This window comes from Leucobacter sp. Ag1 (genome assembly GCF_000980875.1).
Classification (GTDB): Bacteria; Actinomycetota; Actinomycetes; order Actinomycetales; family Microbacteriaceae; genus Leucobacter; species Leucobacter iarius.
The window spans coordinates 1-42,918 of sequence record NZ_LAYO01000081.1; the positions used below are offsets into that span (position 1 = coordinate 1).

Here is a 42,918-nt window from a genome sequence, read left to right on the forward strand (position 1 = left end):
TCGCCCGGATCGTCGAGCCCGTAGGCGACGGCGCCGATCCCGGCGTCTATGAGCGCGCGAGCGCAGGGCCCGGTGCGGCCGGTGTGGTTGCAGGGCTCGAGCGAGACGACCGCGGTCAGCTCATCGCCCCGACCCCGCCACTCGGCGGGCAGGTGCGCGAGCGCGTCGACCTCGGCGTGCGCCGTGCCGCTGCCGCGGTGCCAGCCCTCGGCCACGATGCGGCCCTCGGGATCGAGCAGCACGCACCCCACGCGGGGGTTGAGATCGCCCGCCGGCCCGCGCCCGGCGAGGGCGAGCGTGCGCCGCATGGCGCTGCTCAGCAGCTCGTCACCCAGCATTCCGTCTCGTTTCTCGGGTGCCGGGAATAGGGGTCGCCTGCGCAGCGGCAGGTGCCCACGTTCCTTCCATCCGGACTCGGGCGCGCAGTCGAAACTGCCGCCCATCACCGTCGGTACCGGAATTCCACCGGTTCAACCCCGCGAATGCGGGGGTCGCGGACTCTCACCGCCGGTTCGGATTCTCACCGACCCCGGAACCTACGTCTACCCTAACGCCACCCGCTGCGAACTATTCCAGCCGGATTTCGCGAAGTTTCGCGGGGCCGGGTCGGCCGTCACCCGGCGAGGTTGATGAGCTCGTCGAGGAACTTGTCGAGATCGAAGTCGAGGAACCGACCGCTCGTGATCGTGCTCATGGTGAGCGCCAGGATCAGCGCATTGAAGAAGAACGCCATCGACGTGTGCCACACCGTGGTCCAGCGCATGCGCGTCTCGGTCACCCGCACATCGGAGACCGCGAAGGTGGTCGCGTTGGTGAACGAGAAGTACGCGAAGTCGCTGAGCCGCGGATCCTCGGTGCGCGGGAAGTGCAGCGGCGGCACCTCGGCGCGGTGGTAGCGCGAGTAGTAGACGCGGGCGAAGCCCCAGTTGAACAGCGCCCACGAGAGCAGCATCGCGCAGACCGCCGCGGCCTCGAGGAACGCCGTGCGGTCGGCGTCGCGCCGGTTGATGATCACCTGCGCGGCGACCACCAGACCGAACGCGCTCGCGCCGAAGGTCGTGAGATTCGAGAACACCCGCATCACCGGGTGCCCGACGACGCGGCGCACCACGGGCGGATCCTCGTCGCTGATGCGGATCATGATCGTGAGGCCGAGGGCCACGATCCCCAGGTAGAGCGCGGCGATGAGGCACCACACCACCGCGACGATCGAGAGCTCGACCTTGCTCTCGCTCATCGCGAGCGTCCAGCCGAGGAAGACGAGCAGCAGCTGCATCACCACGCCCAGGACCTCGCCCACGACCGTGGTCCAGTTCGCGATCGCCGCGGCGACCCGGGGGAGCCGGCGCTTCTTCACCCGCTCCTTCCGCTTCTTCTTCGGTTTCGCGCTCATGCCCGACGCCCGATCACGACCGGGCGCTCGCCGCCGAGGACGCGAGGTCGCGCAGCGTCGCGTCGGGCAGGTAGGCCCGGGTCAGCGCCACGGCGATGCGGGGCAGATCGCCCTCGTCGCGGTACAGCATGTACAGCGGCTCGTGGCGCGGGTGGAACTTGCGCTTGAAGAAGTGCAGCGAACGGAAGCCGTAGAGCGGCTCGAGGGTTTCGCTCAGGCGGTCGAGCACGAAGTCGACGGGGCCCGGATCCTCCTGCTCGGGGCGCACCAGCGGGGCGCCCGAGAGCGAGACGAACTCGTAGCCGGCCTCGGCGAAGTGCTTCGCGGACTCGGCGATCAGGTACTCCATGACGGGGCCGAAGCCGTCATCGCGCCGGCGCATGAGGTCGAGGGTCCAGCCGCGGATCTGCCCGCCCGGGCCGTACACCGGCAGCCACGAGGTGATGCCGTGCAGGCTGCCCTCGGCGTCGACCGCGATGCCGACGCGGGTCTCGGGATCGCGCGCCTCCTCGACGGTGCCGAGCGTGAAGCGCATCTCGGGCAGGCCCTTGTCACCGCTCCACTGCTCCGAGATGGCGCGCACCTGGGCGAGCACGCTCCACGGCTCGTCGGCGAGCGTGCACATGCGGAACTCGATCCCCTCGCGCGCCGCGCGGTTGATCGACGTGCGCACCGAGTTCCAGCGCTTGCCCGTGAAAGCGAGATCGGGCAGATCGACGATGGTGTCCTCGGCGATCACGGCCGAGCGCCAGCCGGCCGGGCGGTTCTCGTCGCTCAGCGCGGAGGCCGAGAACACGCACGGGACGAACCCGGCGTGCTCGGCGGAACGCGCGAACTCGTCGAGAGCGATGCCGAACTGCTCCTTCGGGGCGATGGGATCGCCGAGTGCGATCGCGACGCCCGCGTGCGCCTGGTAGGCGATGACGCCGGACCCGACGGCGATGTGCCGGTTGTCGGGCCAGCCGATCATCCACGAGATGTTGCCGCCGCCGAACTCGCGCAGGCGGTCGAGCGCCTCGGTACGGGTCAGCGTGCGCGCGGCGAAGGTGCGGCGGGAGTGCAGCAATGGGACGCGGAAGGCGCCGCGGCCGAGCAGCATCACGATCAGCTGCGCCAGCCAGAGCACCGCCGACGGCAGGATCGAGGTGAAGAGGATCCCGGGCTCGTCGAGCAGGCCGAGGTCGAGCGCCTGCGGCAGGAACACGGTCGCGATCACCGCGGTCGCGAGGTTGAAGCAGGCGAAGGCGATCGTCGCGATCCACGCCAGGCGCAGGCCGAGGCGCACGCCGTTCGCCAGGATCGCGATCGCGACGAGGTCGATGATCACGTCGGCGGTCGGGGTGACCGGATCGTTCTCGCCCAGCGGGCCGTTGAACGGGACCAGCAGCGCGAACACCTCGACCACGCCGATCACGATCAGGCCGACGAAGCCGAGCAGTCGCCACTCGCGCACGGTCGGGCGACCCGCGGGGTGCCGGAATGCGGGCAGCAGACCGCTGACGAGCAGGGCGATGCCGACGACGATCGCGTGCTCGACGTTCACGATCTTGCCGACGTAGAGCAGCCCGATGGCCGCCCAGGCGACCACCGCGTAGCGGGCGCGCAGACGCCAGGGGGAGGGGAGCGTGCTCATCGCGAAGACGAGGCAGGCGATGGCGCCCGATGCGGGGCCGACGTCGAGCGCGCGCGACACCTGTGCGGCCCACGGCCACCCGTTGTGCGAGGCGAGGGCGAGGGTGCCCGCCGCGCCGAGCGCGCCGACCAGGTGTCCGGCGAGGAACAGACCGAGCGCGCGGAGCGAGCCGAACTTGGCCTCCGCCCAGCCGACGCCGCCGACCACCAGCGGCAGCGCGCCGATCACCCGGAGCGGGTGGGCGATGAACCACGGCGAGGTGCCGAGGGTCCACCAGTGCCCCTGCCGGAACGCGGGCAGGCCCGTCGCGACGTCGTGGTACCAGGGCAGGCGCGCGAGCGGAGTGATGTGGGTTCCCGTGAGGATCGCGATGACGATCATCACCGCGACGAGCGCGATGGTGAAGGGGAACTGCGCGAGCCAGCGCAGGGTGCGCTGCAGCACGCGCACCGCTTTCGAAGGCTCGGGGCGCTCGGCCGGCTCGACGGGCTCCGTCGGGGCGGCCTTCGCGGGAGGTTCGCTCATGCGGAATATTTTACGGAGCGAATGCTGCGGAACATCCTCGGAACGCGGTGTTCGCGCGCGAAATGGTACCCAGGTTCCATGCGGGCGCGCCGGATCGGGCCGGAGCCCGGGCGTTCGCCGGGCTCTTGCCCGGTACCCGGCGGGGAGGCGTAGCCTGAGGGCGGACGCCCGAACCGGCGCCCGTTCGATCTGCGGCCGCACACCCGCGGCCAGAAGAGGAGGCCGCGTTGCGTGCTGTCACCTACGTCAAGAACAACACCGTCGAGATCCACGACAAGCCCGTTCCCGAGATCCAGCCCGATGAGGTGCTGCTGAAGGTCGGCGGGGCCGGCCTCTGCCACTCCGACATCGCGATCATCGGCATGGGCGACGAGAACCCGCTGATCGGCGGCACCCTCGGCCACGAGGTCTCGGGCACGGTCGAGCAGCTCGGATCCGACGTCTCGGGCTGGCGAGTCGGCGACCGCGCCCTCGTCGCGCTCATCCTCTCCTGCGGCCAGTGCCGCGAGTGCCTGGCCGGCCGCGACAACCAGTGCGAGGTCGTCTACCCGCGCAGCGCGCTCGCCCCGCTCTCGCCCGGCATCGGCAGCCCCGGCGGCATGGCCGACTACATCGCCGTGAAGGCGCGCCACCTCGACCCCATCGGCGACCTCGACCTCGTCGCCGCGGCACCGCTCGCCGACGCCGCGCTCACGCCCATGCACGCCATCAACACCGTGCGCGACCGCATGACCGGCGATGCGACGGTCGTCACCATCGGCCTCGGCGGCCTCGGGCACATGGCCCTGCAGATCCTCGCCGCGACCACGGGCGCCCGCATCATCGCGCTCGACACCGACCCCGAGAAGCTCGCCTTCGCGCGCGAGCACGGCGCCGACCTCGCGATCCCGAGCGACGGGGCCGCAGCGGCCCGGATCCTCGAGGAGACCGGCGGTGTCGGTGCCGATGTCGTGTTCGACTTCGTCGGCGTGCAGCCCACCGTCGACCTCGCGGTCGCCGTCGTGCGCGGCGGCGGCGCGATCCGCTTCGTCGGCCTCGGAGGCGGATCCTTCCCCTACGTCGCGGGCAGCGGCACCCCGCTGCCGTGGGGCGTGAACATCGAACGCGCCTACGGCGGCACCCGATCCGACATGCGCCAGGCCGTCGCGCTCGCCCGCGCCGGCAAGATCGGCGTCGAAGTGGTGCGCTACTCGCTCGACGACGCCGTGCAGGCCTTCGACGACCTGCACCACGGGCGCGTGCAGGGCCGGGCGGTGCTCGTCCCGTGAGCGAGCCGGTTCCGTCCGGTCGCGCCGGTCGCGCCGGTCGCGCGAACCCGATCCTCGGCACCGTCGGGCTGCTGTGGATCGTGGCGCCGATCTGGTACTTCCTGTGCGAGGCCATCGCCGCGTCCGCGTTCCCCGGGTACAGCTACGCCACGTTCTTCATCAGCGACCTCGGCGTGCCCGACGGGGGAACGCTCGACGGGCGCACGCTCGACTCGCCGCTGCACACGGTGATGAACGCCGGATTCCTCGGCGAGGGGCTCCTGTTCGGGATCGGGCTCGCGCTGCTCGCGCCCGCCGTGCGCCGCGGGCTCGCCGGGGGCGCGTTCCTCGCGTTCGGCGCGATCCACGCGGCCGGGATCGCGCTCGTCGGGCTCGTCCCCGGATCGCCCGCGAACGCCGAGAGCGGGCTCATGATCTTCCATATCGTCGGCGCGATCGGTGCGATCGCGGGCGGCAACCTGACCGCGATCGCGTCGTACCGCGCCGTGCCGCAGCTCGGCCGATACGGGAAGCTCGGGCCGATCCTCGGGGCGCTCGGATTCGTCAGCGCCGCGCTGCTCGTCGCGCACGTACTGCTGCCCGCCGGGATCTCGGAGCGGGGCGCGGTCGCGAGCTTCATGGTCTGGCAGCTGGGCGCCGGCATCGCGCTGTGGCGTGCGCGGGATCGTGCGGGGGCGGGCGTGGGCGCGGGCGTGGGTTCGGGTTCGGGTTCGGGGGTGGGCTCGGGTGCGCCGGGTTCGGGTCCCGGCGCGTAGTCGCCGCCCCTGATATCCCGTCGAGTGGCGCCAGACGAATGCTTCGGAGGGCGTGAAGGAGCGGTTTGCCGCCACTCGACGAAGGTCTCTGGCGAGGGCGCGGGGTGTGGGGTGTGGGGTGTGGGGTGTGCGAGCGGGAAGCGCGCGCCACCCTCGGAACGCGATCGAGGGGCCCGTGTCGGGGGTTATGGAAGTCCACAACCCCGACAGGAGCCCCTCGGCGATGCTGGCCGCGAGCCCGCGAGAACTACGCGCGGGAGCGCAGGCGCCTGCGGGCGACCAGCGCCACGGCGCCCGCGAGCAGCAGGAGGCCCGCAGCGGGAAGCGCGACGCCGTCCGCGGGGGCACCGGTCTGCGCGAGCGATCCCTGGCCCTTGGCCCCGGATCCCGTCCCGTCGGCCGCCCCGTTCGCGCTCGCCGAGGCGCTGCTGGTCGCCGAACCCTTCGCGTCCGAGTTCGATCCGCCCGAGTCGCTCGACCCGTTCGCACTCGAACTCGCGTTCGCGTTCGCCTCGGCCTCCGTGCCGACCCCGACGAACGCGATCGATGCGGTCTGCGGCGCGGTCTCGACGCCGAGCTCGGCTCCGTTCGCGTCGACGGCGGTCGCGGTGATCCGCAGCGCGAAGGTCTGGGGGCCCTCCGCGACGGTGCGGGTCGTCTGCAGCTGCAGGGTCCCCCCGGGGGCGACGACCGCGGTGGACGCCGGATCCGACGCCGCGGCGGACGATCCCGAGGCTTCGGAGGCGATCCGGAACCCGGTGAGCGGGGTGCCGCCGGTGTTGGTCACGGTCACGGTGATCCCGGCCTGCGAGCCCGCGGGGACCTGCGGGTTCGGGGTGCCGACCGATCCGGTCGCGCTCGCGACGGCCGAGAACGAGGGGATCCCGGTGATGCTCATGGCGAGGTCGGTGAAGCCGCCGTCATCGTTCCACCGCGTGTCCGCCGTGCGGGTGAAGGTGGTGCGGAAGCGCGGGGACTCGGCCGGCGAATCGCAGGTGTCGCCGGTCGCGGTCGACGCCGAGGACTTCACGAGTCCCTGCGCCAGGTCCAGCGTTCCGAAGATGCCGCCCTCGCACTCGTACGAGCCCCAGATGTCGGTGGGCGCCGCGGGCGCCTCGGCGGATCCGGCCCCGCTGTGCGCCGTGCCCGCGAGGGTGATCGCGCCGGTCGCGAAGTCGATGGTGGATCCGGTCGTGAAGTAGGAGTACCGCACGCCGGCGGCGTTGCGCCCGTCGGAGGTCGCGGCGCTCGTATCGAGCAGGCTGGCGCCGAGCTGCCCGATCACCTCGCCGGTGCGGGCGGCGCGATCCACGACGAGCGCGGTCTTCTCCTCGACGCCGAAGCTGCGGTCGTGTCCCGTGGCGATCGCGAGGCGCACGATGCGGGGCTGGCGGTCGCGGCGCGCGAAGTGGGAATCGAGCATGCCTTCGGTGAAGAAGCCGAAGCCGCCCGACGGGATCGACGCGAGTCGGTCGTCCTCGAACCAGCCGACCGTCGCGCCGTCGCGCCACGAGGGGTAGGGATCCCCGCCCGAGATCATGTCGGCGCCCTGCTGGATCGTGAGGCCCGCGCTCGTGCCCGCGGTGACGCCGCCGGACTCGACGACCTCGCGGATCGCGGCCATCACGGGGGTGTCGGTGCAGGAGGTGAACGCGTAGATGTCGGCCGCGGCCTGATCGGGAGCGGTGCAGTCCATGAACGCGCGCACGTAGTTGATCTGGTCGCCGCCGCCGAAGTAGACGGCGTCGGAGTCGCGCACGGCCTGCGCGACGGCCGCGCTCTTCGCGTTGTCGGCGCTGTAGGGATCGCCGGGGTAGTCCTCGCCGGGGTTCACGTCGACGGGCACCGGGTAGACGTCGGCGCCGTGCGCGGCGAACCAGTCGGAGTAGTAGAGACCGTTGGCAGTCGCGTTGTCGTAGGTGTTGCCGTCGGCCGCCTCGGTGGCGTTCGGCGCGACCTCCGAGGCGGTCGTGACGATCGCGATGCGGGGCTTCTTGTCGCCCGCGTGCTGCTTCGCGAGGTCGACGATCCGCTGGATGATCGCCTCGCTGTTGGCCTCGCCGGGCTTGATGGCTCCGCCGATCAGCACGATGCTGCCGTTCGGCGCGGTGGACGCCGTCGGCGCAGCCGGTGCTGCCGGTGCGTTCGGCTCGGCGGCGCGCGGCTGCGGCGCGGCCGTCGCGGCGGGGGCGATGGCGGTGGCGCAGAGCGCGCCCGCGGTGAGCGCGACGGCGACGGCGGTGCCGAGGCGCGCGCGGCGTGGGGGAAGGGGCATGCGGGATCTCCGGTCTCGTCATTGAGGGGTGGACGGCGCAAGTATTTCACGCAAACCGAATGCCTGCAATAATCGAAACAAACATTTCATGACCGGTGGCGACCGCGTGGGTGGAGCCTCCGTCGATAGACTGACGGCGTTTCACGTGCAACGCGGCGCTCAGGCGGCCCGCGCTGCCGGTACGGGCAGATCCGCGGCGCCGCTCGCTCGCGCGGCGGGCGCCGGACGGAGAGGATGCGACGCATGACAGGATCTCGCGAGGCGAACGGGCCGGCAGCGGAGGCGCTGCCGGGCACCGACTCCGTGGCGGCGCGGATCCGCGAGCGCATGGGCGACTGCACGCCCTCCGAGCGCAAGGTCGCCCGCACCCTGCTCGCCGCCTACCCCGTCGCCGGCTTCGAGACCGTCGCCGGGCTCGCCGAGCTCGCCGAGGTGAGCGGCGCCACCGTCGTGCGCTTCACCACCCGCCTCGGCTACAGCGGGTTCCCCGACTTCCAGCGCGCGCTGCGCGGCGAGCTCGAGCAGCGCAGCGCGTCGCCCATGGCGCTCTACGAGCGCACCGGACTCGCCCGTCGCGCCGTCGCCCCCGGCGATCTCGCGGGGCTCGCCGAGGATCCGGTCGAGGACCTGCGCGCGACCTTCGCGAGCCTCTCCGACCACGACTTCGGCACGACCGTCGAGGCGATCGCCAACCCCAAGCACCGGGTCTGGCTCGTGGGCGGACGCTACAGCACCTTCCTCGCCGAGTACCTCGCGGCCAGCCTGCAGCAGCTCCGCCCCGCGGTGCAGATGGTGCCGACGATGGCCAGCCTGCGCGCCGCGACCGTCACCGGTTTCGATGCGAAGGACGTCGTGATCGCGTTCGACTTCCGCCGCTACGAGGCCGCCACCCGATCCGTCGTGCAGCTCGCGAAGGCACGGAAGTCGACCGTCGTGGTCGTCACCGACCGCTGGGTGTCGCCCTGCGCGACCGACGCGGACGCCGTGCTCACGAGCGTCGCCTCCGAACGCGGCCCCTTCGACTCCGTGCTGCCCGTCATGGCGCTCATCGAGGCGCTGTTCGAAGCGCTCGTCACTCGCATCGGCGATCCGGCCCGCGACCGCATCGCGCGCATCGAGCGGACGGCGCAGCAGCTCGAGGTGATCTGAGCTGAACCGGGGCGGGCCCCGTCATCCTGCGACTCGCACGCTCGCGCAGGATGACAGGGAGGCTGTGCGCGCTCGCGCAGAATGACGGTCGCCCCGGATCAGGTCCGCGGAGTCACCGCACCGCCGAGAGGAACGCCCGGGTGCGCTCGTGCTGCGGATCCCCGAGGACCTGCGCGGGCGTGCCCTGTTCGATGATCTGCCCGCCGTGCATGAACACGACCCGGTCGGCGACCTCGCGGGCGAAACCCATCTCGTGGGTCACGACGATCATCGTCATGCCCGAGGCGGCGAGGTCGCGCATGACCTTCAGCACGTCGCCGACGAGTTCGGGATCGAGCGCCGAGGTCGGCTCGTCGAACAGCATGAGCTTGGGTTCCATGCAGAGGGCGCGCGCGATGGCGACGCGCTGCTGCTGACCGCCCGAGAGCTGCCGCGGGTACGACTTCGCCTTGTCGGCGAGCCCGACCTGGTCGAGCAGGGCGAGCGCGCGCGGCAGCACCTCCGACGTCTTCTGCTTCAGCACGGTGCGCGGCGCGAGCATGATGTTCTCGAGCACGGTCATGTGGCCGAACAGGTTGAAGTGCTGGAACACCATGCCGGTCTGGGTGCGATCCCGGCAGATGTCGCCGTGGCTCTTCTCGTGCAGGGTGCGGCCGCGCAGGTCGTAGCCGACGACGTCGCCGTCGATCCAGATGCGGCCGCCGTCGAGCTTCTCGAGGTGGTTGATGCAGCGCAGCAGCGTGCTCTTGCCGGATCCGGACGCGCCGATGAGGCAGACGACCTCGCCGCGCTGCACCTCGAGGTCGACGCCCTGCAGCACCTGCAGGGATCCGAAGTGCTTGCGCACTCCGGCCGCCCGCACCATCGGCTCGGGAGAGGAGCCGGTCTCGGCCGCGATGCCGGTGATCGTGTCGGTGCTCACAGGGTGGCCGCCTTTCCGGTCGCCTCGGGTGCGTGGACGCGCATCGCCTTGCGCAGGCGGTCGGTCCACGAGGTGGGGGTGTGGCGGGAGGTGCCGCGCGAGAAGCGGCGCTCGAGCCAGCCCTGACCGAGGGTGAACACGGTCGTCATGATGATGTACCAGATGCTCGCGACGATCAGCATCGGGATGACCTGGAAGTTCTTCGCGTAGATCACCTGCGTCGAGTACAGGAGCTCCGAGACGGCGAGCACGCTGACGAGCGAGGTCTGCTTGAGCATGCCGATCGCCTCGTTGCCGGTCGGCGGGATGATGACGCGCATCGCCTGCGGCAGGACGACCTTCAGCATGGTCTGCATGCGGTTGAGGCCGAGGGCGCCGGCGGCTTCGCTCTGCCCGGAGTCGACCGACAGGATCCCGGCGCGCACGATCTCGGACATGTACGCGGCCTCGTTGAGGCCGAGGCCGAGGATCGCGGCCATGAGCGGCGTCACGATCTGGTTGGCGTCGAGGTGCACGCCGGGGATCCCGAAGGTGATGTCGGGGTAGAGCGCGGCGAGGTTGTACCAGAGCAGCAGCTGCACCAGCACGGGGGTGCCGCGGAACGCGAACACGTAGAACCCGGCGGCGGCGCGCACCACCGGGTTCACGGAGAGGCGCATCACGGCGAGGACGATGCCCAGCACGATGCCGAGCAGCATGCACACGACGGTCAGGAGCAGGGTGATCTGGATCCCGCGCGCGATGGAGACGTCGCGGAAGTAGAGCCCGATGACGTCCCAGTGGAAGCGCGGGTTCGTCACCGCCGAGTACAGCAGCAGGCCGAACAGGGCGATGATGACGATCGCGGATACCCAGCGCCACGGGTACTTCTTGTTGGCGATCGCGTAGTCCTCGTCCGCGCGCAGCGGTTTCACGGAGGTACTGCTCATGGTCGATGCGTCCTTCGAGTGCGAGCGGATTACTGGACGGGGACCTGCGCCGGGGTGACGTAGTTGCTCTCGTTGATGCCCCACTTCTCGAAGGCCTGCTTGTAGGCCTTGGTGGTGACGAGCTTCTCGAACGCGGCGGTGACGGCCGGGGTGAGCGCGGATCCCTTAGGCAGCACGAGCCCGGTCGGCTTGGGCGCGAAGTCGCCGCCGGAGGCGAGCTCGAACGCGCCGGTGATCTTCGCCTGGTAGCCGAGGCCGGTCGCGCCGGACGAGACGGCCTCGACGCGGCCGGAGGTCAGCGCGGTGATCGCCTTGTCGGAGCCGGGGAACAGCTTGATGTCGATGGCCTTCTTGCCGGCCTTCGTGCACTCCTCGCTGAATGCCGGGAGGATCTCCTGGCCCTGCGTCGTGCCGGACTCGGCGCCGATGGTGCGGCCGCAGAGGCTCATGGCGTCCATCTTGAGCTTGTCGGGGTTGCCGGTGGGCACCGCGAGGCCGCTGCCCGACTGGTGGTAGACGACGAAGTCGGCGTTCTTCTTGCGCTCATCGGTGACGGAGAAGGCCGACATCGACATGTCGTACTTGCCGGAGCTGAGGCCGGGGATGATCGCGTCGAAGCCCGACGGCGTGAACTCGACCTTGAGGCCGAGCAGCTGGCCGACCGAGTCGGCGAGGTCGACGTCGAGACCGATGAAGGTCTTGTTGTCGTCGGCGTAGCCCTCGAAGGGGAGGTAGGTGGGATCGGTCGCGATGCGCAGCGTGCCGCGCTTCACGACGTCGGCGGGGAGCAGCTTCTGCGCGGACGCGTCGACGCTGAGCTTCTCGATGGTGTCGGGGGCCTGGGTGGACGCGGTCTTGCCGTCCGTCTGCTTCGCGGTCTCTTCGGCGGCGTTGGTGCAGCCGGTGAGGGTGAGCGCGAGGATCGCCGACGCGGCGAGAGCCGCGGGCGCGAGGCGGGGGAGGTGCATGGTGGTCCTTTCTCGACACTGAGGTGGGCCAAGTGTTTCATGTAGAACGATTGATCGCAATCTCTGAAATATTCGTTACGGCTTCGTGATGCGTGTTTCGCGACTGGCGCGACGTCGAAACCTGTGTTTCACTGTGGGGTATTCAGATCGCGAGTGACGTGATCGTTTCAGTGAATCCGTAGATCCGTGGACGATGGGGACCCCGTAGGTATGCGCGCAGGCGAGCTGCTCGAACGAGCTCAGACGATGCAGGAGGACTACGCGCGGGATCTCGCCGCGCTGGTCGCGATCGATTCGGGATCCGACGACCCCGACGGGGTGAACCGGGTCGCCGACTGGATCGAAACCCGACTGCGCAGCCTCGGCTTCGCGGTATCGCGCAGCTCCGCGGGCGCCCCGCAGTACGGCGACGTGCTCGTCGGGCGCAGGCAGGGGAACGGCAGCGGCACCGTCGTGCTGTTCGGGCACATGGACACCGTGTTCGAGCGCGGCGACGCGGCCCGGCGGCCGTTCTCGGTCGACGCGGACGGCCTCGCGCACGGACCGGGCGTCTGCGACGACAAGGCCGGTGTCGTCGCCGGCCTGCACGCGGCGGCGCACCTCATCGCCGCGGGTGACGAGCGCTACGGCGAACTCGTGCTCGTGTTCACCCCCGACGAGGAGATCGGCTCGCCCGTCGGTGGACCGGCGCTGCAGTCGGTCGCCCGCGGCGCCGACGTCGCGCTGTGCCTTGAGTGCGCGCGCGAGAACGGGGACCTGGTGCTCGCGCGCAAGGGTGCCGTCGACCTCGTGCTGGAGGTCGAGGGCGTGGCCGCGCACTCCGGCATCGAACCCGAGCGCGGAGTGCACGCCGGGCTCGAGGCCGCCCACCTCACCGTGTTCCTGCAGGCGCTCGCGGATCCCGCCGCCCGGCTCACCGTCAACGTCGGCATGCTGCGGGCCGGCGAACGCACCAACGTGGTGCCCGACCGCGCGGTGCTGCACGTCGAAGCGCGCGCCGCCGAGGCCGCGGTGCTGAACGGGGTCATCGACCGGATCCGCGCGCGCTGCGTCGATCCCGCGGTGCCCGGCGCCCGCATCACGGTGCGCGAGATCGACCACTGCCCGCCCATGGAGGCCGGCCCGGACGCGCTGCGGCTCGGCGACCTGGCGCTCGAGGTCGCGGGGGAGCTCGGGTTCGCGCCTGCGCTCGCGCGGACCGGTGGAGTGTCGGACGCGAACCGGGTCGCCGCGCTGGGCGTGCCGACGCTCGACGGGCTGGGCCCGGTCGGCGGCGGCGACCACAGCCCCGTCGAATGGCTCGACCTCGCGAGCGTGCCCCAGCGCGTGGCGCTGCTCGCGACCCTCATCGAAGAGGCGCCCGCGCAGCTCCGCGGCGAGGGGTGAGAGCGGGAGCGCGTCTGCGTGTGCGGGGAGGGGCGGAGCGCTGACAGGATGGATGCCATGTCCTGGATGCGCGCGTCACCGATCGAGACCGAGCGCCTCCTGCTGGAACCGCTCCGCGTCGAGCACGCGATCGAGATGCCGCCGGTGCTCTCCTCGCCCGAGCTGTACGTCTTCACCGGAGGGGAGCCCCCGACCGAGGGCGATCTGCGGGCGCGGTATCTCCGTCAGGCCGCGGGACAGTCGCCGGCGGGTGACGCGGGGTGGCTGAACTGGATCATCCGGAGGCGGGATGCGCGATCCGTCGTCGGGTACGTCCAGGCCACCGTCTCCGAGCAGGACGGCGCGCTGCTCGCCGATGCGGCCTGGGTGGTCGGTCACTCCGAGCAGGGTCGGGGCGTGGCGACCGAGGCGGCCGGGGCCATGCTCGACTGGTTGCGGCAGCAGGGGGTATCGGTCATCGTCGCGTGCATCCACCCCGAGAACCGGGCCTCTGCCGGAGTCGCCCGGCGCCTCGGCTTCACCCGCACGGGGCGGACGCTCGACGGCGAGGCGGTGTGGGAGCTGCGGGGCTGAGCTCCGGCTCGGTTCCGAGCCCCCGTCCTGCCTCGCCACACCTCCTTCGCTCCTTCGCTCCGTTGCCGAATTGCGTCGAGAGGCGCCAAACAGCGGGAATGACGTCCCGATAGCACGGTTTGACGCCACTCGGCGAGGGCGGGCATGCGTTTGCGCGCGCACGCGAAGAGGCCCGCGAACCCTCTCGGGGTCACGGGCCTCTTCACATGCCGGTGGATCGGCGCGCTCAGCTCACCGGGCGGGCAGCGTCAGCGGACGAAACCGATGCGGTCGTAGACGCGATCGAGGGTGGCGGTCGCCACCTCGTTCGCACGGTCGGCGCCCTTCGCCAGGAGACGGTCGAGCTCGGCCGGATCCGCCAGCAGCTCTTCGGTGCGCTCGCGGATCGGGGTGAAGGTCCCGTCGACGACCTCGGCCAGAGCCTTCTTGAGGTCGCCGTAGCCGCGGCCCTCGAACTCCTGCTCGATCGACTCGATCATGCGCCCGGTGAGCACCGAGTAGATGGTGAGCAGGTTCGAGACGCCGGGCTTGTTCTCGCGGTCGTAGCGGATCTCGCCGTCGGCGTCGGTGACCGCGCGCATGATCTTCTTGCGCGTCACGTTCGCGGGGTCGAGCACCTTGATGAGGCCCGCCTCGCTCTCGGCCGACTTCGACATCTTCGCCTCGGGGTTCTGCAGGTCGTAGACCTTCGCGGTGCCCTTCTGGATCTGCGCCTCGGGCACCACGAAGGTGTCGCCGAAGCGGCTGTTGAAGCGGGTCGCGAGGTCGCGCGTCAGCTCGACGTGCTGGCGCTGATCCTCGCCCACCGGCACGATGTCGGTCTGGTAGAGCAGGATGTCCGCGGCCATGAGGATCGGGTAGGTGAACAGCCCGACCGAGGACGCGTCGGCGCCGTGCTTCTGCGACTTGTCCTTGAACTGGGTCATGCGGCTCGCCTCGCCGAAGCCCGTGATGGTGTTGAGCACCCAGGCGAGCTCGGTGTGCGCGGACACCTGCGACTGCACGAACAGGGTCGACTGCTCGGGATCGATGCCGGCGGCGATGTACTGCGCTGCGGTGCGGCGGGTGCGGGCCGCGAGCTCGGCCGGGTCCTGCGGGACCGTGATGGCGTGCAGGTTCACGACGCAGAAGAACGCGTCGAAGCTCTGCTGCATGTTGACCCACTGGGTCAGCGCGCCGATGTAGTTGCCGAGCTGCAGCGAGTCGGACGAGGGCTGCATGCCCGAGAAGAGGACGGGTTTGGTGTGCGAAGTCATGAGTGTCTCCCGCGGCCGATGCGCGGCCGCGTCAGGTGAGGGATTCGGAGGGCCTGCGAGGGCCCCGGGGAAGCGTGCCCGTTGCTAGGCGCCGACTCGGTAGTCGACGACGACGGGGGCGTGATCCGACCATCGCTCGTCGTAGGAGGCGGCGCGGTCGATCACGTAGTTCTCGACCCGCTCGCCGAGCTGCGGGGTGACCACGTGGTAGTCGATACGCCAGCCCGTGTCGTTGTCGAAGGCCTGGCCGCGGTTGGACCACCAGGAGTACGGGCCGTCGACCTCGCCGGCCCAGCGGCGCCCCACGTCGATCCAGCCGTGGCCGACGCCCTCGGAGCCGTCGACGCCGACGACGGTCTCGCCGCGAGGCCCGAAGAAGCGGTCGAAGTAGGCCCGCTCGCGGGGCAGGAAGCCGGAGCGCTTCACGTTGCCCTTCCAGTTCTTGATGTCGAGCTCGCGGTGACCGACGTTGAAGTCGCCCACGATGGTGACGAGTGCGCGCTCGGCGGCCAGCTGGTCGAGGCGCACGCCCATCGCGTCGAGGAAGGCCCACTTGGCCTCCTGGCGGGGAGTGTCGACCTCGCCCGAGTGGGTGTAGTTGCTGATCACCGTGACGATCTCGCCGCCCACCTCGAAGTCGGCCTCGATCCAGCGGCCGCTGGACTGGATCTGCTCCTGGTCCTCCTCGGCGCCGAGGCCGACGCGGTGCGCCACGGCCGGCACCCGGCTGGCGATGGCGACGCCCGCACGGCCCTTGATGTTGCACGGATCGTGCAGGATCTGCCACTCGTCGCCGAAGAGGTCGGCCAGGTGGCTGTCGTCGGCGCGGACCTCCTGCATGGCGAGCACGTCGACGCCGCGCGAGGCGAGCCAGTCGCCCATGCCCTTGCGGAAGGCGGCACGGACGCCGTTGACGTTGACGGATGCGACACGCAGGGTTTGGGTCATGCCCACCATCCTAATTGGCGCCACCGACATCGGCTCGGGGAGATTCGCCGAGCCGGGCCGGGGCGGCACGGCCGTCCGCGTCGATGTCGGACCCCGGGCGTAGGATGAGCGCGTTCTTCTCACGAAAGGCAGCGATGCGCGCAACCGAAATCCGTCCGTGGCCCGCCCTGTGGTCCATGGTGCTGGGCTTCTTCATGATCCTGATGGACACGACGATCGTCTCCGTCGCGAACCCCTCGATCATGCTCGGACTCGGCACGACCATGAACGCCACGCTCTGGGCCACGAGCGCCTACCTGCTCGCGTATGCGGTCCCGCTGCTCATCACCGGCCGCCTCGGCGACCGCTTCGGGCCGCGCCGTCTCTACCTCATCGGTCTCGTCGTCTTTACGCTCTCCTCGCTCGCCTGCGGCCTGTCGACCGAGATCGGCTCGCTCATCGTCGCCCGCGTCTTCCAAGGGCTCGGCGCCGCACTCATGACCCCGCAGACCATGGCGGTCATCACGCGCATCTTCCCGCCGCGCCAGCGGGGATCCGCGATGGCGGTCTGGGGCATCACCGCGGGCGTCGCGACCCTGGTCGGCCCGATCCTGGGCGGCTTCCTGCTCGACGCGCTGAGCTGGGAGTGGATCTTCTTCATCAACGTGCCCGTCGGCATCGTCGGCTTCATCCTCGCGATGCGCTACGTGCCGAAGCTCGAGACCCACGCGCACCGCTTCGACTGGGTGGGCGTCGTGCTGAGCGCGCTCGGCATGTTCCTGCTCGTGTTCGGCATCCAGGAGGGCGAGACCTACGACTGGGGCGTCATCTGGGGCCCCATCTCGGTCTGGCTGCTCATCATCGCCGGGGCCGTCGTGCTCGCGCTGTTCGTGGTCTGGCAGGCCGTGCAGAAGGGCGAGCCGCTGCTGCCGCTCGGCATCTTCCGCGACCGCAACTTCTCGGTCGGCACCGGCGCCATCACCACCGTGGGGCTGTCGGTCACCGCCATGGGCCTGCCGCTGATGTTCTACTTCCAGCTGGTGCGCGGACTCACCCCGACGCAGTCGGCGCTCATGCTGGTGCCGATGGCGCTGCTCTCCGCGGGCCTCGCGCGCCCGGTCGGCCTGCTCATCGACCGCAGCGACCCCCGACGCCTCTCCACCATCGGCCTTGCGGTGTTCGCCGCGGGCATGCTGCTCTACATCCTGCTGATGAAGCCCGACACCGAAATCTGGCTGCTGCTCATCCCGAGCGCGGTCATGGGCGTCGCGAACGCCTTCATGTGGGGGCCGCTCGCGTCCATCACCACCTTCGGACTGCCGCCGCAGCTGGCCGGCGCGGGCTCAGGCGTCTACAACACGAGCCGTCAGATCGGCGCGGTGCTCGGCTCCGCGCTCATGGCCGTGATCATGCAGGCGCGACTCACCTCCCACCTCGGCGCAGCGGGCGCGACGGGGTCCGAGCACGGCGCGCTCGCCCAGCTGCCCGAGCAGGTGCGCGAGCCCTTCGCGCAGGCCATGGCCGAGTCGCTCTACCTGCCGGTCGGCGCGATCATCATCGGCGTGGTCGTCACCCTGCTCTTCGGAGCGCGCCCCGCGTCGACCCGCAGCACCCCGGTCGTCGGCGAGGCCGACGATGCCGCTGCCGAGGCGTCGGCCGACGCTCCCGCGCAGCGCGCCGAATAGCGCGCGTCTCTCGACGCGCGAGGCGGGCACCGGGTCGATCCCGGTGCCCGCCTCGCGCGTTTCAGGAAGCGGCGCCTGTTGCGCCTTCTCTCACGTGCTCCCTGCTCGCGCTTCGCTATCCGGCGCGGTGCTTCGCAACCAGGCGGCGGCCCTGCGCCCGGCTCACCAGCATCCAGATCCAGCCGACGACGCACAGGCCGGCGACGACGAAGGCGATCGTCGTGAAGGTCATGGGGACGCCCACGCTCCCGGCCGCGGTATGGCCGGCGCTGATCGCGTCCTCGAGACCGCGGCGGAACGAGAACGCCGCCGCCGCGATCGCGATCGCCGGACCGATGAGCCCGACTGTGAAGCCGCTGAGCAGCACCGCGCCGACGGTGCCGAAGATCGCGACGACGAGACCCAACGAGCGGGGATCGTTGGTCGCGCAACTGCCGCCGCCGCAGTCCCACTCCATGAGGTCGGCCGCATAGGCGAAGCCGTACCCGCCCCAGCAGGCGAGCGCGAGCAGCAGGATCGAGGCGACGAGGAACAGCGGTCTGCGGTATCGGGTGAGGACGGCGCGCATGCCAACGATGCTATCGATCCGATCCGATCCGACCCGACCCGGCTCGGCGCTCGGCGCCCGCCTCCCGGTCCCCGCGGATCCCGGGCGACTAGCATCGGGGCCCATGAACCTGACGCGACGCGGGCTGCTGACCGCCGGAGGCCTCACCGTACTGCTCGGCGGACTCGCCGGCTGCGCGGCGGATCCCGGGAAGAGGGAGCGCCCCTCGAACGAGACCGGAGGCGACGACGACCGCGCCTGGCTCATGCCCGAGGAGGGCGCCGCCGCGCACGCCGCGACCTGGATGTCGTTCGGTGTGAGCGACGATATCTGGGGCGCGGAGCTCGCGCCGGCGGCCCGCGCAGCCCTCGTCGCCGTCGCGAACGCCATCGCCGCGTTCGAACCGGTGAAGGTGCTCGTGCCCTCCGGAACGCGGCCGGAGGGCCTGCACGCGGGCGTCGAGCTCTTCGAGCGCGACGTCGACGACCTGTGGATGCGCGACACGGGTCCGGTGTTCGTGACGGCGGCCGACGGAGCGAAGGCTCTCGGCGGCGTCGACCTCAACTTCAACGGCTGGGGCGACAAGCAGGAGCACGCCGCAGACGCGAAGGTCGCCTCGGAGGTGTGCGAGCTCGCCGACGTCGAACGGATCCGGACGGAGCTCGTGCTCGAAGGAGGCGCCCTCGAAGTCGACGGCGAGGGCACCGCGATCATCACCGAGAGCTGCGTGCTGAACGACAACCGCAATCCCGGATGGACGAAGCGCGAGGTCGAGGAGGAGCTCGGTCGGCTGTTCGGGATCGAGAAGGTGATCTGGTTGCCGGGCATCGCCGGGAAGGACATCACCGACGGGCACACCGACTTCTACGCGCGATTCACCGAGCCGGGCGTCATCGTCGCCGCCCGCGACGACGATCCCGAGAGCTACGACTACGCCGTCACGCGGAAGCACCTCGAGATCCTGAAGACGGCGACCGACGCGCAGGGCCGATCCCTCGTGACGCACGTGCTGCCCGCACCGACCAAGCTGCGGGACGACTACCTGAACGACGATTTCGCCGCCGGATACATCAACTTCTACGTCTGCAACGGCGGCGTCATCGCACCGGAGTTCGGCGACGCCGAGGCCGACGGGTTCGCGCGGAAGACGCTCGAGGGGCTGTTCCCCGGTCGGGAAGTGGTGCAGGTGAACATCGATCCGATCGCGGCGGGTGGCGGCGGGATCCACTGCGCGACCCAGCAGCAGCTGAAGAGCTGAGCCGCGGTGCGGCCGAGCCGCGGATCCGCCGCTCGGTGTGCTAAAACCGGGAGGGTGTCCAGAGCATCGGCGGAGCGCCGCCGATCCGCGAACCCCCGGGAGGGAACCGCATGATCCTCGCATTCTCCGTCGCCCCGAGCGGGGTCGGCCCCGCAGGACCCGCCATGAACGAGGACGGGTCGGTGTCGGCCGCCGTCGCGGCGGCGGTGCGCGTGGTGCGCGAGTCGGGGCTGCCGAACCGAACGAGCTCGATGTTCACCGAGATCGAGGGCGAGTGGGACGAGGTGTTCGACGTGGTGAAGCGCGCCACCGAGGCCGTCGCACCCTTCGGGTCGCGCATCTCCCTCGTCATGAAAGCCGATATCCGCCCCGGTCACGTGGGCGAGATCGACGGCAAGCTCGAGCGCCTCGAGCGGGCGATCGACGCCGCGGAGTAGCCCCGGGCCGTAATCTGTTCGGTCGTGCGCTCAGCCGGATTTGTACGCTCAGCCGGACGAATCCGGTCCGTGCGTCCGGCTGAGCGTGAATATCCGGCTGAGGAACCGCGCTATTCGGTCGCCTCGGGAACCGTGATGTCGGCGACGGTCGCGTCGTAGGCGCGGATCAGCTCATCGGCGTCGACGAAGAGGCTGAAGCCGTGCGCACCCGCCCCCATCGCCACCCGCCGACCGACGATCGTCTCGTCGGCGAACATGGGCCACGCGGTGGAGCTGCCGATGGGGGTGATGGTGCCGCGCTCGTACCCGGTCGCCTCGAACGCGAGCTCCGCCTCGGGCAGCCGGAGCTTGTTCACGCCGACGAGGGCCCGCAGCTTCGGCCACGAGATGGATCGACCGCCGGGGACGAGCGCGAAGAGAAAGGTGCCGTCTGAGCGCTTCACGACCAGGGTCTTGACGATCCCCGAGGGATCGATGCCGAGCAGCTCCGCCGCCTCCGGAAGGGAGCGGGCGGCCGGACGCTCGCGGATCTCGATCTCCAGGCCGCGTTCGGCGGCCGCCTCCCGCACTCGGGCGTGCTGTTCCGGCATGGATCCCCTCCGATATCGACGGACCTCTATCATCCTCCCAGGAGGGGATCGCCGTCGCCGGGGCGGTGGGCGTCCTGCTCGCTGTCGGCAGTCTCACAGCGTCCGCGCAGCTTCCTCATTCGCGGTCCGAGCATGCTGATCTGCGGTACCCCGCACGTCCTCGTCGATCGGAGCATCTATGGACTGGCTGCTGAAGCACCCCCTGACCAGCCCGCGAGTCATGCTCGCCGCGGCGATCGTCATGGGCGTCTTCGCGCTCTATCTGCTGATCCGGCCGACTTGGAAGCGGACCCTGCTCTCGATCATCGGTGCCGTCGTCGGCGCCGGCATCGGCGCGCTCGTATTCTGGTGGGTGGTGGACGCCCAGAACATCTTCGGCGTCGATCTCTCGCAGGTGGTCCGTCTCTGGACGATCATCGGCTTCGCCGGGCTCGGGCTCGCCATCGTGAACCTCTTCAAGTCGCGCTGGTGGCGCAAGGTGATCGCGATCATCGCGATCCCGGCGATGCTCGCGACCTCGGCGGTCGGGATCAACGCCGACTTCGGCGCCTATCAGACGCTGAACGAGGTGATCGGCGGAGTCAAGTACGCCCAGCTGAAGGACGCGACGGGACAGCGGGGCGAGGTCGTGAAGGGCATGGCCGACTACTCCACGTGGCGCGCCCCCGCCGACATGCCGAAGCAGGGGCAGATCGGGCAGGTTCCCATCGTCGGCACCGTGTCGCACTTCAAGGCGCGACCAGCGGTGCTCTATCTGCCGCCGGCCGCGCTTGTGAAGAACCCGCCGGTGCTCCCCGTGCTGATCGCGCTGTCGGGCCAGCCGGGAAGCCCGGGTTCTCCGTTCGCCTCGGCTGCGCTCGGTCGGACCCTCGACCAGTACGCGGCGACGCACAACGGTCTCGCGCCGATCGTGATCTCGCCGGACCAGCTGACCGACCCCGCGGTGAACCCGATGTGCGTTGACTCGAAGAAGTTCGGCAACTCGGAGACCTACCTCACTCAAGACGTGACCAACTGGGTGAAGGCGAACTACCGCGTCAGCAGCGATCCTCGGATGTGGGCCGTGACCGGCTTCTCGCAGGGCGGAACCTGCACGACGCAGCTCGTCGCCAAGTTCCCCCAGCTGTACGGTTCGGGCATCTCGGTCCAGGGCCAGATCGGGCCTATCCTGAACACTGTGCCGAACACCATCGCCGAGGGCTTCGACGGCTCGAAAGCCGCCTACGAGGCCGCGCAGCCGCGCGCGATCATGCAGGCCAACGCACCCTACCGCGACACGATGATGATCTACGGCGTCGGCACCACGGACCACAAGTACACCAAGTACGCGCACGAACTGCATCAGGCCTCGGTCGCGGCGGGCATGGACTCGCAGCTGATGGAGGAGCCGACGGGGCACGACTGGCGCACCGTGACGAGCGTGTTCGAACAGGCCATCCCGATCCTGGCGAAGCGAATGGGGCTCGACGCCGGATGAGCATGGGCAGGCCCGGCGGGGGAGGACGCGGTGGCGGAGGCGGTCGGGTCTCGGCGGCCGATGCCGACGCGCAGCGCGAGCTGAACCGCCAGGCCCCCGTGGTCCCCGATCTCGGGAAGCGCATCATCGCGCTGTTCCGGCCCTATCGCCGGCAGCTCGTCGTGATCGCGGCCCTCGTGCTCGTCGCCGCTGCGCTCTCCGTCATCCCGCCGCTCATCACGCAGCGCGTCTTCGACGATGCGCTGTTCCCCAAGGACGGGCATCCGCAGCTGACGCTGCTCGCCTGGCTGGTCGGCGGCATGATCGCGGTGTTCGTGGCCTCGTCCGGGCTGGGCGTGGTGCAGACGCTGATCACGGCACGGGTCGGCAACCGGGTCATGGGCGACCTCCGCGAGCGGCTGTTCTCGCACCTGCAGTCGATGGAGCTGGGCTTCTTCACCCGGACCAAGACGGGCGTGATCCAGTCCCGCCTGCAGAACGACGTCGGCGGCGTGGCCAACGTGCTGACCAACACGGTCTCGAACATCGTGGGCAACACGGTCACGGTGATCGCCGCGCTCGTGGCCATGCTGATGCTCAGCTGGCAGCTGACCCTGATCGCGATCGTGCTGCTGCCCGTCCTGGTCATCGCGCAGCGGCGGGTCGGCCAGGTGCGGGCCAAGATCGCCGGCCAGACCCAGGAGTCGCTGTCGGAGATGACCGCGATCACGCAGGAGGCGCTCTCGATCTCGGGAGTGCTGCTCGCGAAGACCTACTCGCGCCAGGGCGCCGAGACCGAGCGCTACGCGGCCGAGAACCGCAACCAGATCGGCCTCCAGGTGCGGCTGACCATGAGCGGCCAGGCGTTCTTCGCGATGGTGCAGGTGTTCATGTCGGCCGTGCCCGCGATCGTGTACCTCGTCTCGGGCTGGCTCATCGCCTCCGCCCAGGGGCAGGGGTTCGACGCCGGCATCACGGCGGGAACGATCGTGGCGTTCACCACCGTGCAGTCCCGGCTGCTGTTCCCGATGATGGCGCTGCTGCGGATCGCGCTCGACCTGCAGACCTCGCAGGCCCTGTTCGCCCGCATCTTCGAGTACCTCGACCTCCGCCCCCGGATCGTCGACGCGCCCGACGCGAAGCCGATCCCGGAGGAGCCGGGTCTCGCGGGCCGGGTCGAGCTCGATCGGGTGTCGTTCGCCTACGAGGATGCGGCGGAGGACGCGCAGCCGACGCTCGACCGGGTGTCGTTCGAGGTCGCCCCCGGCGAGTTCGTCGCGCTGGTCGGCGCGTCGGGATCCGGCAAGACGACGATCGGGTCGCTGATCCCCCGCCTCTACGACGTGACCGACGGCGCCCTGCGGGTCTCGGGCGTCGACGTGCGCGAGCTGCAGCACGATTCGCTCATGGCCGACATCGGCGTGGTCACCCAGGAGCCCTACCTCTTCCACGCGACGATCGCGGAGAACCTGCGGTACGGCAAGCCGGACGCGAGCGACGCGGAGCTGGAGGCGGCCGCGCGCATGGCCAACATCCACGCGACCATCGCCTCCTTCGCCGAGGGCTACGACACGGTCGTGGGCGAGCGGGGCTACCGGTTGTCCGGCGGCGAGAAGCAGCGCATCGCGATCGCGCGCGTGCTGCTCAAGAACCCGAGGATCCTGATCCTCGACGAGGCGACGAGCGCGCTCGACACCGTGAGCGAGCGGATCGTGCAGCAGGCGCTCGACGGCGCACGCAGCGGGCGCACCACGATCGCGATCGCGCACCGCCTGTCGACCATCGTCGACGCCGACCGCATCTACGTGCTGGGCGCGGGCCGCGTGCTCGAGCGGGGCACCCACGACGAGCTGCTGGCCGCGGGAGGCGCGTACGCCGAGCTGTACGCGGCCCAGGCCGGACGGGACCGCGTCGGAGAAGTGGAATAATCGGGATCGTGCAGCCGATCACCCAGTCGCACCGGCTTCGCGGTGTGCGGTACGACGTCCGAGGCCCGATCCTGCAGGAGGCCGAGCGGCTCGAACGCGCCGGTCACCGGATCCTGAAGCTGAACATCGGCAACCCGGCGCCGTTCGGCTTCGACGCACCGCCCGAGATCGTCGAGGCGATCCGGGCCGCGCTGCCGCACGCGCAGGGGTACAGCGCGTCGCAGGGGATCCCCGAGGCCCGCGAGGCCGTCGCCCGCCGCTACGTCGAGGAGGGGATCGCCGACGTCGGCCCCGACGACGTGTTCATCGGCAACGGCGTCAGCGAGATGATCTCGCTCGTGCTGCAGGCGCTCGTGAGCCCCGGCGACGAGATCCTGGTGCCCGCGCCCGACTACCCGCTGTGGACCGCGCAGGTGACGCTGTCGGGCGGGGAGGCCGTGCACTACCCGTGCGACGAGGCGAACGGCTGGGTGCCCGACCTCGCCCGCATCGAGGAGCTCATCACGCCGCGCACGCGGGGGATCGTGCTGATCAATCCCAACAACCCGACCGGAGCGGTCTACCCCGCCGGGCTCGTGCGGGGCTTCGCGGCGCTCGCCGAGCGGCACGGCCTCGTGCTCCTCGCCGACGAGATCTACGAGCGGATCCTCTACGACGGCGCGGTGCACGAGCACGCGGCGAAGCACGTGAGCGAGACGCTCTGCCTCACCTTCAGCGGACTCTCGAAGGCGCAGCGCATCGCCGGGTTCCGCTCGGGCTGGGTGGTGGCCTCCGGCAACCGCGCGCGGGCGGCGGACTTCCTCGAGGGGCTGACGCTGCTCGCCAACATGCGCATGTGCGCGAACGTGCCCGCGCAGTACGCGATCCCGGTCGCGCTCGCGCCCGAGTGGCGGGACTCCGGGATCGGCGAGCTCTGCGCGCCGGGCGGGCGGCTGCGCGAGCAGCGCGATACGGCGCACCGTCTGCTGACCGCGATCCCCGGGGTGAGCTGCGCGCTGCCCGGAGGCGCGATGTACCTGTTCCCGAAGCTCGATCCCGAGGTCTACCCCATCGCCGACGACCAGGCGTTCGTGATCGATCTGCTCCGCGCGACGCGGGTGCTCGTGACCAACGGCCGCGGGTTCAACCTCCCCACGCCGGACCACCTGCGGTTCGTGTCGCTGCCCGAGGTCGGCGTGCTCTCCGAGGCGATCGGGCGGATCGCGGAGTTCCTCGAGGGCGTGCGGAACGGGGTGCGGGCGTGAGCGTCCGCGTGCTCGCCGTCGGGAAGAAGCACGAGGGGTGGGTGGTCGACGGGATCTCCCGCTACGAGAAGCGGTTGCGCAAGCCCTTCGACACCTCGTGGCAGCTGCTGCCGCACTCGGCGCGCGACGGCGAGGCGGCCCGCGCCGAGGAATCGGATCGGATCCTCGGGAAGCTCGGCGGCGACGAGTTCGTGGTGCTGCTCGACGAGCGCGGGCGCAACCTGGATTCCCCGGAGCTGTCGCGCGCGCTGCGCGAGGCCTTCGACCGATCGCGACCGGTCGCGCTCGTGATCGGCGGGGCGTTCGGCGTCGACGATCGGGTGCGCGACCGGGCCGACCTCGTGTGGAGCCTGTCGCGCCTGGTGTTCCCGCACCAGCTCGTCCGGCTGATCGTCGCCGAGCAGCTCTACCGGGCGCAGGAGATCGCCGGCGGCCGCCCGTACCACCACGTCTGATCCCGGGGTCCGGGGGGACGGATCGCGCCGCGGTCCGAATGTCAGTGGTCGCGCCTATCGTGTCGCCATGAATCCCTTCCGCATCTCCAGCCGCATCGTCCCCGCAGGCACCATCGCGTCCGGTGCGCCTCCCCCCGAGCCGGTCAAGCTGCGCGCTCCGGTCGCCGTTCCGTGGCGCGTGGTCCACCGCTCCGAGGACGGCGTGGTGGAGGTCGAGCAGCGCGCCGACGGGCCGTTGCGCGCGGTGCGCTTCGCGCTCGCGGGATCCGGGCTGCTGGGGCTGTCGCTCCCGCGCACGGTGTATCCGGGCGAGCGGGTCCGGGCGGTGCTGCGCGGCGGATCCGCGGATCGCGCGGGGACCGCGCCCGACGCCATGCTGGTCCTGCGCTGGTTCCAGCCCGACGGGACGGAACTGCTGTGGCCGATCGCGCTCTAGGTGTCCCACTCGTCGTGGGTCCAGTGCCTGGGCTCGCGGGGCAGCAGCGGGCGGGGCGTGGGCGCCTCCTGCTCATGGGTGCGCGTGGCGATGCTCCGGGTCAGTTCCGAGACCGTCGTGCCCAGCGCCGTTGCGACGCGCACGAGCGTGTCGAGGTTCGGGTTCGAGGTGCCGCGTTCCAGCCGGCCGAGGTTCGAGGGGTGCAGGCGGGCGAGCTCCGCCAGGCGGGTCTGGCTGATCCCGAGCCGCGCGCGCAGGGCCTTGATCCGGGTGCCGACGGCCAGGGACGGGGAGTGCAGTGGGTGAAGATCCATGCCCCAACGCTCGGGGGTCCGGGCACTGCCGCGCACGAGGCGTTTTCGCCCTGTGGAAACCCCTCGGCGGGCCCGGGGTGCGACACGCCGAGGGAACCGTGGACAGAGAATTTCCCCAGGGCCACCCGCCCTGTGGATAACCCGCTCCCGGCGGCGGAAACGCGCCGAAAGTTGTCCCCAGGTCGAGCCTCCCGGCCGTGGATGAGGCGTGGAAAACTACATTCGTGTAACTACAGCATGTTGTGTTTGCCGCTCGTGTGGGACACTAGATGTAGTGCCCCGAGCGGGGTGCGTCAGATTTTAGCGAAGGGCTCAAAATGGCTATCACGGTCTACACGAAGCCGTCGTGCGTGCAGTGCACCGCGACGTACCGGGCGCTCGACAGCAAGGGCATCGAGTACGAAGTCCTGGACCTCTCGCAGGACGAGGCGGCGCTCCAGGCCGTCAAGGAGCTCGGCTACCTGCAGGCGCCCGTCGTGGTGGCCGACGACGAGCACTGGTCGGGCTTCCGCCCCGACAAGATCTCGGAGCTCGCGAACCGCCTCGCCGACTAGCACCGCGGGGAGGAGAGCATGGCCGACCTGGTCTATTTCTCCAGCATTTCAGGAAACACGCACCGCTTCGTCGAGAAGCTCGATCGGCCGGCCCTGCGGATCCCGCTCTACTCGCGGGAGGAGCCGCTGGTCGTCACCGATCCGTTCGTGCTCCTGCTCCCCACCTACGGCGGCGGTCCCGAGACCCGCGCCGTGCCGAAGCAGGTCATCCGGTTCCTCAACGACGAGCGCAACCGGACCCAGCTGCGCGGGGTGATCGCCGCGGGGAACACCAACTTCGGGGAGGCCTACGGCATTGCGGGCGACATCGTCGCCCGCAAGTGCCGAGTGCCGTTCCTCTATCGATTCGAACTCTTTGGAACACCGGACGACGTCACCGCCGTCCGAGAAGGATTGGACCAGTTTTGGAAGCAGCAGTGATGGAGCACGAGTCCTCGAAGGTCAGCGAGATGGATTACCACTCGCTGAACGCGATGCTGAACCTGTACGACGCCGACGGCAAGATCCAGTTCGACAAGGATCGTGAAGCCGCGCGCCAGTACTTCCTGCAGCACGTCAACCAGAACACGGTCTTCTTCCACAACTTCGAAGAGCGCGTCCGCTACCTCATCGACAACGACTACTACGAGAAGGACCTCTTCGAGCAGTACTCGATCCCGTTCGTCGAGCAGCTGACGAACGAGGCGTACGCCATGAAGTTCCGCTTCCCGACCTTCCTCGGGGCGTTCAAGTTCTTCACCTCGTACGCGCTCAAGACCTTCGACGGCAAGCGCTACCTCGAGCGCTTCGAGGATCGCGTCGTCATGGTCGCGCTCGGGCTCGCCCAGGGCGACGAGGAGCTCGCACGCGGCCTGGTCCGCGAGATCGTCTCGGGCCGCTTCCAGCCGGCGACCCCCACCTTCCTCAACCTCGGCAAGGCCCAGCGCGGCGAGCTCGTCTCGTGCTTCCTGCTGCGCATCGAGGACAACATGGAGTCGATCTCGCGCGGCATCAACTCCTCGCTGCAGCTCTCGAAGCGCGGCGGCGGCGTGGCGCTCTCGCTCTCGAACATCCGCGAGGCCGGCGCTCCGATCAAGAAGATCGAGAACCAGTCCTCGGGCATCATCCCCGTCATGAAGCTGCTCGAAGACAGCTTCAGCTACGCCAACCAGCTCGGCGCACGCCAGGGCGCGGGCGCGGTGTACCTCAACGCTCACCACCCCGACATCATGAAGTTCCTCGACACCAAGCGCGAGAACGCCGACGAGAAGATCCGCATCAAGACGCTCTCGCTGGGCGTCGTGGTGCCCGACATCACCTTCGACCTCGCCAAGAAGGGCGAGGACATGTACCTCTTCTCGCCCTACGACGTCGAGCGCGTCTACGGCGTGCCCTTCGGCGACATCTCGGTCACCGAGAAGTACCGCGAGATGGTCGACGACCCGCGCATCAAGAAGACGAAGATCAACGCGCGCCAGTTCTTCCAGACCATCGCCGAGCTGCAGTTCGAGTCGGGCTACCCCTACATCGTCTTCGAGGACACGGTCAACAACGCGAACCCCATCAAGGGCCGCATCAACATGTCGAACCTGTGCTCCGAGATCCTCCAGGTGAACACGCCGACCACCTACAACGAGGACCTGTCCTACGACCAGATCGGCAAGGACATCTCGTGCAACCTCGGCTCGATGAACATCGCGCTGGCGATGGACGGCGGCGACCTCGCCGGGTCCGTCGAGCTCGCGATCCGCGCGCTCACCTCGGTGAGCGACCAGAGCCACATCACGTCGGTGCGCTCCATCGAGGACGGCAACGACCAGTCGCACGCCATCGGCCTCGGCCAGATGAACCTGCACGGATACCTCGCTCGCGAGCACGTCCACTACGGCTCCGAAGAGGGTATCGACTTCACGAACATCTACTTCTACACGGTGCTGTTCCACGCGCTGCGGGCCTCGAACCGCATCGCGATCGAGCGCGACTCCGTGTTCGGCGGGTTCGAGGACTCGAAGTACGCGTCGGGCGAGTTCTTCGACAAGTACACCGAGCAGGCGTGGGAGCCCGAGACCGAGCGGGTCCGCGAGCTGTTCGCGAACGCCGGCATCGAGATCCCGACCCAGGCCGACTGGCTCGAGCTCAAGGCGTCCGTCATGGAGCACGGCATCTACAACCAGAACCTGCAGGCCGTGCCGCCCACGGGCTCCATCTCGTACATCAACAACTCGACCTCGTCGATCCACCCGATCGCGTCGAAGATCGAGATCCGCAAGGAAGGCAAGCTGGGCCGCGTCTACTACCCGGCCCCGTTCATGACGAACGAGAACCTCGCCTACTACGAGGACGCCTACGAGATCGGCCCCGAGAAGATCATCGACACCTACGCCGCGGCGACGCAGCACGTCGACCAGGGCCTGTCGCTCACGCTGTTCTTCAAGGACACCGCGACCACCCGCGACATCAACAAGGCGCAGATCTACGCGTGGCGCAAGGGGATCAAGACGATCTACTACATCCGCCTGCGTCAGCTCGCGCTCGAGGGCACCGACATGTCCGAGTGCGTCAGCTGCATGCTCTGAGGCAGCACGCGCGCAGCGCGCTCCCGCGACGGCGGGCGGTCACCGCACGGTGACCGCCCGCCGTCGGCGTCTGTACGCCCGACCGCGTCGGGTGCGCAAACTGGTGCGCAAATTGGTTCACCGTTCAATCAACTTTGGCAGTACGCTCATTCTTCGCGCCCGCGCACGATCCGTGCCGCGTTCCGGCGTCTGCACTGGGGGAGATATGAACGGGTCGACGAAGACGCTGATCACGTGCGCGCTGGTCGCGCTATTGGCAGGAGGCGGTGGCGCATTCGCCGCGACCGGGCTGATGCAAGCGAACACCGTGCGCGCGGGCGCCGCGCTGCAGGGGTGTCTCGATGCGAGCGAGGGCACCCTGGAACTGAGTTCCGCGGGCGGCGCCTGCGGAAGCGGGACCGTGCCCGTGGTCTGGCAGACGAGCGAAGCCGAGGCCGGCAAGGCCGGTGCGACGGGCGAGAAGGGCGACGCCGGCAAGCCGGGGCCGACCGGCAAGCCGGGCGAAGCCGGGAAAGCCGGAGAATCCGGAACCCCGGGCGTCGCGGGAACGCCCGGATCGACCGGAGCCCCGGGGGCGACGGGGGCGCCGGGCCGCACCGGAGCCACCGGCCAGACCGGGGCACCGGGAGTCGCGGGCAAGGACGGGGCGCCGGGCCAGGCCGGAGCTCCCGGCGCGAAGGGCGACAAGGGAGACCCCGGCGTCCAGGGCGTCCAGGGGGAGAAGGGCGATCCCGGCGTCGCCGGGGCCCCCGGTGCGAAGGGCGACAAGGGTGATCCCGGCCTGCAGGGGATCCAGGGCATTCAGGGCGCGAAGGGCGACACCGGCGATACGCCGTGGGCGACGGTCGGGGAGTGGTCGGCGACGGCTACCTACACCGCCGGCCCGCCGGCATCGCTCGTCGCCTACCAGGGCTCGACCTACGTCGCTGCCCGCTCCTCCGTCGCAGCCGCGCCCGCCGTCTCTCCCTCGGACTGGATCCTCGTCGCCGCCGCGGGTGCGAAGGGCGACAAGGGCGACAAGGGCGATACCGGTGAGCAGGGGCTGCAGGGTGTCCAGGGAATCCAGGGTGTGCAGGGTGTGGTCGGCCTCACCGGCGCCATCGGTGCGACCGGTGTCGCCGGTCAGAACGGTGCGACGCCGTGGATCTTCCGCGGCGCGTTCGATCCGACCGTGACCTACACGGGCACGACTCCCGCGAGCGTCGTGACCTATCAGGGAGCCACCTACATCGCGACCAAGCCGGGCGCGTTCTCCGCGCTGCTGCCGACCGACACGAGCGCGTGGGCCGTGCTCGCGGCGGCCGGAGCGACCGGAGCCCCGGGGGCGACCGGTCCCACCGGCCCGCAGGGCATGCCTGGGCTTCAGGGTCCCTCGGGCAACAGTCTGCTATCGAACTTCTTCGGGCAGAATACCGGCAACGGTCAGCCGGGCCACGGGTCCGGTGACTGCGTCATGGGCGAGGTGTATTTGAGTGCTACGAACCGCACCGACGGCGTGCCGGCCAAGGGGCAACTGGTCTCCATCCAGCAGAACTCTGCGCTCTACGCGTTGATCGGCACCACCTACGGGGGTGACGGGCGCATGACCTTCCAGTTGCCCGATCTCCGGGCGATCGCCCCGAACAACATGACCTACTACATCTGCGACATGGGCATCTTCCCGTCGTTCCAGTAGTGCCACATGATCTTGCGGTCGATGTTCGACTCGACCACAAGATGTAGGTATTCCGGGGCTGTGTCGCGCACCCGCCGAGCTCCGCGAACCGCTACTATTTGATGGAGCCAGTCGGTGATCCGCGAGCCTCGTTCGAGGCTCGCGGATCACCGCGGCGCAGGGTCGTCCCCGTCCTCAGGAACGCGCGCGCGTGCACCGGGCGACCCGAGGTGCGAATCGATAGTGAGCAAAGGGAGCCGATGAACTTCAAGCTGGGGCACGCCGTTCGGGCGATCAACTGGAACCGGATCGAGGACGAGAAGGACCTCGAGGTCTGGAACCGCCTGGTCAACAACTTCTGGCTGCCCGAGAAGGTGCCGCTGTCGAACGACGTGCAGTCGTGGGCGACGCTCACGCCGCAGGAGCAGCTGCTCACCATGCGCGTGTTCACCGGCCTCACCCTGCTCGACACGATCCAGGGCACGGTCGGTGCGGTGTCGCTGATCCCCGACGCGATCACCCCGCACGAGGAGGCCGTCTACACGAACATCGCGTTCATGGAGTCGGTGCACGCCAAGAGCTACTCGTCGATCTTCTCGACGCTGTGCTCCACGCAGGAGATCGACGACGCGTTCCGCTGGTCGGTCGAGAACCCGAACCTGCAGAAGAAGGCGTCGATCATCGTCGACTACTACGAGGGCGACGACCCGCTGAAGCGCAAGATCGCCTCGACGCTGCTCGAGTCGTTCCTGTTCTACTCGGGCTTCTACCTGCCCATGTACTGGTCGAGCCACGCCAAGCTCACCAACACGGCCGACCTCATCCGCCTCATCATCCGTGACGAGGCGGTGCACGGCTACTACATCGGCTACAAGTTCCAGAAGGGTCTCGAGAACGAGACCGAGGAGCGCCGTCAGGAGCTCAAGGACTACACCTTCTCGCTCATGTACGAGCTGTACGAGAACGAGGTCAAGTACACCGCCGACCTCTACGATCCGGTGGGCCTCACCGAGGACGTCAAGAAGTTCCTGCACTACAACGCGAACAAGGCGCTCATGAACCTCGGCTACGAGCCGATGTTCCCCAAGGAGATGACCGACGTGAACCCGGCGATCCTGTCGGCGCTGTCGCCGAACGCCGACGAGAACCACGACTTCTTCTCGGGCTCGGGCTCCTCGTACGTCATCGGCAAGGCCGTCGCCACCGAGGACGAGGACTGGGACTTCTAGAGTCCACGTTCTAGACAGACTCTGACAAGAGTCGACCGGGAGGCCCGGATCCGCAGGTTTCTGCAGATCCGGGCCTCTTTTCGTGCCTCCTTCCAAAGAACAGAGGAGGACGGATATGAACGTCAGTAGTCGTTGGGTATGGCACGCGGGTGGCACGCCCGCACCTTCCAGGAGAGAGCGGGGTGGCCTGCCGACCGAAATTCGGTCCCGGCGTGCCACCGACCTCGTGCCACAGCGTGCCATAGGACGCCTAGCAACCCGCGAGAAAATCCTGATAGGGAGCCACTTTTGGGAGGTCATGGCCTCTAGTGGCACGCAGTGGCACGACGGTTCGCGTGAGTCCGCTCGAGACCAGCGGAGGACACGATGAGCGCCACCAAGACCCGGGAGTCAGCAGCAGTCAGGCGTGAGAGCTGGGGGAGCCTTCGCAAGCTCCCCTCCGGCCGGTGGCAGGCCCGATACCCCGCGCCCGACGGTGAGATGTATACCGCCCGGACAGAGGACGACAAGCCGCTGACGTTCCTGACGAAGACCGACGCCCGCGCGTGGCTCGCAGGCGTTCACACGACGATTGCCCGTCAGCAGTGGGAGCCGCCCTCGGTGATTGCCGCTCGCCGCCGTGCGGCAGCGGAAGCAGAGCAGGCGCGGTCCATCGGATTCTCCGAGTACGCGGAACGGTGGGTGGCCTTCATCCGTACGGAGCCGAACCGTAGCGGCAGGAAACGTGCCATCGCGACCGTCCGCTCTTACAAGAGCAAGGTCGACGGGTACCTTGTCCCGGAGTTCGAGGACACCCCGATCCGGCAGATCGACGAGGCGCGTATCCGGCAGATGACCGATCGCCTCGACGCGATCCCCTCGCCGCTGAACCCGAAGTCGAAGTTCAACGGCATCACGCGGCCGGTGCTGATCGTCCTCATGATGATCCTCCGCCAGGCAGCCCGAGACGGGATCATCCCCGCTGCGCCGAACATCTCGATCCCGAAGCAGGAGGTTGTGCGGCACGACGCCGACCACGATGAGGACGAAGACGTTGCAAGCCCCGAGCAGGTCGAGGCCTTGTATGAAGCAACCCCGGAGCACTGGGCGATCATGGTGCTCTTCGCCGCGTGGTGCCAACTGCGCCGCGGGGAGTGCCTGGGCTTGCAGCGCAGGGACATAGAGTGGCACGACGACGCCACCGCGACCTTGCATGTGCGCCGGCAACTGAACGCGAACACCGGCGACTATGACGAGAGGCTGAAGAGCGACGCGGGCAGACGGACTCTCAGCATCCCGAAGCTCATGATCGGCCGCCTCAAGGATCACCTGCGGGACTACGTCGCGGCGGAGGCCAAAGCGCCGCTGATCCCTACGAACGTCCGTGGCAGCGTTCCTCTGTCGAACACCCGATGGGGCTACGTGTGGGCTGATGCTCGAGACGGTGTCGCTGACCTCCGGCCGCGATTCCGGTTCCATGATCTCCGTCACACGGGCTTGACGATCTTCGCCCAGGAGGGCGCAACGCTCGCAGAGCTGATGCGGCGAGGCGGCCACGCCGACATCCGAGTCGTTCTCCGCTACCAGCACGCCACGATGGCCCGCGATCGTGAGCTCGCGGACCGTATGAGCGATCGCGTCCAGGAGCGGATCAACGCGGCCAGGAAGGCATGAGAGTCGCCGTGGGACAGCCATGGACACCTATCAGGAGAAAGAGTTCATCAACAAGGGAGGCACCGCCATGGCCGTTCACGATCGTTCACAGTCCCCAGCGCTCAAGCTGATCTCGCTGGCCGTCGCCGCCGACACCTACGGATTGTCGATCAAGACGCTGCGCCGCCGCATCTCGGACGGCACCGTGCACGGCTACCGCGTCGGCCGCCTGATCCGCGTCGACCCGGACGAACTCCGCGAGAAGCTGCTCATCGAGATCCCCTCAGCGAAGTAAGCGCAAAACCAAAAGTGTGGGTGGGCCTGAAGAGGCCCGCCCACACTTTCTTGCGGTTCACCGTCAGCTCAGACCGGCAACGGCTCGTCGCGCAGGAACGCCGCTTCCGCTTCCGCGCGGCGGGTGACGTCTTCGACGACGAAGTCCACGAAGTCCTCGTCACGGTCAGTGATCGGAGTCTCTTCACTCGCCGGGATCGGATCTTCGCCGGGCCAGACGGTTTGCCGTGAGGGGCGGTCGCGGTCGAGGCGGGTGCCGGCGATCTGTACCCATTCGCGTAGCCGGGTCCGGGCGGCGGCGAAGTCGGTCATGAATGAGATGGCTCCGGCGGCGTCCTGCTCTGGGTCGTAGCAGCCCAGCCACCGGGTGTAGAGAGCGGAGAGCTCCCACACGAGTTCCGGGTGGCGGTGCCACAGGGGAGGGACGATCTGCGCGGGGAGGGCGAACTCGTGCCGGAGCCAGTTCACCCATTCGTTGAGGTCGAGCCATTCGTGCTCGGCGTCGTCGGAGGATAGGGTGCGCCAGTTAATCGGGCGAGGCACGGGCGGGAGGTCATCGCTCCCGCCCGTGCCTGCCCGTGGGCCACCGTCCCGTCTCTCGCCTTCGTCGAGTTCCTCGTCCTCGTCTTCGTCTTCGTCCTCGATGTCTGGTTCGTCGGACTCGGGCTCGAAGTCCACGTCCGGGTCGCCCGGTTCGGGGTTCTGGGTCGGGTCGTTATCGGCCACGTCACTGTCCTCCGGTAGGGTTATCGGCCGACGGCTTCCATCGCGGGCGCTTCGGCCTCTCGCGTGGTGGTGGGGGTGGGTGAGCCGAGCTGTGCTGCTCGGTCGGGTTCCTCACGCTCGGCCTCGCGCCCGACTTCGCGGTCCGCCTGGCGGTCGGCTTCGCGTTCGGCCTGACGCTCAGCGGCGGGCCGGCGGTCGATCGTGAAGTCCGTGATGTTCGGGTCGGGGGCGATGCGCTTGGCGACGAACTGCTCATCGGTGCGCTCCTCACCGTTGACGTCGCGTGTGTACTCGCGGGTGTAGCCCTGCGCGACGATGTCGTCGCCCTTGACGTAACGGTCGGCGGACATCTCGGCGGACTTCCCGAACTGGATCAGGTCGTGGTAGGTCGGGTCGAGCTTACGGAAGGACCCGTCCTGCTGGGGCTCGTAGTGGTTGATGCCGACGCGGGCGTAGAAGCGCGCCTGCCCGGATTCGGAGAAGGTTAGGCGGGGATCGGCGGAGATGAAGCCGTTGATCGCCTGCGAGGTCTTGATCGCCATGAGAACTGAGGTCCTTCCTGATAACAACGAAACTGTCTGGTGCCCCCGCGGTTGAGCGGGAGACACCAGACAGGTGCGCAGGTCAGACCCCAGACGACGGACAGAACCGGTTTCAGGACGTGTGCAGGAGCGCCTCGATCTCCTTCCGGTCCGTCTTCAGCTGCGCGGCGTCCTTGCGGGCAGGCCACGCGCGTAGGTCGGTGATGATGGGGCGGGCGGTGCGGAGCATCACCACCCCGATCCCGAACGGCAGCGTGCGGATCACATCTGGAGGCATGATCGCCACCCGGCGGATCGAGCGCTGCGCGGAGCGGTGTCCCTGCTCGCCGATGGTGACGGAGTCGGTGATCTCGTCCCTTTCCCCGATCAGCGCGGACAGGTCCTGCAAGTCTCGCGAGTTCGATGCGCCGCCGAGGATGACTTTCACGATCGATGCGTCCCACAACGCGTTGGCATTGTTCTCCCCCCACTTCTCCCGCGCCTGCGCCAGGGACTGCAGCACCGGCAGAGTGGTGATCCCCGTGCCTCCGCCTTCTGCCATGAGCGTCGGCAGCGACGGCAACGGAGCGAGGTTCCCGATCTCATCCAGGGCGAGAAGCATCGGCGGGTCCAACCGTGTTCCTGGTGAGGTGGCGGCGATCTTCCGGGCGGTTTCGACGAGGTCTTCGATGAACGCGGCCACCAGCGCCGAGGACGCCCCCGCCCCGGCGCCGGTGGCGAGCAGGTAGAGGGTGCCGCGTTCCCGGATGAACGTCTCCGGGTCGAACCGGTCGCGCGGCCCCGGTGTCACGGCCGCCAGCACTCGCGGGTCGGCGAACGCGCTGAACGCGAGCGAGACGCCCTGCCAGATCGAGTCGCGCGTCTTGGGGTCTGATTGCAGCATCGCATCCAGTGAGTCCGCCCAACCGGCCGCTGCCTGGGGGTTGGATTGCAGGACGCGCACCGCGTCTGCGGCGGCGGCCGGGTTCAGTGCCCACTGGTACAGGGTGGCGGCGTCCCGCCCGTCGAGGGCCGCGGCGTGGAGGAGCCCTTGGATGGCGGCGGCGGTCTTCCCCTGCCAGAAGTCACCACCGGACACGGACCCGAAGTTCGTGGCTGTGGCGAGGCCGGTGGCGCGGATCATCGCTGTCAGCGGGTCCTCGCATCCGCGGACCGGTGACCACTTCATGCCCGCGGGGAGTCCTTCGGCGAGATGCTGCGGGTCGAACACCGCGACTGGTCCGACACGCTGTCGGGCCTTCAGCGTCGCGGTGAGGTTGTCGGGCCGGGTGGAGGTGGTGATGACGGCGCCGGGGGCATCGAGGATCGCGTTGATGACAACGTGCAGCCCTTTGCCCGAACGGGGCGGGCCGATCAGCAGGATGGAGTCCTCCACGGTCGCCCACACCTCCTGCCCTTTCGACCGGCCGAGGAGGTAGCCGACGTCCTCGGGGGACGGGTCTTCCAGCGAGGGCCGGAACGTGCCTGCCCGTTTCGTGAGGGCCTTCGTTCCTGCGGCTTTGGCGACATCGCGCGCAGTGGCGATTCCTTGGAGCAGGCGCGGGTCTTGCGCACGGGTCTCCTTCGCGCGCGCGATGACCCGCCACACCCACCACGCGATAACCCCGAGGAGCGCAAGCGCCACGGCGAGGACCAGCCAGTACACGACCGGGCTCAGGCCCGGCGCGCCGATCGCCTCTCCCGGGGCGGCCGGGGTGAGCAGCACACCCAGCCCCGTGGAGGGTCCGCCGGTGGGTTGCGGGAGCCCCGTGAGGAAAGCCGCAGCACTACCGGCGGCGCGGAGCAGCCCGGCGAGCACCGCGAACCCTGCCAAGGCCGCAAGGCCCAGATTCGCGAGCACCTGGGACGGCTGATGCGGGTTCATCCCAGGTCCCCGACGATGTGGGTCGTGCCGGAGATGCGACCGAACAACAGCACCTCGCTTCCCGCTGCGAGCTCGCGTTCCTCGACCAGATGCCGCACATGCCCGTGCCCGTCCGCCGAGGAGTGCCGGACGATGACGGCGAGGGCGACGTCCTCCCCAGGCACGTATCCGTCCCCGGTCGCCTCATACAGCACCGGCATCTCGCCCCTACGCGCTGATGCTTCGGTCTCCGGGGCGACGGCGGGTGCGGGTGCCGGTGCGGGCGGGGTGAGGACATCGGTGTAGGTGGTGCCGTCGTGCTCGATGATCTCCACCCGCACGGGCGCCTTCCGTCGGCGCAGGACCTCGTCGATCAGCCCGCCGAGCGCGTGCCTTCCGACCGGTTCCCCGGTGATAGGTCCGCCGTCGAGGGCGATGCTGATCTGGTTGTTTGCGTCTACCCGGACGACGAGGTGTGGGAGTACGATGGGCACCACGAGATCCCCACCGGTGTCGCCTGTCGTGGCGCGGTTGCGGCGGGAGCGGCGTGAGGGTGCAAGTTCGCTCATTTTTGCCGCCCGATCATGCGCGTGGTCGTGTCGAATGTGGACAGCTCGTCCGGGTGCAGCTGATGCTGGACGGCGAAAGATCGCTCCTTGATCCGCCACAGCCCTTGCCCGGTGCCCAGGCCCGGCAGGAGGGACTGTTCGGTGCCGGTGAGGCCGAGCGCGGTTGCGGTGGTGCCGAGCTGGTCGGCTTCCTGCCGGTAGATGATCCGCGTCTCCGCGTTCGCCAGTAGGGATGACGCCAGGGCGCGCATCGCGGACCCGCTGTCGCCGACGTTGTCGAGGTCGGTGAGCTTGTGGAAGATCAGCATGTTCGCGATCCCGTAATGCCTCGCCAGCCGCCACTGCGCGTCCATCCGCTTGAGCAGCGCGGGATGGGACATGAGACGCCACGCTTCGTCGTAGATGACCCACCGTTGCCCGCCTTCGGGGTCCAGGAGGGCCGATTCCATCCACGCCGACGAGCAGGTCATCAGTACCGAGATGAGGGTGGAGTTCTCCGCCACTCGGGACAGGTCCAGGGAGATCATCGGCAGGGACGGGTCGAAGGTGACCGTGGAGGGCCCGTCGAACAAGCCCTGTAGGTCCCCGGCGACCAGGCGCCTCAGTGCGTGCCCGACGAGCCGGCCGTCCTCGGCGAGCCGTCCGTCGGTGTCGTCCGTGCTGTCGGGGGTGAGGATGCGGTCCACGATCATCGGCAGGATCGGGACGTCGTTGCGGGCGACGACCGCTGCGAGGGCGACGTCGATCGACGTGTGCTCCAATGGTGACAGCGACCGCTCGAGGACGGTCTCGGCCAGCGCCCCGATGAGTTCCCGCCGCCGGGAGGCGACCTGCGTGGTCCATTCGATGTCTGTCAGGCCGGACGGGCGGTGGCCTTCGTCGAGTGGGTTCAGCCGGTTCCGTAGCCCGTGGCCGAGGACGATTGCCTTGCCGCCGACAGCTTCGGCGACGGGCGTGTGCTCGCCTTTCGGGTCGCCGGGGACGTAGACGCGACGCCCGAACGGAATCGACCGCGTGTACAGTGACTTCGCCAGCGACGACTTTCCGGAGCCGACGATGCCGGCCAGGACGATGTTGGGGGCGGTGATGATGCCGCGCTTGTACAGCTCCCACGGGTCGTAGACGAACGACCCGCCGGAATACATGTCCTGTCCGACGAACACGCCCTCCGGCCCGAGTCCGCCTTCGGCGAGGAACGGGTACGCGCCGGCGAGCGCGGCGCTGGTGTCCTGATGGGAGGGAAGCCGCAGCCCTCGGTGTGAGCGGAGCGCGGCGGGACCGGGTTCACCGGACCGGGGGAGGTAGGTGGTGGCGCGGCGCTCGGCCTGCTCCGCCTCCCACCGGGCGCGGGCTTCGGCCTTGCGGGCGGCGATGTCCTCCGCCTGGATCTGCGCGGCGGCCTTCCGGCGGGCGCGACGCTGCTTGCGGTGCTCGGACTCCGGTCCGATCAGCACCGTCGAGTACACGCGACGTTTCGGGGTGCTCACAGCACGACTCCTTCCTGCACCCGCCCGGGCAGGCGGCGTGCAGGAAGGAGGTGCGGGGCCGACACCCCAGGGTCAGACGGTGCGTGCGAGCGGCAGGGCTGCCGCAGTGAACGCCTGCGCCTGCTGTCCGACCAGCCGCCTGGTCTCGCAGGAGGCTTGGATGGCGGCCTGCTCGATCTTCGAGACCGCCGCTTCCAGCTCGTCCGGGGTGGGAGCGCTGACGGAGATCAGCCCGGTGTAGCGGAGGATGCCGTGACCGCTGGTGAGGTCGGCTTCCTGCTGCAGCACGTCCTGGTACTCGGCGGACTGCTGGGCGTCCTCGACCTGCCCGATCTTCTGGCGTTGTGCGGCGTCGGAGATGTACTCGACCTTCTTCTTCCGAATGTCACGGGCTGCTTGATCCGACCTGATCGGGGTACACAGCAACGAAAACGATCTCCGTACCCCGGAAGCGAGGAGCATCGGGGACAGGAACCCCGGATACACGAGCGACCGGGGCCATTCGCTGACCCACAGCACCGCATGGTGTGCGCTGTCGGAGCGCAGCCCGTTCCAGGTCTCCTCCAGCGCAACCGGTCCTGCCGTGGCGAGGTCTTGCCCGAGGTTCCCGGAGCGTTCCAGGGTCGCGGCGATCGCCGGGTCGTACGCGGAGCGCAGGATCACGGCGAGCTGGCCGGGGGTGAGCCATCCGGTGGCTTTCAACTCGGCGGAGTGGAGTGCTGCGGTGAGGGTGTTCATCTCTTGCCGCAGCACGGCGGCTGCACCCTTCATGCCGCCGCCGGCGGTACGGATCGCCCGGGCGGCGGCCTTCATGTCCAGGGCGAGGGAGATCGTCGTCGCGTGCCGTTCCCCGGCAGGGCCTGCCCGGTCGATGAGCTCGGCGTAGGTGCGCGACGTCCACGACTCGTCGTCGGGGTTGCCGTGCTCGGCCCACCATTGCGCCAGCCCGGTCCCGGAGTCGGGGAGGGTGCGCTCCAGCACTTGTAGGCGGGCGATGCGCCCGGACCGGCAGCATGTCGCAAGGACTCGCCCCCAGCTGGTCACGCGGCGTTCCTGCTCGCCAGGGTCCAGGAGCACGAACGCGGGATGGGTGACTTCCAGCAGTGCCGTCAGCGTGGCCGCGTAGGGGTGATGCACCATGACCGCCCCGGTGATCGGGTCTTCGTACTGACGCAGCGCGGCCATATCCCCCGGGAGCGCGAGGGTCCCGGCGGGGCGGGGCTTGACGACCCGCATCCGGTAGATCGTCTGCTTCACGGTGACCCGCCACAGCCAGTGCATCCCGACGGGTAGCCACTCGACGGTCTTGCGGCCCGCGATCGGGACCCAGGTGATCGCCAGGCAGGTGACCCAGATCGGGGCGGTGTAGGCGAGGATCATCCCGCCTCCCGCGTACAGCGACCCGATGAACGCCAGCCCGGCGATCGCGAGCGCGATCACCTGCGATAGCGATAAACCGAGGATGAGGCCCCTCCGGGTGAGGCGGGAGAACTTCACCGCCGTCAGCGGGTAGTCGTCTTTCGTGTTCTGCGGTTTCGCCACGGATTACTCCTTCCCTTCGGGCGCCGTGTTCGGTGGCGGCGGGTCCTTCGGCGGCGGCGTCGACGACGGGCCAGACGATGCCGGTGGTGTGCTGGACGGCGGGCCCTGCGGTGCCGATGGGTCAGACGGCGGGGGTGCGTTCCCGGACGGAGGCGGGGCGCTGTCCTGGCCGGCCGCTGCCGCCTGGTCCTCTGCGGCACCGCCGATCGCACCGCCGAGCTTGGGGCCGGCTGTGGCGGCTTCCTTGACGGCCGCCGCCGCGACGACCGCGACTGCGGCGGGTCCGGCTGCAGCCGCACCTCCCGCAGCAGCACCGCCTCCCGCAGCAGCCCCGCTACCACCGGCAGCACCACCGGCTGCGCCGCCCCCGGCCGCAGCGCCGCCTCCGGCTCCACCGGTACCAGCGGTCGCACCGCTCCCGCCGTCCGGGGGCGGGGGCGGCGTGCCGCCGCCTCCACCACCCCCGCTGCCGGGCGGTGGGCCATCGCCTTGACCTTTCCCGTCGAGGACTTTCTGTGGGCCGTCGCCAGCGGGCTTGGACGGAGTGGGCACGGGCCGGTTCATGGACTGCTTGGCCTCTTGCTCCGCGCTCATCGCGTGGTACATGTCAAATCCGATGAAGGAGATGAACTTGTAGACCATGTAGGGCGCGAACGCGGCGACGAACATGAGCACGATCCCGGCGATGGGGTCGGCGATAGATGCCAGGTCGAAGTCGATCGGCTGGGAGACCTGGGTGATCGCGACGAGGAACACCACGACGAGGACGAGCTTGGACAGGATCAGGGCGATCACGAACGACACCCATTTCCCGAACCAGCCGCGAGTGACGTCCCAGCTCGCGCCGCTGATCGCGATCGGTCCGAGCACGATAGCGACGAGCAGCAGCGCTTTGCGGATCAGGAGTGAGAACCACACGATCGCCGCGGCGGTGATCGCGAGGCCGGCGAAGAAGATGGTGATGATCGCGCCGACACCGGGGGCTGTGAGGTTGATCGCGGTGAGTCCCGCGGCGAGCAGGGCGATCTTGTCGCCCATCGCTTCCATCGAGTTGCCGGTGGCTTGGATGATGCCGATCGTCAGCTGGTCGGTGATCTCCAGCAGCGTCGCGGTGAGCGTGATGATGAGGAACGACCCGAGCACGCTCTTGCCGAGTCCGAGCGCCGCCCGAGAGAGCGCGGTGGGGTCTCGGCGGATGAGGCCGGTGATCAGTTGCAGGCAGAAGAACACGAGCATGATCAGCACGGCGACGCCGAAGAGGATGTTGTAGACGCCGACGTACTCCGGGGACTGGACGTCGACGAGCGTGGTGGTGTCGAAGACGTACCAGACGCCTTCGAACAGCCAGGCGCTGGCTTGTCCCATTGCTTGGGCAAGCCAGTCGAACGGGGCCGCGACGAGCGTCGCGGCCCCTTCTCCGACGGCGTCGCAGACGTTCGAGATGACCGGGACGTCGCACAGTGCCATGACGGGTCTCCTTCCGGGACGGGGCGGTAGAGGGGCCGTTCAGACGGCCTGGCCGACGTTCCAGAAGAAGTTGATGAGGGCGACGCTCGCGCCGCAGATGATCGCGGCCCCGCAGGAGACGAGGACGCCGATCTTTCCCCGCCCGGCCAGATGCGGGTTGCTGCTGTTCGCGCCGAAGCCCCAGATGATCGCCGAGATGATCAACGCCAGGACGCTGAGGATCAGGCCGACCGTCATCACGGCGCCGACGATGGTGCGCAGCTGGGCGATGCCGGGCAGCCCCGAGCTGTTGGGGTCGATATCGACCTGCATCGGGACGAGTGCGGCCAGGTGAGGCAGGACAGTGGTGGTGAGATCGAGAACGGCGGACACGGGTGCTCCTTCATGAACCAAGCGGGGATACCCGGCCCGCATCGGCCGGGTATCGCACAGGTGCGCTCCCCGCACCCCACGGCGCAGGAAGCGAGGGCGGTGGAGCCCCGTCGCCTCCACCGCCCCCGCCGGTTCTTCGCGTC

At 69.4% G+C, this 42,918-nt stretch carries 40 protein-coding genes; 20 read left to right on the forward strand and 20 right to left on the reverse strand.

The window, feature by feature from the left end:
• The 3 genes from XM48_RS04860 to XM48_RS04870 form a co-directional block, all read right to left on the reverse strand.
• A partial coding sequence (locus XM48_RS04860; RefSeq protein WP_046454676.1) for a deaminase occupies nucleotides 1–338 on the reverse strand: 338 nt, incomplete at its 3' end.
• A 275-nt stretch (nucleotides 339–613) separates the two neighbouring features.
• Nucleotides 614–1,393 carry a DUF1345 domain-containing protein gene (locus XM48_RS04865; RefSeq protein WP_052961300.1) on the reverse strand — a complete coding sequence of 260 codons (780 nt, stop codon included), beginning with the start codon at nucleotides 1,391–1,393 and terminating at the stop codon, nucleotides 614–616.
• Nucleotides 1,394–1,406: 13 nt separating this feature from the next.
• Nucleotides 1,407–3,551 carry a DUF2156 domain-containing protein gene (locus XM48_RS04870; protein WP_046454677.1) on the reverse strand — a complete coding sequence of 715 codons (2,145 nt, stop codon included), beginning with the start codon at nucleotides 3,549–3,551 and terminating at the stop codon, nucleotides 1,407–1,409.
• A gap of 227 nt (nucleotides 3,552–3,778) precedes the next feature.
• Between XM48_RS04870 and XM48_RS04875 the strand changes: the two genes are divergently transcribed.
• Nucleotides 3,779–4,819: an alcohol dehydrogenase catalytic domain-containing protein gene (locus XM48_RS04875; RefSeq protein WP_046454678.1), complete on the forward strand. Its 1,041-nt coding sequence runs from the start codon at nucleotides 3,779–3,781 to the stop codon at nucleotides 4,817–4,819.
• On the forward strand, nucleotides 4,816–5,574 hold the full coding sequence (locus tag XM48_RS04880; RefSeq protein WP_052961301.1) for a DUF998 domain-containing protein: 759 nt from the start codon (nucleotides 4,816–4,818) through the stop codon (nucleotides 5,572–5,574). The genes XM48_RS04875 and XM48_RS04880 overlap by 4 nt, the downstream gene beginning before the upstream one ends.
• A 247-nt stretch (nucleotides 5,575–5,821) precedes the next feature.
• Here XM48_RS04880 and XM48_RS04885 read toward each other — a convergent pair whose 3' ends face one another.
• Complete coding sequence (locus XM48_RS04885; protein WP_046454679.1) at nucleotides 5,822–7,849, reverse strand: cyanophycinase; 2,028 nt, start codon at nucleotides 7,847–7,849, stop codon at nucleotides 5,822–5,824.
• A 243-nt stretch (nucleotides 7,850–8,092) separates the two neighbouring features.
• Between XM48_RS04885 and XM48_RS04890 the strand changes: the two genes are divergently transcribed.
• A complete protein-coding gene (locus tag XM48_RS04890; protein ID WP_046454680.1) occupies nucleotides 8,093–8,998 on the forward strand; it encodes a MurR/RpiR family transcriptional regulator in 906 nt (301 codons plus the stop codon).
• 112 nt (nucleotides 8,999–9,110) lie between these two features.
• Here XM48_RS04890 and XM48_RS04895 read toward each other — a convergent pair whose 3' ends face one another.
• Genes XM48_RS04895 through XM48_RS04905 form a run of 3 tightly spaced genes read right to left on the reverse strand, consistent with a single transcriptional unit; the run spans nucleotide 9,111 to nucleotide 11,817 of the window.
• A complete protein-coding gene (locus tag XM48_RS04895) occupies nucleotides 9,111–9,863 on the reverse strand; it encodes an amino acid ABC transporter ATP-binding protein (protein ID WP_046454705.1) in 753 nt (250 codons plus the stop codon).
• Between the two features lie 53 nt (nucleotides 9,864–9,916).
• Nucleotides 9,917–10,849, reverse strand: a complete 933-nt coding sequence (locus tag XM48_RS04900; RefSeq protein WP_046454681.1) for an amino acid ABC transporter permease — start codon at nucleotides 10,847–10,849, stop codon at nucleotides 9,917–9,919.
• Between the two features lie 29 nt (nucleotides 10,850–10,878).
• A complete protein-coding gene (locus tag XM48_RS04905; RefSeq protein ID WP_046454682.1) occupies nucleotides 10,879–11,817 on the reverse strand; it encodes an ABC transporter substrate-binding protein in 939 nt (312 codons plus the stop codon).
• 210 nt (nucleotides 11,818–12,027) lie between these two features.
• Between XM48_RS04905 and XM48_RS04910 the strand changes: the two genes are divergently transcribed.
• Complete coding sequence (locus XM48_RS04910; RefSeq protein ID WP_046454683.1) at nucleotides 12,028–13,203, forward strand: M20/M25/M40 family metallo-hydrolase; 1,176 nt, start codon at nucleotides 12,028–12,030, stop codon at nucleotides 13,201–13,203.
• Nucleotides 13,204–13,260: 57 nt separating this feature from the next.
• A complete protein-coding gene (locus XM48_RS04915) occupies nucleotides 13,261–13,776 on the forward strand; it encodes a GNAT family N-acetyltransferase (RefSeq protein WP_046454684.1) in 516 nt (171 codons plus the stop codon).
• 248 nt (nucleotides 13,777–14,024) lie between these two features.
• Here the strand turns inward: XM48_RS04915 and trpS are convergent, their stop codons facing one another.
• A complete protein-coding gene (gene trpS / locus XM48_RS04920; RefSeq protein WP_084821001.1) occupies nucleotides 14,025–15,032 on the reverse strand; it encodes a tryptophan--tRNA ligase in 1,008 nt (335 codons plus the stop codon).
• An 84-nt stretch (nucleotides 15,033–15,116) separates the two neighbouring features.
• Entirely contained in the window at nucleotides 15,117–15,980 is an 864-nt protein-coding gene (locus XM48_RS04925; RefSeq protein ID WP_046454685.1) for an exodeoxyribonuclease III, read from the reverse strand.
• Nucleotides 15,981–16,114: 134 nt separating this feature from the next.
• Here XM48_RS04925 and XM48_RS04930 point away from each other — a divergent pair, with 134 nt between their 5' ends.
• Nucleotides 16,115–17,644 carry a DHA2 family efflux MFS transporter permease subunit gene (locus XM48_RS04930; protein WP_046454686.1) on the forward strand — a complete coding sequence of 510 codons (1,530 nt, stop codon included), beginning with the start codon at nucleotides 16,115–16,117 and terminating at the stop codon, nucleotides 17,642–17,644.
• A gap of 115 nt (nucleotides 17,645–17,759) precedes the next feature.
• Here the strand turns inward: XM48_RS04930 and XM48_RS04935 are convergent, their stop codons facing one another.
• Nucleotides 17,760–18,212, reverse strand: a complete 453-nt coding sequence (locus XM48_RS04935; RefSeq protein WP_046454687.1) for a hypothetical protein — start codon at nucleotides 18,210–18,212, stop codon at nucleotides 17,760–17,762.
• Nucleotides 18,213–18,315: 103 nt separating this feature from the next.
• Between XM48_RS04935 and XM48_RS04940 the strand changes: the two genes are divergently transcribed.
• The gene (locus tag XM48_RS04940) at nucleotides 18,316–19,449 is read left to right on the forward strand and encodes an agmatine/peptidylarginine deiminase (RefSeq protein ID WP_046454688.1); all 1,134 of its coding nucleotides are present in this window, start codon (nucleotides 18,316–18,318) and stop codon (nucleotides 19,447–19,449) included.
• A gap of 110 nt (nucleotides 19,450–19,559) precedes the next feature.
• Entirely contained in the window at nucleotides 19,560–19,886 is a 327-nt protein-coding gene (locus XM48_RS04945) for a thiamine-binding protein (protein ID WP_046454689.1), read from the forward strand.
• Nucleotides 19,887–19,996: 110 nt separating this feature from the next.
• On the opposite strand, the gene XM48_RS04950 is transcribed toward XM48_RS04945, so the two are convergent.
• Nucleotides 19,997–20,476, reverse strand: coding sequence for an aminoacyl-tRNA deacylase (locus XM48_RS04950; RefSeq protein ID WP_046454690.1), 480 nt, complete (start codon nucleotides 20,474–20,476; stop codon nucleotides 19,997–19,999).
• Nucleotides 20,477–20,654: 178 nt separating this feature from the next.
• Between XM48_RS04950 and XM48_RS04955 the strand changes: the two genes are divergently transcribed.
• From XM48_RS04955 to XM48_RS18440, 5 genes are all read left to right on the forward strand, one after another.
• The gene (locus XM48_RS04955; RefSeq protein ID WP_052961303.1) at nucleotides 20,655–21,953 is read left to right on the forward strand and encodes an alpha/beta hydrolase-fold protein; all 1,299 of its coding nucleotides are present in this window, start codon (nucleotides 20,655–20,657) and stop codon (nucleotides 21,951–21,953) included.
• 2 nt (nucleotides 21,954–21,955) lie between these two features.
• Nucleotides 21,956–23,860 carry an ABC transporter ATP-binding protein gene (locus XM48_RS04960; protein WP_046454691.1) on the forward strand — a complete coding sequence of 635 codons (1,905 nt, stop codon included), beginning with the start codon at nucleotides 21,956–21,958 and terminating at the stop codon, nucleotides 23,858–23,860.
• A gap of 8 nt (nucleotides 23,861–23,868) precedes the next feature.
• Nucleotides 23,869–25,104: a pyridoxal phosphate-dependent aminotransferase gene (locus tag XM48_RS04965; RefSeq protein ID WP_046454692.1), complete on the forward strand. Its 1,236-nt coding sequence runs from the start codon at nucleotides 23,869–23,871 to the stop codon at nucleotides 25,102–25,104.
• Nucleotides 25,101–25,559 carry a 23S rRNA (pseudouridine(1915)-N(3))-methyltransferase RlmH gene (locus XM48_RS04970; RefSeq protein ID WP_197074146.1) on the forward strand — a complete coding sequence of 153 codons (459 nt, stop codon included), beginning with the start codon at nucleotides 25,101–25,103 and terminating at the stop codon, nucleotides 25,557–25,559. The genes XM48_RS04965 and XM48_RS04970 overlap by 4 nt, the downstream gene beginning before the upstream one ends.
• A 67-nt stretch (nucleotides 25,560–25,626) precedes the next feature.
• Nucleotides 25,627–25,995 (forward strand): hypothetical protein, encoded by a 369-nt coding sequence (locus XM48_RS18440; RefSeq protein WP_052961304.1) that lies wholly within the window; start codon nucleotides 25,627–25,629, stop codon nucleotides 25,993–25,995.
• On the opposite strand, the gene XM48_RS04980 is transcribed toward XM48_RS18440, so the two are convergent.
• Entirely contained in the window at nucleotides 25,992–26,309 is a 318-nt protein-coding gene (locus XM48_RS04980; protein ID WP_052961305.1) for a helix-turn-helix domain-containing protein, read from the reverse strand. The genes XM48_RS18440 and XM48_RS04980 overlap by 4 nt on opposite strands.
• Before the next feature lie 317 nt (nucleotides 26,310–26,626).
• Between XM48_RS04980 and nrdH the strand changes: the two genes are divergently transcribed.
• The 7 genes from nrdH to XM48_RS05015 all read left to right on the forward strand — a co-directional run bounded on the left by nrdH (nucleotide 26,627) and on the right by XM48_RS05015 (nucleotide 34,228).
• Nucleotides 26,627–26,863 carry a glutaredoxin-like protein NrdH gene (nrdH, locus tag XM48_RS04985; RefSeq protein ID WP_046454693.1) on the forward strand — a complete coding sequence of 79 codons (237 nt, stop codon included), beginning with the start codon at nucleotides 26,627–26,629 and terminating at the stop codon, nucleotides 26,861–26,863.
• An 18-nt stretch (nucleotides 26,864–26,881) separates the two neighbouring features.
• A complete protein-coding gene (gene nrdI / locus XM48_RS04990) occupies nucleotides 26,882–27,283 on the forward strand; it encodes a class Ib ribonucleoside-diphosphate reductase assembly flavoprotein NrdI (protein WP_046454694.1) in 402 nt (133 codons plus the stop codon).
• Nucleotides 27,283–29,418, forward strand: a complete 2,136-nt coding sequence (nrdE, locus tag XM48_RS04995) for a class 1b ribonucleoside-diphosphate reductase subunit alpha (RefSeq protein WP_046454695.1) — start codon at nucleotides 27,283–27,285, stop codon at nucleotides 29,416–29,418. The genes nrdI and nrdE overlap by 1 nt, the downstream gene beginning before the upstream one ends.
• Nucleotides 29,419–29,710: 292 nt before the next feature.
• On the forward strand, nucleotides 29,711–31,093 hold the full coding sequence (locus XM48_RS05000; protein WP_052961306.1) for a tail fiber protein: 1,383 nt from the start codon (nucleotides 29,711–29,713) through the stop codon (nucleotides 31,091–31,093).
• Between the two features lie 239 nt (nucleotides 31,094–31,332).
• Complete coding sequence (gene nrdF / locus XM48_RS05005; RefSeq protein ID WP_046454696.1) at nucleotides 31,333–32,301, forward strand: class 1b ribonucleoside-diphosphate reductase subunit beta; 969 nt, start codon at nucleotides 31,333–31,335, stop codon at nucleotides 32,299–32,301.
• A 366-nt stretch (nucleotides 32,302–32,667) separates the two neighbouring features.
• Nucleotides 32,668–33,954 (forward strand): site-specific integrase, encoded by a 1,287-nt coding sequence (locus tag XM48_RS05010; RefSeq protein ID WP_046454697.1) that lies wholly within the window; start codon nucleotides 32,668–32,670, stop codon nucleotides 33,952–33,954.
• 67 nt (nucleotides 33,955–34,021) lie between these two features.
• On the forward strand, nucleotides 34,022–34,228 hold the full coding sequence (locus XM48_RS05015; protein WP_046454712.1) for a helix-turn-helix domain-containing protein: 207 nt from the start codon (nucleotides 34,022–34,024) through the stop codon (nucleotides 34,226–34,228).
• Nucleotides 34,229–34,296: 68 nt separating this feature from the next.
• Here the strand turns inward: XM48_RS05015 and XM48_RS05020 are convergent, their stop codons facing one another.
• From XM48_RS05020 to XM48_RS05055, 8 genes are all read right to left on the reverse strand, one after another.
• A complete protein-coding gene (locus XM48_RS05020; RefSeq protein ID WP_369699849.1) occupies nucleotides 34,297–34,872 on the reverse strand; it encodes a hypothetical protein in 576 nt (191 codons plus the stop codon).
• Between the two features lie 101 nt (nucleotides 34,873–34,973).
• Nucleotides 34,974–35,495: a single-stranded DNA-binding protein gene (locus XM48_RS05025; protein ID WP_052961307.1), complete on the reverse strand. Its 522-nt coding sequence runs from the start codon at nucleotides 35,493–35,495 to the stop codon at nucleotides 34,974–34,976.
• A gap of 112 nt (nucleotides 35,496–35,607) precedes the next feature.
• Nucleotides 35,608–37,359 (reverse strand): type IV secretory system conjugative DNA transfer family protein, encoded by a 1,752-nt coding sequence (locus XM48_RS05030; protein WP_046454698.1) that lies wholly within the window; start codon nucleotides 37,357–37,359, stop codon nucleotides 35,608–35,610.
• The gene (locus XM48_RS05035; protein WP_156174928.1) at nucleotides 37,356–37,907 is read right to left on the reverse strand and encodes a hypothetical protein; all 552 of its coding nucleotides are present in this window, start codon (nucleotides 37,905–37,907) and stop codon (nucleotides 37,356–37,358) included. Before XM48_RS05035 ends, XM48_RS05030 begins: the two co-directional genes overlap by 4 nt.
• Nucleotides 37,904–39,394: an ATP-binding protein gene (locus XM48_RS05040; protein ID WP_046454700.1), complete on the reverse strand. Its 1,491-nt coding sequence runs from the start codon at nucleotides 39,392–39,394 to the stop codon at nucleotides 37,904–37,906. Before XM48_RS05040 ends, XM48_RS05035 begins: the two co-directional genes overlap by 4 nt.
• 72 nt (nucleotides 39,395–39,466) lie before the next feature.
• Nucleotides 39,467–40,936 (reverse strand): SCO6880 family protein, encoded by a 1,470-nt coding sequence (locus XM48_RS05045; RefSeq protein WP_046454701.1) that lies wholly within the window; start codon nucleotides 40,934–40,936, stop codon nucleotides 39,467–39,469.
• Nucleotides 40,937–40,939: 3 nt separating this feature from the next.
• Nucleotides 40,940–42,403 carry a type IV secretion system protein gene (locus tag XM48_RS05050; protein WP_046454702.1) on the reverse strand — a complete coding sequence of 488 codons (1,464 nt, stop codon included), beginning with the start codon at nucleotides 42,401–42,403 and terminating at the stop codon, nucleotides 40,940–40,942.
• Nucleotides 42,404–42,442: 39 nt separating this feature from the next.
• Nucleotides 42,443–42,715: a DUF6112 family protein gene (locus tag XM48_RS05055; RefSeq protein ID WP_046454715.1), complete on the reverse strand. Its 273-nt coding sequence runs from the start codon at nucleotides 42,713–42,715 to the stop codon at nucleotides 42,443–42,445.
• Nucleotides 42,716–42,918: the final 203 nt, after the last annotated feature.

Bases quoted from the DNA above. Each gene is read 5' to 3' on its own strand.
- XM48_RS04865 (WP_052961300.1), bottom strand. From the start codon at position 1,393: ATGAGCGCGAAACCGAAGAAGAAGCGGAAGGAGCGGGTGAAGAAGCGC.
- XM48_RS04955 (WP_052961303.1), top strand. From the start codon at position 20,655: ATGGACTGGCTGCTGAAGCACCCCCTGACCAGCCCGCGAGTCATGCTC.
- nrdI (WP_046454694.1), top strand. From the start codon at position 26,882: ATGGCCGACCTGGTCTATTTCTCCAGCATTTCAGGAAACACGCACCGC.
- XM48_RS04870 (WP_046454677.1), bottom strand. From the start codon at position 3,551: ATGAGCGAACCTCCCGCGAAGGCCGCCCCGACGGAGCCCGTCGAGCCG.
- XM48_RS05025 (WP_052961307.1), bottom strand. From the start codon at position 35,495: ATGGCGATCAAGACCTCGCAGGCGATCAACGGCTTCATCTCCGCCGAT.
- XM48_RS04960 (WP_046454691.1), top strand. From the start codon at position 21,956: ATGGGCAGGCCCGGCGGGGGAGGACGCGGTGGCGGAGGCGGTCGGGTC.
- XM48_RS04895 (WP_046454705.1), bottom strand. From the start codon at position 9,863: ATGGTGCGGGCGGCCGGAGTGCGCAAGCACTTCGGATCCCTGCAGGTG.
- XM48_RS04980 (WP_052961305.1), bottom strand. From the start codon at position 26,309: ATGGATCTTCACCCACTGCACTCCCCGTCCCTGGCCGTCGGCACCCGG.
- XM48_RS04950 (WP_046454690.1), bottom strand. From the start codon at position 20,476: ATGCCGGAACAGCACGCCCGAGTGCGGGAGGCGGCCGCCGAACGCGGC.
- XM48_RS04910 (WP_046454683.1), top strand. From the start codon at position 12,028: ATGCGCGCAGGCGAGCTGCTCGAACGAGCTCAGACGATGCAGGAGGAC.
- trpS (WP_084821001.1), bottom strand. From the start codon at position 15,032: ATGACTTCGCACACCAAACCCGTCCTCTTCTCGGGCATGCAGCCCTCG.
- XM48_RS05030 (WP_046454698.1), bottom strand. From the start codon at position 37,359: ATGAACCCGCATCAGCCGTCCCAGGTGCTCGCGAATCTGGGCCTTGCG.
- XM48_RS04905 (WP_046454682.1), bottom strand. From the start codon at position 11,817: ATGCACCTCCCCCGCCTCGCGCCCGCGGCTCTCGCCGCGTCGGCGATC.
- XM48_RS04890 (WP_046454680.1), top strand. From the start codon at position 8,093: ATGACAGGATCTCGCGAGGCGAACGGGCCGGCAGCGGAGGCGCTGCCG.
- XM48_RS05050 (WP_046454702.1), bottom strand. From the start codon at position 42,403: ATGGCACTGTGCGACGTCCCGGTCATCTCGAACGTCTGCGACGCCGTC.
- XM48_RS04940 (WP_046454688.1), top strand. From the start codon at position 18,316: ATGAACCTGACGCGACGCGGGCTGCTGACCGCCGGAGGCCTCACCGTA.
- XM48_RS04945 (WP_046454689.1), top strand. From the start codon at position 19,560: ATGATCCTCGCATTCTCCGTCGCCCCGAGCGGGGTCGGCCCCGCAGGA.
- nrdF (WP_046454696.1), top strand. From the start codon at position 31,333: ATGAACTTCAAGCTGGGGCACGCCGTTCGGGCGATCAACTGGAACCGG.
- XM48_RS05015 (WP_046454712.1), top strand. From the start codon at position 34,022: ATGGCCGTTCACGATCGTTCACAGTCCCCAGCGCTCAAGCTGATCTCG.
- XM48_RS04915 (WP_046454684.1), top strand. From the start codon at position 13,261: ATGTCCTGGATGCGCGCGTCACCGATCGAGACCGAGCGCCTCCTGCTG.
- XM48_RS18440 (WP_052961304.1), top strand. From the start codon at position 25,627: ATGAATCCCTTCCGCATCTCCAGCCGCATCGTCCCCGCAGGCACCATC.
- XM48_RS05000 (WP_052961306.1), top strand. From the start codon at position 29,711: ATGCAAGCGAACACCGTGCGCGCGGGCGCCGCGCTGCAGGGGTGTCTC.
- XM48_RS05010 (WP_046454697.1), top strand. From the start codon at position 32,668: ATGAGCGCCACCAAGACCCGGGAGTCAGCAGCAGTCAGGCGTGAGAGC.
- XM48_RS04925 (WP_046454685.1), bottom strand. From the start codon at position 15,980: ATGACCCAAACCCTGCGTGTCGCATCCGTCAACGTCAACGGCGTCCGT.
- XM48_RS04900 (WP_046454681.1), bottom strand. From the start codon at position 10,849: ATGAGCAGTACCTCCGTGAAACCGCTGCGCGCGGACGAGGACTACGCG.
- XM48_RS05055 (WP_046454715.1), bottom strand. From the start codon at position 42,715: ATGCAGGTCGATATCGACCCCAACAGCTCGGGGCTGCCCGGCATCGCC.
- nrdH (WP_046454693.1), top strand. From the start codon at position 26,627: ATGGCTATCACGGTCTACACGAAGCCGTCGTGCGTGCAGTGCACCGCG.
- XM48_RS04885 (WP_046454679.1), bottom strand. From the start codon at position 7,849: ATGCCCCTTCCCCCACGCCGCGCGCGCCTCGGCACCGCCGTCGCCGTC.
- XM48_RS04935 (WP_046454687.1), bottom strand. From the start codon at position 18,212: ATGCGCGCCGTCCTCACCCGATACCGCAGACCGCTGTTCCTCGTCGCC.
- nrdE (WP_046454695.1), top strand. From the start codon at position 27,283: ATGGAGCACGAGTCCTCGAAGGTCAGCGAGATGGATTACCACTCGCTG.
- XM48_RS05035 (WP_156174928.1), bottom strand. From the start codon at position 37,907: ATGAGCGAACTTGCACCCTCACGCCGCTCCCGCCGCAACCGCGCCACG.
- XM48_RS04930 (WP_046454686.1), top strand. From the start codon at position 16,115: ATGCGCGCAACCGAAATCCGTCCGTGGCCCGCCCTGTGGTCCATGGTG.